This is a genomic window from Streptomyces sp. NPDC012825 (assembly GCF_042900925.1).
Lineage (GTDB): Bacteria > Actinomycetota > Actinomycetes > Streptomycetales > Streptomycetaceae > Streptomyces.
Genome location: NZ_JBIBBZ010000002.1, coordinates 220,159 through 277,690, shown reverse-complemented (window position 1 = coordinate 277,690; position 57,532 = coordinate 220,159). Strand labels below are relative to the sequence as shown.

Here is a 57,532-nt window from a genome sequence, read left to right as displayed (position 1 = left end):
CTCGGCGAGCCCGGCGAGGCGCGGGACATCGTCCTGGAGCTCAAGACCGTCGCCGACGTGGCCCTCGTCGGCTACCCGAGCGCCGGCAAGTCCTCGCTGATCTCGGTCCTCTCGGCCGCCAAGCCGAAGATCGCGGACTACCCCTTCACCACCCTCGTCCCGAACCTGGGCGTCGTCACGGCCGGCTCGACCGTCTACACCATCGCCGACGTCCCGGGCCTGATCCCGGGCGCCAGCCAGGGCCGCGGCCTGGGCCTGGAGTTCCTCCGCCACGTGGAGCGCTGCTCGGTCCTCGTCCACGTCCTGGACACGGCGACCCTGGAGTCCGACCGCGACCCGGTCTCCGACCTCGACGTCATCGAGGAGGAGCTGAGGCAGTACGGCGGCCTCGACGACCGGCCCCGGATCGTCGTCCTCAACAAGATCGACATCCCGGACGGCCAGGACCTCGCGGACATGATCCGCCCGGACCTGGAGCAGCGCGGCTACCAGGTGTTCGAGGCCTCCGCCGTGGCACGCACGGGCCTGAAGGAGCTCTCCTTCGCCCTCGCCGGCATCGTCGCCGAGGCGCGCGCCGCCAAGCCGAAGGAGGAGGCGACCCGGATCGTCATCCGCCCGAAGGCCGTCGACGACACGGGCTTCACGGTCACGTACGACGAGACCGAGGAGGTCTACCGGGTGCGCGGCGAGAAGCCGGAGCGCTGGGTCCGCCAGACCGACTTCAACAACGACGAGGCCGTGGGCTACCTGGCCGACCGCCTCAACCGCCTCGGCGTCGAGGACGCGCTGATGAAGGCGGGCGCCCGCGCGGGCGACGGCGTCGCGATCGGCGCCGAGGACAACGCGGTCGTCTTCGACTGGGAGCCCAGCATGATGGCCGGCGCCGAGATGCTCGGCCGCCGCGGCGAGGACCACCGCCTGGAGGCCCCGCGCCCGGCCGCGCAGCGCCGCCGGGACCGGGAGGCCGAGCGCGGCGACGACGCCCAGCGCGAGTTCGACGAGTTCGACCCCTTCTAGCCCCGATCCGTCGCAGGCCGTCCGCGCCCGTGAGGTCCCCGAGGACCGAGCGGCGCGCGGGCGGCCTTCGCCGTTCCCGGCGCGGGGGAGCGGGGTTCTCGAACAGCCGGACGGGAGGGTCGGTGGGACGGGTGAGACGGGGCCGTTCGGGTGGGGGGGACCCGTATCATCGCCCGTGTGAGCATCATCACCTCCACCCCCGTAGCGGGGAAGCTCGCCGTTGTGGTAATCGCACACAATGACGAGGGGCTGGTCGGCGAGGCCGTCCGTTCCGTACTGGACCAGGGCCCCGTGATCGCGGAGGTCGTGGCCGTCGACGACGGCTCGACCGACGGCACCGGCCGCGTCCTGGACGAACTGGCCGCCGTCCACCCCCGCCTGCGCGTCGTCCACCGCACGCGGAACAGCGGCGGCTGCGGCACCCCCCGCAACGACGGCTTCCGAGCGGTCACCGCCCCCCTGGTGATATTCCTCGACAGCGACGACGTCCTGCCCGGCGGCGCCGCCGAAGCCCTGGTGGCGGCCGCCGAGCGCCACGGCGCCCCCGTCGCGGTCGGCGCCTGCGTGCGGCGGGAGCTGCCCGAGGGCCGCGACGTGCGCTGGCAGCCCGCGCTCTACCACGAGCCCGCCCTCCTGGAGACCGCGGCGGACCTCGCCCCGCTCGTCCACGACACCCTCTGCGTCAACAAGGTCTACGACCGCGCCTTCCTCGCCGAGCACGGCATCCGCTTCCCCGACGGCCGCTGCGTCTACGAGGACTTCCTCTTCACCGCCCGCGTCCTGGCCGCCGCCCCGCGCGTCGCGGTCGTCCCCGACACCGTCTACATCTGGCACGTGCGCCGGGCCGCCGCCCGCCCGTCCCTCTCCCTCGACCGGGACGGCATCGCCAACTGGCGGGCGCGGGTCGCCGCCCACCGCCTCGCCGTGGAGACCTTCGAGCAGGCCGGCCGCACGGGGCTCGCCGCCGCCTGCCGCACCAAGTTCCTCGCGCACGACCTGCGCATGTACGCCCGCGACCTGCGGTCCCACGACGCCGAGTACCGCCGTGCCTGGTGGGCGCTGGCCCGCGAGCACCTCGGGACCTTCGGCGAGGACGCGATCGCCGCCGCACCCCCCGCCGCCCGCTGGGCGGCCCGGCTCGTCCTGGCCGCCGAGGAGCCCCGCGACCTGGAACGGCTGTCCCGGCTCGCCGCCGATCCGCCCCGCCTGCTCCCGCCGTACGCCCGTAAGGGTGATGTCGCCGTCTGGTCCGACGACCTCCCGGTGGAACTCGACGGCGCGGACGCCCTGCCCCTCGACGCGCTCCCGCCGCTCGTCGACGGCGAACCGCGCACCGGAGCGTTCGGCGGCGATCTGCGGTTCACGGTCCGCGACCAGTACGGACGGCTGCGCGCGAACCCGCCGCGTACCGTCCGGATCTGCTTCCTGCCCCGGGGTGCCGACACGCCCGCCCGCACGGCGGAGACCGCGCTCACGGAGACGGCGGGCGGCTGGTCCGGGAAGGTCCCCGCCGGACTCACCGGCCTGGCCCGGGAGGGCCGCCGCCGGGGGAGCCGAGGGGTCCAGCTCTGGGACCTGCGGGCCGAGGTGACCTGCGCGGACGGCACGTCCTTCACGACGGCGCTCCGGCTCCCGGAGGACCGGCAGCGACGGTCGGCCGTGCCCAGCAGCCGGTACGGTGTACTGCTGGTGCGGCAGTACACCACGGCGAACGGCTCGCTGGCGGTGCGGCTCGCACCCGGGGTCCGTGACGGGCTCCGGGCGGTCGGATCGAAGCTCCGCAGGGTCCGCCGCGGTTCTCAGCGAAAGGGGTTTGGGGCATGACTTACCTGATCACCGGCGGTGCCGGTTACATCGGCTCCCACGTCGTCCGCGCCATGACGAACGCGGGCGAGCGGGTCGTCGTCCTCGACGACCTGTCCACGGGGTACGAAGAACGGATCCCCGAAGGCGTCCCCCTGGTGGTCGGCTCCACCCTCGACCGCGAGGTCCTGGACCGCACGATCGCCGAGCACGGCGTGACGGGCGTCGTCCACCTCGCCGCCAAGAAGCAGGTCGGCGAGTCCGTCGAGCTGCCGCTGCACTACTACCGCGAGAACGTCATCGGCCTCACGGTCCTCCTGGAGGCCGTCGCCGCCGCGGGCGTGCGCAACTTCCTCTTCTCCTCCTCCGCCTCCGTCTACGGTATGCCGGACGTCGACCTCGTCACCGAGGAGACCCCGTGCCTGCCGCTGAGCCCGTACGGCGAGACGAAGCTGGCGGGCGAGTGGCTGGTCCGCGCCGCCGGCGCCGCCCACGGCATCTCCACGGCCTGCCTGCGCTACTTCAACGTGGCCGGCGCCGCGACCCCCGAGCTGGCCGACACCGGGGTCTTCAACCTGGTCCCGATGGTCTTCGAGCGCCTGGACGCGGGCGAGGCCCCGCGGATCTTCGGCGACGACTACGACACCCCCGACGGCACCTGCGTCCGCGACTACATCCACGTCGAGGACCTGGCCGACGCGCACCTGGTCGCCGCGCGCAAGCTCGCGGAGTGGGCCGAGGCGGGCGAGCCGCGCGACCTGACGGTCAACATCGGCCGAGGCGAGGGCGTCTCCGTCACCGAGATGGTCGCGCTGATCAACGAGATCACCGGGCACACCACCGAGCCCCTCGTCACCCCGCGCCGCCCCGGCGACCCCGCCCGGGTCGTGGCCTCCGCCGACCGCATCGCCGCCGAGCTGGGCTGGAAGGCCCGCCACGACGTGCGCGAGATGATCTCCTCGGCCTGGACCGGCTGGGTCGCGCGCCGCGGCGCCACGGTCTGACCGGAGCACGACGGGAACGACGGCGAGGGGCCGGGGAGACGCACTCCCCGGCCCCTCGGTCGTCCCGGTCGTTCCGGGGTGCTCAGCGCTCCAGGAACGCGAACAACTCCTCCCAGCGGTCGGTGATCAGGTCCGGGGCGTAGCGCCGCACATTGGCGAAGGCCGCGTCCCCCATGCGGTTCCGCAGCTCCTCGTCCGCGATCAGGGCGTCGATGTGGCCGCCCAGCTCCACCGTGTTGCCGAGCCGGGCCAGCAGCCCGTCCTCGCCGTCCCGGATGATCTCGCGGACCCCCGGCGCGCAGTCGAACGCGGCGCAGGGCACCCCGGCGGCCATGGCCTCCAGAAGGGTGATCGGGAAGCCCTCGGCGCGCGAGGCCTGGGCGAAGACCGAGGCCTCCGAGAGCGCCCCGAGGACGTCGTCCGTGCGCCCCCTCCACTCCACCGAGCCGTCGAGCCCCAGGTCGGCCGTGCGCCGCAGCAGCCGTAGCTCCTCGTCCCCGGTGCCGTAGATCCGCAGCTTCCAGTCGGGACGGCGGGGCGCGACCTCGGCCCAGCTGTCGAGCAGCATGTCCATGCCCTTCTCGTGCGAGAGGCGCCCGACGGAGACCACGACCTTCCCGGTGCGCGGCACCGGCGCCGGGGGCACGAAGGGCAGGGCGTTGGGCATGTGGCCGACGTTGTCCATGCCGGCCCGGATCCACCGGTCGGCGTCGCCCGGGGTGAGCAGGAGCAGCCGGTCGACGTCCCGGTAGTGCCGCTTCATCCGGGAGAGCCGGGAGGTGGCGGCGCTGGCGGCGTACGACTCGTGCCCCATGCCGATGACCACCAGCCCCCCGGTGTCGGCGAGCGTCACCCACTCCATCGCCCACACCTGGGTCACGATCACCACGGCGCCGGGCCGGGCGGCGGCGAACAGGGCCGTCATCCGGTCGGCGCGCTCCCGCATCCCGGCCGCCCGGACGGCGTGCCGCCGCCGCTCGACGGCGTTGAGCCGGCCCCTGACCCCGCGCAGCGGGCGGACCTGCGGCGGGTGCTCGTCGTACAGCGTGGTGGTGGCGTACGGCAGCGGGCCGGGGAAGTGGTGGCGGCGCCCGGCGGGGGCCGGGGTGATCCCGACGACGTGGACCCGGTGTCCCCGGCCGGCGAACTGCCGGGCCATCTGGTGCGTCCAGGTCGTCACGCCGCCCGTCTCGTCCACGCTGTTGGAGACGATGAAGACGTCGCGCCCGCCGGAGACGGCGGTCCGGCGGGTGGCCCCCCGCTCCTGGTGGCGCGCTTCCGGCGCCTCGTGGGCCTGCTGGGTCACTTCCCGCTCCCGGTGAAGAACGTGTCGACGATCCGGCGCGCCGCGTCGCCCCGGTCGTACTCGCTGAATGCGGCGTTGAACCGGCGCCGCGCCGTCGCGTACTTGGTGCCGGCCTCGTCCCGCAGGCCGGCGATCACCTCGAAGAGGCCGTCCTGGTCGGCCACGACGGGGCCGGGGGCGTGCTCCTTCAGGTCGAAGTAGGTGCCGCGGTTCTCCCGGGCGTACTCGTCGTGGTCGTAGGCGAAGAAGACCATCGGGCGGTCGAGCAGGCCGTAGTCGAACATCACGGACGAGTAGTCGGTGATCAGCCCGTCCGCGAGGGCCAGGAGGGGGGTGACGTCGTGGAGGCCGGAGACGTCGAGGATCCGTCCGCGGACCGACGGCGGGAGCGTGACGCTGTTCAGGTAGTGCGTCCTGATCAGCAGGGTGTGGGTGTCGCCGAAGCGCTCGGCGAACTCCTCGACGTCGAAGGGGAACCGGAAGGGGCGCACCTTGCCGCCCGGCTGGGCGCGGAAGGTCGGCGCGTACAGCAGCACCGGCCGGTCCGGGTCGAGGCCGAGCTCGGCCGCGAGCGGTCCCCGCTCCCTGACGCCCGTCTCCTCCTCCCGCTCGCGGGCCCGGACGAGCTCGTCGTTGCGCGGGTAGCCCACGGGCAGCAGGACCTCGTCGCGCAGCCGGAACGCCCGGCCGAGGGTGCGCCGGTCGTGCTCGCCCCGGATCAGGAAGTGGTCGAAGCGGTCCAGTGCCTTCTGGAAGGTCTCCTGGGCGACCGGGCCGCTCGCCTTGGTGTGCGGCTCGTCGAAGCCCATCCGCTTGAGCGCGGTGCCGTGCCAGGTCTGGAGGTACGTGGTGCCGGGGCGCTTGGTCAGGCGCAGCGGGAAGCCCTGGTTGTCGATCCAGAACTCGGCCTGGGCCAGCGCCCGCAGGTACGGCATGCTCCAGCGCCTCACCAGGACGGCGTCCTCGGGGAAGCCGTCGGGGCGGGCGCCGGCGTAGGACCAGACGGCCTCGAAGGGGACGCCCCGCCGGCGCATCTCCTCGTAGATCGCCCGGGGGCTGTCGCTGTACTGCTTCCCGAGGTGGCTCTCGAAGACCACGAGGCCCTTGCGGATCGGCAGCCTGCTGTACAGCTCGTGGTAGACGCGGAGCTTGTTCTCGCCCGACTTCAGGTCCCGCTTGGCCTTGAGCAGACGGCGCAGCCCGGTCTTCGCCGCTCCGGCGGCGCGCCCGTGCATGGCGCCCTCGATCACCGCCGAGGTGCGCACGGCGGCCCTGCCCTGGGCGGTCAGGACGTACGACAGGTTGCCCTTCCTGGTGATCTGCGGGACGAAGCGGTCGGAGACCAGCTGGGTCAGCCGGGGGCGGACCCGCAGGGGGCGGGCCTCGTCGAGGGGGACGCTGCCCGCGGACACCCGGGTCCTGAGCCGCCGGCCGTCCACGGTGAGGATCAGGCGCACGTCCCAGACGGCGTCGATGACGCCGAGGGGGCGGACCGTGCGGGCGACGTCCGCCCGCCCCTCCCACTCGATCCGGTCGCCGGCGTGGCGGACCGTGGTGACCGGGACGCGGACGGTCCTGCCGCCGACGCTGCGGCGGGCCGAGAACTCCAGCTCGGCGCCGAGCTCCGCGTCCGGGGCGATCCGGCCCAGCGGGTTGACGACCTCCCCGGCGAGGCTGACGACCCCGTCGGTGCCGGAGTACGAGGTCAGCCGGTTGCCCAGGGCGAACGACGTCAGCGGCCGGGTGTCGTGGCCGGCCGCGGTCACGTCCAGGATCCGGCGCCCCTGCTCGGTCTCCAGGTGCTCGGCGCACCAGTAGACCCGTCCGTCCCGCTCGGCCAGCGGGGTGGTGAGCCGGCCGGGGTTGGTGAGCGCGTCGGTGGCCCGGAGCAGGTTCGGCCAGTCCTCCTTGCTCAGCAGATAGGCGCAGACGGCGTGCAGGGGCTGGACCTCCTCGTACGCCCGCGGGTCGATCTCGGCGAGGTAGCCGTTGGCGAGCGCGGCGAACTCGCGCCGGTAGTCCTCGCCGAGCAGCGGCAGGTCGCGCAGGTGGAGGACGAGGTCGTGCTTGAGGAACTTGATGTCCTTGCGGTACTTGAGCTCCTCGTGCCCCTCCGCCTCCAGGAGGGCGTCCACCCGGCGGTGGATCTCCATGCGGTGCGCGAAGTTGGCGATCTCGTGGCGCCGGTTGCTGATCGACTTCGCCGCGGCGCCCTCCTGCACGTTCCAGTGGTAGACCCGGTTGGGGATCAGGGTGATCCGGCGGGCGGCGACATAGGCCCGGGCCGAGAAGAGCAGGTCCTCGTAGTGGATGCCGACCGGGAACTCCAGCTCCCGTTCGAGGAGGAACGCGCGCCGGTAGCACTTGTTCGTCGACAGGGTGTCGAAGACCAGCAGGTCGGGCAGCTCGGTGATCGATTCGAGCGTCCGGGTGCCCGGATAGAGCCAGGGGTACCACTCGGTGGTCCTGCGGGTGCGGCTGTCCAGATGCACGCGCACGCACAGGCCGGAGACCAGGTCGGCACCGGTTTCCTCGGCGGCGGCCAGCATGTTGCGGCAGGCGTTGCGCTCCAGCACGTCGTCACTGTCGAGGAACATGACGTACGTGCCGGTGGCGTGCCGGATGCCGTGGTTGCGGGGCGCTCCGCAACCACCGCTGTTCCGGGGCAGCTGGAACGCCCTGACACGGTCCGGGTGTTCGGCGGCGAGCGACCGTGCGACCGCGAAGGTGTCGTCCTTGCTGCAGTCGTCGACGATGACGACCTCGACGCCGTGCAGCGTCTGCTCCAGCACCGACCGTACGGCCGTCGGCAGACGCTCTGCGTCGTTGTAGGCGATGACGACCACGGAGACGTCAGGCACTTGTATCTCGATTCACTTGTCTTTCCTCCACACGCCTCCAAACTACCTGGTGTTCATGGTTCGTCACGGTGTGTCACCCTCGCGGTTGTGTTCGACCGGGAGCGGGCGGGCCGCCGCTCAGGGCCGGTTCAGCCGGTCCACGCCGTAGTGGGCGGCCGCGCACTGGGCAGCCCAGTCCCGCTCGTACACCGGGGTGAAGAAGGGCTCCGCGAGCCCGCCGATGAACAGGGGGCGGTAGGTCGCCTCCCGGGCGCCCGCCGCCGCCTCCGCGCGGATCCGTGCGTCCTGCCGGTCCCACGCGAGGCTGCGCGCCACCGTCCGGGTGGTCATCGTCTGCACCGGCGCCACCAGGGCCGCCGTACACGCCACGGCGACCGCCCCCGCCACGACGACGGCCGCGAGGCGTGCGATCCGGAGGCCGTCGGGCACGGCGGGTCCGGCAGTCGCGGCGGGTCCGGGCGCGGTGGCGCCGCCCGGCGCGGGGCGGGCCGCGAGCCGCCGTCCCGCCCGGTGGCCGAGCCAGGTCCCGTAACCGCAGAGGGCGATCAGGAACGGCACCAGGAAGCTGGTCCACGTGCGCGCGTACGTCCAGCCGCTCTCCCCGTAACCGCCGCGCAGGCCGTACGCGGCCACGAGGCTCCCGAGCGCGATCAGGGGGACCGGCAGGACGGCGAGGGCCGGGACCGCTCCCTTCGGGAGCCGGCCGCCCGCCGCCGGGCGCGGAGGGGAGGCGAACGCCAGCGCGAGGCCGAGGAGCACTCCGGCGGCGAGGGCGCCCGCGTACGCCCACTGCCCGAGGATCGTCTCCCACATCCGGGCCCAGTCCCGGAGCGTCTCCCCGAACTCCTCCGGGGTCAGGGGCCGCTCCGGCTGCTGGGCGCGCCGCCAGCGGGCCCCGGGGGAGGTGGAGAGCAGCACCAGGCCGATCAGGAGGCCCGCGCACCAGGCGGCGCACCAGGCCGACGCGAACCGGTCGCGGGCGAGACCGAGCCGGGGCAGGCAGAGGACGCCCGCCGCCGCGGCGATCAGCCCGGACATCGCGACGAAGGGCTCGCTGAGGGTTCCGGCCGCCGCGCCGAGCACGACCGCCGAGCCGGCGGCGGCGCCCCGGGCCCACCGGCGGCGGGCACGGGACGCCCACACCGCGCCGAGGGCCGCCCAGGCACCCAGGACGCAGGGGAACGTGTGCGAGATGGTCGCCGGCGCCCAGAGCAGCACCTGGTACGACCGGGTCCCCGCGAAGAACAGCAGCGCCTCCAGGACCAGGACCGCCGCCACGACCACCGGCGCGGGGAACGGCAGGCGCAGCGCCCGCAGCGCCGCACGGGCCAGCAGGAAGAGCCCCGCGCCCAGGGCCACCACCAGGAAGGCGGGCAGCAGCTTCGGCCCCCGCATGCCGTCGGAGTAGACCAGGCCGGTGAGGAAGGCGTTGGTGACGCGCCCGTTCTGCGTGAGGTAGAAGTCCGAGGTGATCCCCAGGACGCCCATGTCCCTGGCCTTCCAGAGGGCGCACCAGTCGTCGGACGTCGGGCGCACGTAGAGACCGAGGAAGGCGCCCACCGAGAGCAGCGCCGCCGCTCCGGCGGCGACGACGAGCGCGACCCCACCAGGCGCCCGGAGCGGTCCCCCCGCCCCCGCCCCGCCGCCCGCCGCCGCCCGCTCCTCCGGCTCTCCCGCCCCGTCGCCCTCGCCGCGTTCCGAGATGGTGGTCCTGCTCACCGGTGTCTACTCCCCCCGGCCCGAGGTCGCCCCTACGGGTGACCAGCGAGTGAAAATGCCACGTACCGCAACATCCTCCCCCCATGCTTTGCTGCATGGACGACATGCCGACCCGGGGCGGCCACGCGGAGGACGCCGGTCGGCCACCCCCACCTCGTACCTTGGCCGCGCTGTTCGAAGACGAGTTCGGTGGTGGTCCTTCAGGACGTACGCTTGCCCATCCCACTGGAGTGACCTTCCCATGACCAGGCTTTCCGTCGTCGTCCCCTGCTTCAACGAGGAGGACGTCGTCGAGCGGTTCGACGCGCGGATGCGCCAGGTGCTCGACGCCCTCCCGGTCGGCTACGAGATCTGCTACGTGGACGACGGAAGCTCCGACGGAACGCTGGGCAGGCTGCGCGAGATCGCCGCCCGGCACCCGCAGCGCACCCAGTACGCCTCCTTCAGTCGCAACTTCGGCAAGGAGGCCGCCATGCTCGCGGGTCTGCGCAAGGCCACCGGCGACGCCGTGGTCATCATGGACGCCGACCTCCAGCACCCCCCCGAGCTGCTCGGGCGCATGCTGGACCTCCATCACCAGGGCCACGACCAGGTGATGGCGCGGCGCACCCGCGAGGGCGACAAGAAGGTCCGCAGCGCCCTCAGCCGCGTCTACTACCGGGCCGTCAACCGCTGGGTGGACGTCGAACTCACCGACGGGGTCGGCGACTTCCGGCTGCTCTCCCGCCCCGCCGTCGACGCCCTGCTCTCGCTGCCCGAGTACAACCGCTTCTCCAAGGGGCTGTTCTCCTGGATCGGCTTCGACACCGTCACCTTCGACTACCGGAACGCCGCGCGCGAGGGCGGCGAGACCAAGTGGAGGTTCGGCTCCCTGGTCAACTACGGCATGGACGGGCTGATCTCCTTCAACAACCGCCCGCTGCGCATCGCCCTCTGGCTCGGCATGATGCTGACCGGGCTCGCCGCCCTGTACGCGGTCTGGGTGACCGCCGCCGCCCTCTCCCAGGGCGTCACCGCCCCCGGCTACGTCACCCTGGTCGCGATCATCGTGGGCCTCGGGGGCGTGCAGATGGTGATGCTGGGGCTGATCGGCGAGTACATCGGCCGCATCTACTACGAGACCAAGCGCCGCCCGCACTTCCTCGTGAAGGAGACCCACCGCTCCTTCGGCCGCGCGGCCGCCGAACGCGCCGCCGCCGAACGCGTCCGCGTCGCCACCACCGAGCGGGAGCGCTGATGGGGGCGGGGGGCGACGGGGGGAGCGGCCCCGCCGAGCAGGGGCACGAGCAGAGGCACGAGCGTGGGCAGGGGCAGGGGCAGGGGCAGGGGCAGGGGCCGGGGCCGGGGCACGAGCAGGGGCGTGCGCGCGGGCGGCGGGCGCGGCTCGCGGAGATCTTCCGCTTCGCCCTCGTCGGCGGGGTCAACACCGGCACGTTCTTCGGCTGTTACCTGCTCCTGCACCCGTGGATGCCGTACTTCGCCGCGTACTCCCTCGCCTTCCTCCTCAGCATGGTCGGCTCCTTCTTCCTCAACACCTACTTCACCTACCGCACCCGCCCCACCTGGAAGAAGTTCGCCCTCTTCCCCCTCACCAACGTCACCAACTACCTGGTGCAGAGCGTCGGCCTGTACGCGCTCGTCACCTGGGCCGGAATGGACGACCGGATCGCGCCACTCGTGGCGGCCGTCGTCGCGATCCCCTTCACCTATCTGATCTCCCAGCGGATCCTGGTGCCCCGCAGCACCGGCCGGGGTCCGGGCGCGGCCGGTCCAGGGAGCGAAACCGACGAGCGGCAGCCCTCCCGGCTCGCGTAGATTGCCTGGCAGCCGCGGCGCCGAGCGCGCGGCGGGCAGGAACGGCCGAGTGAGGACGACGCAGGTGACGACGCAGGTGACGGGTCAGACGGACGGGTCGAGGCAGTACGTGTCGAGGCAGTACGTGACGGAGGCCCGCAGGATCGTCGTCAAGGTCGGCTCCTCCTCCCTCACCACCGCCTCCGGAGGTCTCGACGCCGACCGCGTCGACGCCCTGGTCGACGTGCTCGCCAAGGTCCGCAGCGGCGGCGAGAAGGAGATCGTCCTCGTCTCCTCCGGCGCCATCGCCGCCGGCCTCGCCCCGCTCGGCCTCACCCGACGCCCCAAGGACCTCGCCCGCCAGCAGGCCGCCGCCAGCGTCGGACAGGGCCTGCTCGTGGCCCGCTACACCGCCTCCTTCGCCCGTTACGGCGTCCGCGTCGGCCAGGTCCTCCTCACCACCGACGACACCAGCCGGCGCGCCCACTACCGCAACGCGTACCGGACCCTCGACCAGCTCCTCACCATGGGCGCGCTGCCCGTCGTCAACGAGAACGACACCGTCGCCACCGACGAGATCCGCTTCGGCGACAACGACCGGCTCGCCGCCCTCGTCGCCCACCTCGTCCGCGCCGACCTGCTCGTGCTGCTCTCCGACGTCGACGGGCTCTACGACGGCGACCCGTCCAAGCCCGGCACGTCGAGGATCGCCGAGGTCACAGGCCCCGAGTCCATCGCCCACGTCGAGATCGGCTCGGCCGGAAAGGCGGGCGTCGGCACCGGTGGCATGGTCACCAAGGTCGAGGCGGCCCGGATCGCCGCCGCCGCTGGCATCCCCGTCGTCCTCACCTCCGCGAGCCGCGCCGCCGACGCCCTCGCCGGCCGGGACACCGGCACGTACTTCCACCGCACCGGCCGCCGCTCCGCCGACCGGCTCCTCTGGCTCGCCCACGCCTCCACCCCGCAGGGCTCCCTCACCCTCGACGACGGAGCCGTCCGGGCCGTCGTCGAGGGCAAGAAGTCCCTGCTCGCGGCCGGCCTCGCGGGCGTCGAGGGCGACTTCGTGGCCGGTGACCCGGTCGAGCTGCGCGACACCGGGGGCCGGGCCGTCGCCCGCGGCCTCGTCAACTTCGACGCCAAGGAGATCCCCCGGATGCTCGGCCGCTCCACCCACGAACTCGCCAGGGAGCTGGGCCCGGAGTACGAGCGCGAGATCGTCCACCGCGACGACCTCGTCGTCATCGGCTGAACGCGGCCCGCGGCCGGACGTCTCGTCGACCGTGGGCCGCGCACCGTACGCCATTCGTCGAACGCCATCCGCCGAAACGGCCGAAACTGCGGCCATCCGGAAGGGACGTTCCCCAAAACCGCCCCAAGCGCCGCCTCGGACTGGTCAACTTTGTCCCGGGGGTAAGAGCAAGGCGGGGTACAGCACCACACGCATCACACAGGAGGCCGCCGGTGAGACGAGCGCGCCCAGGGGCACCGCCCCGTGGGACTGCCGAACGCGCCCTGACCAGTGTCGAGGCCGGAGCCGACTTCGACGAGGCACGGGACAGGTCCACGGACAGGAAGACCGAGACCACCACCGACACACGTGAGGCACGCGAGACACGCGCCGAGGAACGGCCCGTGTCCAAGCTCTGGCACATCACCCTCAGCGTGTCGGGCGTGGAGTCGCCGCTGAAGGAGGTGCGACGGGGGCTCGAACAGCTGGCCCACGACCACCCCTTCCTGCTGACCAGCCGCTACGCCAACGATCACGCCGAGATCCGGTACTGGGAGGAGGCCCGGGACCTGCACGACGCGGCGGCCGTCGCCCTGCGCCTGTGGGGCGAACACCGGCAGACCGCCAAGCTGCCGCCCTGGGAGATCGTGGGTCTGGAGGTCATCGACCGCGAGACCTACCACCAGCGGATCGCGGAGGGCTACGGCCCGCCGCCCGCCGCCCCGGTCGGCGTCCACCCCTACTGAGGGACGGGACCCCGGCCGGGGGCGCCCGGAACACGTCCGGGAACGCGACCCGGCCACACCTCCCTGGGCGGATCCGGGATGCGTCCCGGGACGGGTCCAGGGGTACGCCCCGATCCGGGTCCGGGGATGCGTCCCGGGGTCCGTCCAGGGATACGTCTCGGAGTGCGGGATACGTGAGGGATGTCCGCAGGGGTGCCAGTACCCTGCGGACATGACCTCGCTCACGCCCCTCGACAACCTCTCCCCGGTCGCCCGGGCCGCCCACCGGGCCCGTGGTGCCGCCGCCGAAATCGCGCCACTCCCGCGCGCGGCCAAGGACGAGGCCCTCCTCGCCGTCGCGGGCGCCCTCGAAGCGCGCACCGCCGAGATCGTCGAGGCCAACGCCGTGGACATCGCCAAGGCCCGGGAAGCCGGGACCAGCGAGGCCATCGTCGACCGGCTCACCCTCACCCCGGAGCGCGTCCGGGCCATCGCCGCCGACGTCCGCGACGTCGCCGCGCTGCCCGACCCCGTCGGCGAGGTCGTCCGCGGCTCGACCCTCCCCAACGGCATCGACCTGCGCCAGGTCCGCGTCCCCCTCGGCGTCGTCGGCATCATCTACGAGGCCCGCCCGAACGTCACCGTCGACGCCGCCGCCCTCTGCCTCAAGTCCGGCAACGCCGTCCTCCTCCGCGGCTCCTCCTCCGCGTACGCCTCCAACAACGCCCTGGTGACCGTCCTGCGCGACGCCGTCACGGGCGCCGGGCTGCCCGCCGACGCGATCCAGCTCGTCCCCGGCGAGTCCCGCGAGTCGGTCCGCGAGCTGATGCGCGCCCGCGGCCTCGTCGACGTCCTCATCCCGCGCGGCGGCGCCTCCCTCATCAAGACCGTCGTCGAGGAGTCCACCGTCCCCGTCATCGAGACCGGCACCGGCAACTGCCACGTCTACGTCGACGCCGAGACCGACCTCGACATGGCCGTGGACGTCCTGATCAACTCCAAGGCCCACCGGGTCAGCGTCTGCAACGCCGCCGAGACCCTCCTCGTCCACCAGGACGTCGCCGAGGCCTTCCTGCCCCGGGCCCTCGACGCCCTCGCCGAGGCCGGCGTCACCGTCCACGCCGACGAGCGGACCCTCGCCCTCGCCGAGGGCTCCAAGGCCACCGTCGTCCCGGCCACCACGGAGGACTGGGAGACCGAGTACCTCTCGTACGACATCGCCGCCGCCGTCGTCGACTCCCTCGACCAGGCCGTGGAGCACATCCGGACGTGGTCCTCCGGCCACACCGAGGCGATCGTCACCACCTCGCAGGCGGCGGCCCGCCGCTTCACCCAGCTGGTCGACTCCACCACGGTCGCCGTGAACGCCTCCACCCGGTTCACCGACGGCGGCCAGTTCGGCTTCGGCGCCGAGGTCGGCATCTCCACCCAGAAACTGCACGCCAGGGGCCCCATGGGCCTCCCCGAGCTGACCTCGACCAAGTACATCGTCACCGGCGACGGTCACGTGCGGTAACACCTCCTTCCGGTCCGGACGGGCTTTCGGTACGGGCGGGGAGGGTTCGCACTCTCCCTGCCCAAAACCCCCTTCCGGGTCTACTCTGAATCCGTGCCGGACGACGTGGGGGGCAGGCCGTTCCAGAACGGCGGAGACCCCGAGGACTCTGTCGACCGCGGAGGCGCTGACGAGGTCCACGCCGCCGTGGTCTTCGACGAGGACTTCGTGCGGGCCGCCACCGTGCACGAGCCGACCGCGGTCGAGCGGCTCCTCGCCGCCGCCCAGGCCCGTGCCGAGGCCGAGGCGGCCCGCGCCCGCGCGGGCGGCGGACCGGCCGACGACGACCCCTACGGGGACGGCCGCGACCCGCTGGGCCTCACCTACGAGCCCGACGACATCGGCGACGACGACAGCCCCTACGGCCCCCACGGCGGCGCCCTGCGCCCCTACCGGGGCAGCGCCCGCTGGCACCGGCCCGTCGCCTGGGTCCTCGCCCTCGTCATGGGGGTCGGTATGGTCGCCCTCGCCTTCAGCGCCGTCTACCGGGGCGCCTCCGCCAACCGCCAGGACCAGATCCCGCCGCCGGCCACCACCGGGGTCGACGCGCCGACCCCGAACCCGGCCCCGCCCGCGGCCCACGCCCCCGTCGTGGGCTCCGCGTCCCCCGGATAGCCCCCACCGGCCCCTCGGACCTGCTCCTGGCCCGCACGGGGCCCGGGCCGCGACCTCGCCGAGCCCTCGCCCGGCGACCACCGGCCCTCCGCCGCCTCCCTGCCGCACCCCCGTCGGGCCCCGCCCACTCCGATGGCGGAATTCTTCGGAACTTGTCGTGTACCTGGGCGTTTACCGAAGCCCCCGCCGACCTACCCTGAAGGTATGGCAGGGCGTGGCGACCCGCCTGAGGGGACGCCCGAGGGGTTCCCCGGCGGTGAGGACGAGTACCGATCCGTCGTCTTCGACGAGGCGTTCGTCCGTGCTGCCCGCCTCCAGGAGTTCTCCGCCCGGGAACGGATGGGCGAACACGCCCAGGCCGTCCGCAGCCTCTCCTCCGGAACGGCCCGGAGCGGCTCCCACCAGGCCGTCCTGCTCGTCCTGCTCGTCCTCCTCGCCTTCGGCACCGCCGTCTACCTGGGCGTCCGCAACCCGTACCAGCCCCCCGTCGACCAGCGCGCCGAGCCCCTGCGGACCACCGTGGTCCGGCTCGCCCCCAGGGCCCCCGTGCCCGGCGGCGAACCCGCGCGGCTCTTCGCCCACAGCCCGGCCGCCGAGTACCGCGTCGGGGCCGCCGGCATCAACCTGCCGGTCGCCGGACGCACCGTCCACTTCGCCGAGAGCCAGGTCGTCGCCGCCCTCGGCATCGCCGAGGAGTACCTGGTGGCCTCCTCCCTGAACCCCGACGTCCTCACCGGGGCCACCGTGCGGCCCGCGCGCCTGCTGCTCGACCCCGACCAGCAGGCGCAGTTCGACCGGAGCATGGAATCGCCCGCCGACGACGGCCGGCACGCCCCCGCCGCCTGGCTCGTCCGCTTCGACCCCCGGGAGGTCGCCCTCGCGGACCCCGCCGTCCGGGTGCGGGGCACCCTCCGCTTCGAGGAGACCGGCCCCGACGCTTTGGACGTCACGGCGGACCACACGTACACCTACGCCCTCCGCCCGGCTGCGCGGGGCGCCGGTCCGGTCACCGCGGCGTCCCTCTTCGCCGTCCACCGCGTGGTGCACTTCCGCTTCGACCGCGAGGACCTGCGGGCGCATCGCACCGAGCTCCTGAGCAGCACCTCGGAGGCCGGCCCGCAGGCCTGCGACACGGACACCACGGGCTCCCTGAAGCCGCTCCTGGCGGGAGCGCGGGCCCCCGGGGTGGATGACGGCCCGGCGGTCACCGACCCGTACGCCACCGGCCGTCCCGCCGCCCCCTCGCTGTGCGGAGCCCTGTCGCCGAAGGCTCAGCCCTCGTTCTGACCGCCCTCCGCGTCGTCCCGGGCGTCGTCACCGGCCGACGCCTTGCCGCCGTCCGCCTTCGGGGCACCCTGGCCGCCGAACCGGTTGCGCAGCCGGCCGCCCAGGTCGCCCGCCAGGTCACCGGCGCCACCGGCTATGTCCCCGACCAGCTTGAACAGCGGATCCTTGCTGTTCCGCACGGTCTCCGCGTAGTGCCCGGCCGACTCGCGGAAGGAGTCCGAGACCGAGGCGTCCTTGTCCTCCGAGCGCTTCGGGTAGTGCCCGTCCATGATCCGCTGGAAGTCGCGGCTCTCCGACCACTTCTTCAGCTCCGCCGCGCGGACGGCGGTGAAGGGGTGCGACCGCGGCAGCACGTTGAGGATCTTCAGGACCGAGTCCCGCAGGTCCCCGGCCTTCTCGTACTCGTCGGCCTGCGCGAGGAACGCGTCCACGTTCATCTCGTGCAGGTGGTTGCCGCCGGCGATCTTCATCAGACCCCGCATCGAGACCCGCACGTCCTGCCCGACGAGCAGCCCGGCCCGGTCGGCGGAGAGCTCCGACTTGCGGAACCACTCGCGCAGCGCCGTCACGACGGCCGTGATCGCGACCGTACCCAGCGGGATCCAGGCGATCTTGAGCGCCAGGTTCGTCAGGAACAGCAGGACCGTGCGGTACACGGCGTGCCCGGAGAGGGCGTGCCCGACCTCGTGGCCGACGACCGCCCGCATCTCCTCCTCGTCCAGGAGCTCCACCAGACCGGTGGTGAGCACGATGATCGGCTCGTCCAGGCCGATGCACATCGCGTTGGGCTTCGGGTCCTGCGTCACGTACATCGGCGGGACCTTCTCCAGGTCCAGGATGTAACAGGCGTCCCGCAGCATGTCGTTGAGGTGGCTGAACTGCGCGTCGCTCACCCGGACGGAGTCCGAGAGGTAGAGGAGCCGCAGACTGCGCTCCGGCAGCAGTCCGCTGAGCGCCTTGAAGGCCGTGTCGAAACCGCTGAGCTTGCGCAGCGCCACCAGCGCCGAGCGGTCGGCCGGGTGCTCGTAGGCCCGCGAGGAGATGCCGGGGAACCGCCTCCGCTGCCTGCTCGGCGCGCCCCCGTGGTCGTTCTCGGTCATGGATGCCCCCTGTTCGTACGAGTCGGTGCTCGTCCCCCTGACTGCCCCCAGACTAGGCGGTGGCGCTACCGTGTGGCGGGGCCTGTGGATAACTCGGGCACCGAGGACGATCGAAGGGCACGACCGACATGCCGGACACCGCCGCCACCGCCGAAGCCGCTGTCGCGCTGCTCGCCGCACCCGCGGGCCAGGGGCTCGGCGACACGCTCCGGATCGTGCTGCTCGCCTCGCTCGTGGGCGGCGTCCTGCTCGCCTGGTTCCTGCTGCGCGGATACCGCGCGGACGACACCGGCGGCACGGACGACACCGGCGGGGCGGACGGCGGCGCGGACCGCAACACGGAGCGCGACGCGAACGCCTGAGTCGGCGTGAGCGCCTCCGGACGGCCCGCATACGATGTGCGCGAAGTCTCCGCTCCCATCCCCGATCGATAGGTCTGCCGAAGATGAGCCTCCACAGCGCCGCCGCCAACCTGGTCACCCTCGCCGAGGGTGGTGCCGAGCACGGCGGCAACCACGAAAGCCTCAGCCCCTACCTCACCGGCTTCGGCGCCTTCGGCGTCCTGCTCCTGCTGCTGTGGATCACCACCCGCTTCAACCGCGACCGCTGAACCGACACCGCTGATCCGGCGGCCGCCGCCGTGCCAGTAGGCTCTGCACGCATGGGAGAGCAGGAAGTGCCTACTGGCGGGCGCGGCAAGCGCCGACTCGGCGTGATGGGCGGAACCTTCGACCCGATCCACCACGGACACCTGGTGGCGGCCAGCGAGGTCGCCGCCCTGTTCCACCTCGACGAGGTGGTGTTCGTGCCGACCGGGCAGCCGTGGCAGAAGAGCCACAAGGTCGTGTCCGCGCCCGAGGACCGCTATCTGATGACGGTCATCGCCACGGCGTCCAACCCGCAGTTCTCGGTCAGCCGGATCGACATCGACCGCGGCGGCGCGACGTACACCATCGACACCCTGCGGGACCTGAGCTCCCTCAACAGCGACTCGGACCTCTTCTTCATCACCGGGGCCGACGCGCTGTCGCAGATCCTCACCTGGCGCGACGCGGAGGAACTCTTCTCGCTCGCCCACTTCATCGGCGTCACCCGTCCGGGCCACGACCTCACCGACGACGGCCTGCCCAAGGGCGGGGTCTCGCTCGTCGAGATCCCCGCGCTCGCCATCTCCTCCACCGACTGCCGGGCGAGGGTCGCGCAGGGCGATCCCGTCTGGTATCTGGTCCCGGACGGTGTGGTGCGCTACATCGACAAGCGCCAGTTGTACCGCGGCCAGTGAGCTTCGGGGAGGGGCACCGGTGAACGACCAGCAGCATCCGTACGATCCGTACCAGTCGCAGCCGCAGATCATCGGCTACGACGAGTACGGGCAGCCGGTGTACCAGCAGCCGCAGGCGCAGCAGCAGGCGCCCGCGCAGTACTACGACCCGTACGGCGGGCAGCAGCAGGCACCCGCCCAGTACTACGACCCGTACGGGCAGCAGGCGCAACAGTCGCAGCAGCAGCCCGCGTACGACCCGTACGGGCAGCAGGGCTACGCCTACCCCTCCTACGACACCGGGCAGCAGTGGGCCGCCCGGCCCCAGGCCCAGCCGCAAACAGACTCCCAGGCCCAGCCGCAGTCGCGGACCGAGCCCGTCCGGCCGGCCCCCGAGGCGCCGGCCGCGCCCGTCGCCGCCCCGCCCGGCGTCCCCGGGCAGCGGCCCGCCTCCGAGCGGGGCGCCCCCGGGCGCCCCGCCCCGTCCCGGGCGGACGACGACGACCGCGAGTACCGCACCGAGCAGTTCTCGTTCATCGAGGAGCCCGACGAGGACTCCGAGGACGTCATCGACTGGCTCAAGTTCACCGAGAGCCGTTCGGAGCGGCGCGAGGAGGCCAGGCGCCGGGGACGCAACCGGATCGTCGCGCTCGTCGTCGTCCTCGTGCTCGCCGCCGTCGGAGGCGTCGGCTACCTGTGGTCCGCCGGTCTGCTCCCCGGCACCTCGGCCCCGGAGCAGAAGGGGACCGCCGCCACCGGCCCCCAGAAGCGCGACACCATCGTGGTCCACCTCCACGACACCACGAACGGCGGAACCTCCACCGCCCTGCTCGTCGAGAACGAGACCACCCGCCAGGGCACCACGGTCCTGCTCCCCAACTCCGTCGTCGTCGCCGACGCCGAGGGCTCCGCGACCACCCTCGGCAAGTCGGTCGAGGACGACGGCTCCAGCGGCACCCGGGAGGCGATCGGCAACCTCCTCGGCGCCGGGATCACCGGCACCTGGCGCCTGGACACCCCGTACCTGGAGAACCTCGTCGAGGTCGTCAGCGGCATCGAGACCGACACCGACACCGACGTGCCCGCCCCCAAGGACGGCGCCGAGCCGCTCGTCAGGAAGGGCGAGAAGCAGACGCTGAACGGCCGCGCCGCCGTCGCCTACGCCACCTACCGGGCCCCCGGCGAGGCCGACGCCAAGCAGCTCCAGCGCTTCGGCCAGGTCCTGTACGGGGTGCTGCGGAAGATCTCCGACGACCCCGCCGCCGCCACGGTCACCATCGAGACCCTCCAGCAGATCCTCGACCCCTCGCTCCCGGAGAAGGACCTCGGCGCCTCCCTGGCCAAGCTCGCCGAGCACGCCAAGCTCGGCGCCTACAAGACGGCCCTGCTCCCCGTGGAGGAGGACGGCGCGCTGGCCGACGGCGCGAGCGACAGCGTCGTGAAGGACATCCTCGGCGGCAAGGTCACCGCCCCCGAGGCGGACGGGATCGTCCGCGTCTCGCTGCGGGACGGCTCCGGCAAGAACGCGACCGAGGCGGCCCGGATCGTGCTGGCCAACGGCGGCTACGCCATCGTGGGCTCCACCGGTGCGCCGGACCGGGAGAAGTCGCAGGTCCTCTACGGTGACGACGCCCGGAAGGCGGCCGCCGCCGAGGTGGCCAAGACGCTGGGCCTGCCGGCCGGCTCGGTCCGCAAGGGCGAGACCGAGGGAGCGGCCGCGGTCACCGTCGTCCTGGGCCGGGACTACAAGGTCCTTGGGGCCCCCTGACGGCGCTCCGGAAAAGAGGGTCCCCGGGGCCCGCCGACGGCGCTCCGGAAAAGCCAGACGGCGTCGTCGGCGGTCCGTGAGACCCTGGAGGGGTACTGGACCGCCGACGAAAGCCTGCCTGTGACCGCCACGGACCGTTCCATCGAGCTCGTCAAGACCGCCGCCCAGGCGGCCGCCGACCGGCTCGCGCACGACATCATCGCGTACGACGTCAGCGACGTGCTGTCGATCACCGACGCCTTCCTGCTCGCCTCCGCGCCCAACGACCGCCAGGTCAAGTCGATCGTCGACGAGATCGAGGAGCGGCTGCTCAAGGAGCTCGGCGCCAAGCCGGTCCGCCGCGAGGGCGACCGCGACGCGCGCTGGATCCTGCTGGACTACGTCGACATCGTCGTCCACGTCCAGCACAGCGAGGAGCGGGTCTTCTACGCCCTGGAGCGGCTGTGGAAGGACTGCCCCGAGCTGGAGCTGCCCGAGGACGCCACGAAGACCCGCGGCAAGGCCGCCGAGCACGCCGCCCTGACCGGCGTCGACACCACCGGCCACGCCTCCGGCCTCCCCGACGGACCGGACGGTGAGCTGAGCTGAGCGCCACCAGGGGCGGCACCGGCCGCCGCATCGTCCTCTGGCGCCACGGCCAGACCTCCTGGAACCTGGAGCGCCGCTTCCAGGGCTCGACCGACATCGGGCTGACGGAGACCGGCGTCGCCCAGGCGCGCCGGGCCGCACGGCTGCTCGCCGCGCTCAAGCCGGACGCCATCGTGGCCTCCGACCTGAAGCGGGCGGCGGCCACAGCCGCCGAGCTCGCCGCGCTCACCGGCCACGACGTCGCCCACGACTCCGCGCTGCGCGAGACGTACGCGGGGGAGTGGCAGGGGCTGACCCACGACGAGATCGTGGCACGGTACGGCGAGCAGTACGCCGCGTGGAAGCGCGGCGAGCCCGTGCGCCGGGGCGGCGGCGAGCTGGAGACCGAGGTGGCCGACCGGGCCGCCCCCGTGGTCCTGGAGCACGCCGACAAGCTCCCCGACGGCGGCACGCTCGTCGTGGTCAGCCACGGCGGCACCATCCGCACCACCATCGGCCGCCTCCTGGACCTGGAGTCACGGCACTGGGAGAGCCTGGGCGGCCTCTCGAACTGCTGCTGGTCCGTCCTGGGCGAGGGCGCGCGCGGCTGGCGCCTGATGGAGCACAACGCCGGCACGCTGCCCGAGCCGGTCCTCGGCGACGACGACTGAGCCCGCGGGTCCGCCGCCCCCGGATTTCACTTTCCGGCAGGTCGCAGGCTAGAGTTCTTCTTGTTCGCAGCGCGGAGCGCGAAGAACACGAGGGGCTATAGCTCAGTTGGTAGAGCGCCTGCATGGCATGCAGGAGGTCAGGAGTTCAATTCTCCTTAGCTCCACAGTCACCGAATCCCGTCCCCACCAGGGGGCGGGATTCGTCGTTTCGTCACGTTGTGCCGAGTACGCCGGCCCCCTTGCGGGGCCATGGCAGAATCGGACGGCCGGAGGGGGACAGGATCCGGACGGGAGGGCGGCCCAAGTGCTCGGCGACAACGGCAGGGTGTCCTGTCGGCACACGACCAGGTGCACGACGGGGCGCGCGACCCGCGGCCACGGCTGGAGCTGACTGATGGGTGCACACAGGCGGAAGTGCGACTGGTGCGGCAGCGGCACGCCCATCGTGCGCGACATGGACCCCGTCAACCCCGAGTTCCAGTACTGGTGCGAGGAGTGCGCGCGGGCGCTGATCATAAAAGGCGACCCGATCGAGACCTACCGCGAGCTGGAGGGGGAGCCGATCTACGGCCGGCTCCTCGACGAGCACTGCACCCTCAAGCGGTTCTACTCCTTCGCCACGGCCTGACGCTCCCGCTCCGGGGCGGTCTCCACGAGGGCGCCCACCGCCGCGGAAACACCGCGTACCCCGTGATCGGCGTTCTTACCGCGTGGCTTCCGCCGCGTCAGCACGTACCCCACGAGCAGCGCCGTCGCCGTCAGCGGATAGACGGCGGAGAGCAGCATCTGACCCGCGTTCTGGTCCAGTTCGGGGCGGCCCGGGTCGTGCGGGACCCACCACAGCGCGAACGACGCGAACACCAGGGCCACCACCCCCGTCACCCGCCACGCGCGCGTGGCGCGGTCCGCGAGCAGGATCAGCAGCGGCACGCACCAGACCCAGTGGTGGGACCACGAGATCGGACTGATCATCAGCGCCGTGAACGCGCAGACGACCACCGCCACCGCCCTGTCGCCGCGCAGCGCGGCCCGTACCGCCACCACCATCGCCGCGCCGCCCAGGACGGCCGCCGTCACCGCCCACCACGCGCCCGGGTCGTCGGTGTGCATCAGCCGGGCCAGGACGCCGCGGATCGACTGGTTGGCGGTCTCCTCGGCGAAGCCGACCCGGCCCGTCTCGAACAGCGTCTCCGTCCAGAACCTCTTCGAGTCCGCGGGCAGCGCGACCAGCACGGCCAGCGTCGTCCCGAGGAACACCCCGGTCGCCGTCGCCGCCGTGCGCAGCCACTGGTTCCAGGACCGGTCCCGGCGCCACAGCAGCACGCCCGCGACGAGCAGCAGGACCACGAAGAGCCCCGGTGTGAGTTTCACCGCGGTCGCCAGGCCGATGCCGAGACCGGCCCAGCGGCTGCCCTCGCGGCGCGTGAGGTCCCAGAGCACCGCCACCGCTATGAGCAGGTTGATCTGGCCGTACCGCAGGGTCGTCCACACCGGCTCGCACCAGACCACCACCGCGGCGATCCAGAGCGTCGTGCGCCACAGGTCCGCGCGGGACAGCGACGGACGGACCAGCCTGACCGACAGCAGGACCAGGGTGACCACCAGGAGCAGGTTCCCGCCGGTGGCGAGCGTCCGCATCAGCGGGACGCCCACCAGGGTCAGCGGGACGAACAGCAGGGCCGCGAAGGGCGGGTACGTCATGCCGAGGTTCGCCGAGGTGGCGCGCATCGCGTACAGGTCGCCGCCGGCCCGGACCGTCTCGCCCTCCGCCCGGTAGACCATGACGTCGAGCATGTTCACGTGGGCGAGGCGTTGCGCCACCCAGAAGGCCGCGAACGAGAGCAGACAGACCGCCGCGGCGGTGGCCAGGGGCCAGGGCCGGGCACGGGTTTTCGAGAGCACGGAGACGGACACAGTCGGCGACCCTACCCGGCGGTCCCGAAGGGGGCCGGGAATCGATTTGGAGATCTGCCGGGGAGCCGGTTAATGTTCTGTCTGTCGCCGCGAGGGAAACCGGAGCGGAGGCGGAAAGCAAGGGGCTATAGCTCAGTTGGTAGAGCGCCTGCATGGCATGCAGGAGGTCAGGAGTTCAATTCTCCTTAGCTCCACAGAAACTCCACGGAAGCAGTGGAGGGGAAAGCGGGTCACCCGGATCGGGTGGCCCGCTTTCTCGTGTCCCGGCCCCCGGAACGCCGGTGCGGCCCGTGCGGCCGCTGCGGTACCCTGGCGCCATGCGTGCCGTACGCCTCCTGCTTACCGAGCCGCGCTGACCAGTCCCGACGGGTGACAGACATTCCGTCGGAGTCGGCGCGGCATCCCCTCCTGTGCGAGGGGATTTTTCATTTCGGGCAGTCAGTGGCCGTGGGCAGAGACGATCGATGGAGCTTCAAGGACCATGACCGAGATCAATACGGCCGCCGAGACGGCGGCCCCGCATCGCTACACGGCGGCCATGGCCGCCGACATCGAGGCACGCTGGCAGGACTTCTGGGACGCCGAGGGCACGTACGAGGCCCCGAACCCCACCGGTGACCTGGCGGGCGACCCCGCGGTCGCCGCCCGGCCCAAGAAGTTCATCATGGATATGTTCCCGTACCCCTCGGGCGCGGGACTGCACGTCGGCCACCCGCTGGGCTACATCGCGACGGACGTCTTCGCCCGCCACGCGCGCATGACCGGCCACAACGTGCTGCACACCCTGGGCTTCGACGCCTTCGGCCTGCCGGCCGAGCAGTACGCCGTGCAGACGGGCACGCACCCGCGCGTGTCCACCGAGGCCAACATGGAGAACATGAAGGTCCAGCTGCGCCGGCTGGGCCTGGGCCACGACAAGCGCCGGTCGTTCGCCACGATCGACCCGGAGTACTACAAGTGGACCCAGTGGATCTTCCTGCAGATCTTCAACTCCTGGTACGACGACGAGGCGAAGAAGGCCCGCCCGATCGCCGAGCTGGTCGAGCGGTTCGAGAACGGCACGCGTGAGATCCCCGGCACCACGCGCGCGTGGAGCGAGCTGAGCGCCACCGAGCGCGCCGACGTCCTGGGCGAGTACCGCCTGGCGTACGCCTCCGACGCGCCCGTCAACTGGTGCCCCGGCCTGGGCACCGTCCTGGCCAACGAGGAGGTCACCGCCGACGGGCGCTCCGAGCGCGGCAACTTCCCCGTCTTCAAGTCCAAGCTGCGCCAGTGGAACATGCGGATCACCGCCTACGCGGACCGCCTGCTGGACGACCTGGACGCGCTGGACTGGCCCGAGGCCATCAAGCTGCAGCAGCGGAACTGGATCGGCCGCTCCGAGGGCGCCCGCGTCGACTTCCGGGTCGGCGAGGCCGGTGCCATCACCGTCTTCACCACTCGCCAGGACACCCTGTTCGGCGCCACCTACATGGTCCTGGCCCCCGAGCACGACCTGGTCGAGAAGATCGTCCCGGCCGCCTGGCCCGAGGGCACCCACGACGTGTGGACCGGCGGCCACGCCACCCCCGCCGAAGCCGTCGACGCCTACCGCAAGCAGGCCGCCTCCAAGTCCGACGTGGAGCGCCAGGCCGAGGCCAAGGACAAGACCGGCGTCTTCACCGGCGCGTACGCGACCAACCCGGTCAGCGGTGAGCGGGTCCCGGTCTTCATCGCCGACTACGTCCTGATGGGCTACGGCACCGGCGCCATCATGGCCGTCCCCGCGCACGACACCCGCGACTTCGCCTTCGCGCGCGCCTTCGAGCTGCCGATGCGCTGCGTCGTCGAGCCCTCGGACGACCGCGGCACCGACCCCTCCACCTGGGACGACGCCTTCGCCTCCTACGAGGCGAAGCTGGTCAACTCGGCCAACGGCGAGATCTCCCTGGACGGCCTGGGCGTCGTCGACGCCAAGGCCCGGATCACCGCCTGGCTGGCCGACCGCGGCATCGGCGAGGGAACCGTCAACTTCCGGCTGCGCGACTGGCTGTTCAGCCGCCAGCGGTACTGGGGCGAGCCCTTCCCGATCGTCTACGACGAGGACGGCGTCGCCCACTCGCTGCCCGAGTCGATGCTGCCGCTGGAGCTGCCCGAGGTCGAGGACTACTCGCCGCGCACCTTCGACCCGGACGACGCGGACACCCGCCCGGAGACCCCGCTGTCCCGCAACGAGGACTGGGTGAACGTCACCCTGGACCTGGGCGACGGCCCCAAGAAGTACCGCCGCGAGACCAACACCATGCCCAACTGGGCCGGTTCCTGCTGGTACGAGCTGCGCTACCTGGACCCGCACAACTCCGAGAAGCTGGTCGACCCGGCCGTCGAGCAGTACTGGATGGGCCCCCGCGAGGGCATGCCCACCGGCGGCGTCGACCTGTACGTCGGCGGCGCCGAGCACGCCGTGCTGCACCTGCTGTACGCGCGCTTCTGGTCCAAGGTCCTGTTCGACCTGGGCCACGTCTCCTCGGCCGAGCCCTTCCACAAGCTGTACAACCAGGGCATGATCCAGGCCTTCGTCTACCGGGACGCGCGCGGGATCGCCGTACCGGCGGCCGAGGTCGAGGAGCGCGACGGCGGCTTCTGGTACCAGGGCGAGAAGGTCTCCCGCGTCCTGGGCAAGATGGGCAAGTCCCTGAAGAACGCCGTGACGCCGGACGAGATCTGCGCCGAGTACGGCGCCGACACCCTGCGCCTGTACGAGATGGCGATGGGCCCGCTGGACGTGTCGCGCCCCTGGGACACGCGCGCGGTGGTCGGCCAGTACCGGCTGCTGCAGCGGCTGTGGCGCAACATCGTCGACGAGTCGACCGGCGAGGTCACCGTCGTCGACGCGGCGCCCGACGAGGACACGCTGCGCGCCCTGCACAAGGCGATCGACGGCGTCGCGCAGGACATGGCCGCGATGCGCTTCAACACCGCCATCGCCAAGATCACCGAGCTGAACAACCACCTGACCAAGTCCGGTGGCGCGGTCTCCCGCACGGTCGCCGAGCAGCTGGTGCTGCTGGTCGCCCCGCTGGCACCGCACATCGCCGAGGAGCTGTGGCGCAGGCTGGGCCACAGCGGGTCGGTCGTCCACCGGGACTTCCCGGTCGCCGACCCGGCGTACGTCGTCGACGAGACCGTGACCTGCGTCGTGCAGATCAAGGGCAAGGTCAAGGCCCGCCTGGAGGTCTCCCCGTCGATCACGGACGCGGACCTGGAGACGCTGGCCCTGGCCGACCCGCACGTGGTCGCCGCGCTGGGCGGTGCGGAGATCCGCAAGGTGATCGTGCGGGCGCCGAAGCTGGTCAACATCGTCGCGGGCTGACGGGCTGGGGCGACGGGGTGCTCTGACGGGCCGGGCTGACGGATTGCTCTGACGGGCTGGGCTAGCGGGCCGGGCCGACGGGTCGGTGGTGTGTGGTCGGTGACCGGTCGGACACAGGGGTTTCCCCTACGGGCAGGTTGGGGGTTCCGATGGAACCCTCGGCCTGCCCGTTCCGTTTACCGTGGAGGAACCACAACCGTGTGGTGAGTCGACCGATGCCGGAGGGGCACCCATGGAAGCCGCGATTCTCACGATCCTGGCGCTGCTCTTCTTCGCCTTCGTGGCGCTCGGGGTGTACGCCACCGTGAAGGTGACCAAGGCCGCCAAGCGCGGTGTCGACCGCACCATGAACCAGGCCCGGCGCACGGTCGAGGACACCACGCTGCGGGCCAAGAGCTTCGGCCAGGCCGGAGCCGCCGGCGAGCTGGCCCGGCTGCGGCTGTCGCTGCGGACCTCGATGCGCGCCACGCAGGAGGCACTGCAGGCGGGCGTCGGCCAGGACGCCTCGCTGAAGGAGTCGCTCGACCTGTTCAACCGGCTCAGCGCGCACGGCCTCGAACTCGACGCCGACCTCAAGAGCCTGGAGCGGGAGCCCGACCGGGCATGGGTGGCCGGACAGCTCCCCGAACTCGCCGCGCGGACCGAGCGGATCACCGGCTCGGCCGACGCACTGCGCCGCGCCGCCCGGGACCGGGCCCTGCGGTTCGCCGAGGACGACCTGTCGACGCTCAGCGCCCAGATCGACGTCGAGGCCGGGGCCCTGCGCCACTGGACCGACCCGGAGCCCGCTCCGGGCGCCACCACCGCCGCCGGCACGGAGGAGCGGGGACGCCCAGCCGGGAGCACCGGCCGGACGGCGGACACCGAGGGGGCCGGGAGCGAGCCGTCCGCCATCACGGGGCCCGACCCCCGGCTGACCGCGTACCCCTGGGAGAAGTCGGCCCGCCCGGAGACCACCACCTGACAGCACGGCCGGCCACTGGCGAGGGCGGCCGGGGCGGCCGGGGGCGCGGGAACGCTCGCCGGCGTCCGGTGATCGGTGGGGGTGGGCTGCCGTGCGGCGGTCCCGGCGGGTAACCTCCCGCTCATGTCCCGGCATGTCGCGATCGTCACCGATTCCACGGCCTACCTGCCACGCCAGACGAGGGAGCGGCACGCCATCACCACGGTCCCGCTGACCGTCGTCATCGGCGACCGCGCCCTCCAGGAGGGCACGGAGATCTCGGCCGAGGCCCTCGCCCAGGCCCTCCAGAAGCGGCGGTCCGTCACCACCTCCCGCCCCAGTCCCGAGGTCTTCGCCGAGACCTACCGCGAGGCCGCCGAGGCCGGTGCGCGGGGGATCGTCTCGCTCCACCTGTCCGCCGAGGTCTCCGGGACCTACGACGCGGCCGTGCTCGCCGCGAAGGACGCCCCCGTGCCCGTACGCGTGGTGGACACCCGCATGGTCGGCATGGCACTGGGCTTCTGCGCCCTGGCGGCGGCGCAGACCGTGGAGGCCGGGGGATCGCTCGACGAGGCGGTCGCGGCGGCCGAGAAGCGCGCCGCCGGGATCTCCGCCTTCTTCTACGTCGACACCCTGGACTACCTGCGCCGGGGAGGGCGCATCGGCGCCGCGCAGGCACTGCTGGGCTCCGCGTTCGCGGTGAAGCCCCTCCTCGAACTCGACAACGGCCGGATCGAGCTCCGGGAGAAGGTGCGGACGGCCTCGAAGGCCATCGCGCGCCTGGAGGAGATCGCGGTGGAGCGGGCCGGCTCCGGGGCCGTCGACATCGCCGTGCACCACCTGTCCGCGCCCGAGCGTGCGGCCACACTCGCGGACCGACTCCGGGCACGTGTTCCGGGAATCGGGGAGTTCCACGTCAGTGAGGTGGGCGCGGTGATCGGCGCGCACACGGGCCCCGGGCTCCTCGCGGTCGTCGTCTCACCGCGCTGAGGCCGCCGGGCACCTGTCGGTCGCCCGTGAGGGTGAGGGAGTTCTCCACAGCGGGGCCGCTGTCCACGGACCGTGAGTGAGTCCGGCACGAGGTGTCCGCGATCTCTACCGTCACGGTCATGACGCTTCGCACACGCATCGCATCGAGCACCGCCGACGCATCGACCACCGCCGTCGCCGGGACCATGGACGTCGCTGCCCCAGGAGCCGCGGGGACGGCCTACGGCCCGACGAGCGGGCCCGGGCGGGCGGGCGGTTCGGACGGGCGCAGTCGCCCCGGAGGGCGCGGTTCGCCTCCGGGGCGGGGGCGGCGGCGCGTCCGGGCCGGTGGGCGGGCGGCCGAGGTGGCCGAAGGGGTCGTACGGCGGCGGGGGGACGCGCTGTTCCCGACGGTCCCTTCGCCGGAGCCGTACGGTGAGCCGGAGACGTCCGAGGCACCGGAGCGGGTTTCTTCGCCGGTCCCTCCGCCCGGAGTGCGGGAGCGGCTGGTGGCGGGGATCCGCGACCGGACCCCGCTGTGGGTGCAGACCCGGTGCGGGCTGGAGCCGAGGACGCTGGCCGCGCTGACGGTGGTCCTGCTCGTGGCCGCAGGGCTCGCGGGCGGTTACTTCTGGATGGGTCGGCCGGAACCGGTGCGTGCTCCCGAACTCGTTCGCGCCGCGCCCGCGACGGTCGCACCGGAGGGCCGGGCCGGGTCGGAACCGGAGCCGGAGGCCCGGCAGGAGGTGGGGTCGCCGGCCACACCGCCCGTGCCGCCGCCCGCACCGCCCGTACCACTCGCCTCCTCCGGCACGAAGGTCGTCGTCGACGTCGGCGGGAAGGTACGCAGGCCGGGAGTGCTGACCCTGCCCGCGGGCTCACGGGTGGAGGATGCCCTGCGGGCGGCGGGTGGGGTGCGGTCCGGCGCCGATCTCACCGGAGTCAACCGGGCCCGTGTCCTGTCCGACGGCGAACAGGTCCTGGTCGGCGTGCCGGGGGCGCAGACCGGTGGGCCCGGCCCCGGGAGTGGAGGAAGCGCGGGAGGAGCAGGGGGAGGTGGGGCGCCGGGGGCGCCGGTGAGCCTCAACACCGCCACGGTGGAACAGCTCGACACCCTCCCGGGCGTCGGACCGGTCCTCGCCCAGCACATCGTCGACCACCGCACGGAGCACGGGGGCTTCCGTTCGGTGAGCGAGCTGCGGGAGGTCAGCGGCATCGGCGAGCGGCGGTTCGCCGACCTCGAACCACTGGTCCGGCCGTGAGGCGGAATGGGGGAGTGGCCGCGGAGACGGGGACGGAGGCAGAGACGGACACGGAGGTGGACGCGGAGGCGCGGGAGTCGGCTCGGCCGGAAGAGTCGACCGATCTGCGGCTCGTTCCCCTCACGGCGGCGGCCTGGGCGGCTGCGGCCTGCGCGGTCGGCGTCACCGGGTGGTGGACGGTGGCCGGGGTCGCGGTCTGCCTGACGGGGGCGGCGGTCCTGTTGGTGCGGGGCGCGGTCCGGTGGCGTGGGGACCCCGAGGACAGCCGTGGGACGGCCTGGCAACGAGGGAGAAACGAAGGCAGCCGTGAGACGGCCCGACGATGGGGAAGGCCCGAGGACAGCCGTGGTGCAGTCGCGTCGGGTGCCGCCGCCGGGCGGCGGCTGCGGGCCACCGTGTGGGCCGGGGTCCTGCTGTGCGCCGCGGCCGGGGCCACCTCGGCCGGACTGCACGCGGCGGACCTGCGGCGCGGGCCCGTGCCGGTCCTGGCCGAGGAGTACGCGCGGGCGCGCTTCGAGGTGAAGGTGACCTCCGATCCACGGCTCACCCGGCCCAAGGTGCGAGGCAGCACCATGGCCCCGGCCTCGGTCGTCCTGGACGGCGAGGTGACCCGGGTCGAGCGGTCGGACGGTGCGGCCCACCGGACCCGGACGCCGGTCCTGCTGATCGTGCCGCCGGGGGAGGGGCACGGGGAGTGGTTGCGGCTCCTGCCCTCCACCCGGCTGCGGATCGATGGTCGGCTCGCACCGCCGTCGCACCCGGGCGAACCGTTCGCGGCGGTGCTCAAGGCCGGTGGCTCGGGCCCGCCCCGGATCGTGGGCCGGCCGAACGCGCTGCAACGGACGGCGGGTGAGTTGCGTGCGGGGCTGCGGAGGGCGACCGAGGGGCTCGACCCCGACGCGCGGGCCCTGCTGCCCGGTCTGGTCGTCGGAGACACCTCCCGGGTCGGCCCCGAGCTGAGAGATGCCTTCGAAGCCACGGACCTCACACACTTGTTGGCTGTTTCCGGGAGTAATCTCACGATTGTCCTACTCCTATTGATCGGGCGTCCCGGGCGGGCGCACCGGGTGGAGCGGGGTGGGCTCGCGCCCCGGCTCGGGCTGTCGCTGCGGGTCACCGCAGTGACCGGGGGAGGCCTGACGCTCGCCTTCGTGATCGTCTGCCGGCCCGACCCGAGCGTGTTGCGGGCCGCCGCCTGCGGTCTCGTCGCGCTTCTCGCGATCGGCACGGGACGCAGGAGATCGCTGATCCCCGCACTGGCTACCGCCGTCCTTGTCCTGGTGCTCTACGACCCCTGGCTCGCGCGGAGTTACGGGTTCCTGCTCTCGGTCCTGGCCACCGGGGCGCTGCTGACGATCGCTCCCCGGTGGAGCGACGCGCTGCGCAGGTGCGGGGTGCCCGGCCGGTTGGCGGAGGCGCTGGGCGTGGCCCTGGCGGCGCAGGCGGTGTGCGCTCCGGTCGTGGTGGTCTTCGCGGCCCGGGTGAGTCTGGTCGCGATCCCGGCGAACCTCTTCGCCGAGTTCGCCGTGGCGCCCGCGACGGTGTGCGGATTCGGCGCGCTGGCCCTGGCGGCGTTCTGGATGCCGGCGGCGGAGGGTCTCGCGTGGGTGGCGGGGTGGCCGGTCGGATGGATCGCGTGGGTGGCCCGTACCGGAAGCGCGTTGCCGGGGGCGGAGCTGGCCTGGCCCGGTGGGTGGTGGGGCGGACTGGCCCTCGCGCTGCTCACCGCGACCGTGGTCCTCGGGGTACGCAGGCTGCCGTACCGGGGTGCGGTCGGCGTCCTCGTGGCCGGGCTGGTCCTGCTCGCTGTGGTGCGACCGGTGCCGCTGTCCCGGTGGGCCACCGGATGGCCGCCGCCGGACTGGGTGTTCGCGATGTGCCAGGTGGGCCAGGGGGACGCGACCGTGCTTGCGGCGGGAGGGGACTCCGCCGTCGTGGTGGACGCGGGGCCCGACCCCGTACCGGTGGACCGCTGCCTGCGCGAACTCGGTGTGAGACGGGTTCCTTTGCTGGTTCTGACCCATTTCCACGCGGACCACGTGGCAGGACTTCCGGGAGTGTTGCGGGGACGTTCGGTGGGGGCGATCCAGACGACGGGGCTCGAAGAGCCTCCCGCCCAGGCCGCGTTCGTACGGCGGACGGCGGCTGTGGCCCGGGTGCCGGTGATCCGTGCCGGGCCGGGGGAGCTGCGGAGGGTCGGGGCCCTGGAGTGGCGGGTGCTCTGGCCGTGGCCGGCGGCCGGGCGGACCGGGGGAGCCGGGGGTTCCTTCGAGGGGCCCAACGACGCCAGCGTCACGCTGCTCGTCCGCGCCGCCGGAGGGCTGAGTCTGCTGCTCCTCGGGGACCTGGAGCCACCGGCGCAGCGGGCGCTGTTGCGGGTTCATCCGGGGCTCGCGCCGGTGGACGTCCTCAAGGTCGCCCACCACGGGTCGGCGCACCAGGACCCGGCGTTGATACGGGTCGTGCGGCCGAGGCTCGCGCTGGTCTCGACGGGCCGGGACAACCCGTACGGGCACCCTTCGCCCCGGACACTGGAGGCCCTGCGGGACGGCGGAGCGCGGGTGCTGCGGACCGATCGGGACGGGGCGATCGCGGTGGTGGGGGCGGGGAGGGGGCTCGTGGCCGTACCGGAGGGAGGATGAGCCGCGCCGGAGGGGAGGGTGAACGGCCTCCCCCGGGGAGGGGTCGGACTGGTCCGGATCCACGGCCGGTTCAACGGCCTCGCGGGCGCGGTAAGGATCGCCGACCGCAGGGAGCGCTCCGCGATGCACGTCGTCATCGACGCGGCCTCCATCGACACCGGGGTGCGGATGCGCGACGACCACCTGCGCTCGGGCGACTTCCTCGATGTCGGGAAGTATCCGACGCCGGAGTTCTACAGCGAGCGCTTCACCCGCCGGGGCGGCAGCCGCCGGGCCGTCACCGAGCTCCACCGCGAGGACCTCATCCTCACGGGGAGCCGAAGGAGGACCGGGGAGGTCAGGGGGCCTCCAGCCAGCCCTCGTACTCGGCGGCGAGTCCGTCGAGGGCCGCCGGGTCGAGCCGGCCGTCCGGGTCCTCCACCACCACCAGCCACTGGGCGTCCTCGGCGTCGTCCTCCCCGGCCAGGGCGTCCCGTACGAGCTGCGGTTCCTCGGCGACGCCGAAGCGGTCGGGAAGCTCCTCGGCGACCCCTTCGGCGGCGTCGCGGTCGGGGAGCACCAGTACGTGTCGTTCACTCACCCCGTCATTCTCGGGCATGGGCAGGACTGTCGGTGGCCCGTGGGATGCTGGACCGCGATGGCCACCAGAAAGACTTCCCCCGACGACCTCCTCGGCCCCGTGACGCTCGCCGTGGGACAGGAGGACCTGCTCCTCGACCGCGCCGTCCAGGAGGTGGTGGCGGCCGCCCGTGCCGCCGACGCCGACACGGACGTGCGCGACCTCACCCCCGAACAGCTCCAGCCCGGGACGCTCGCCGAGCTCACCAGCCCCTCGCTCTTCGCCGAGCGCAAGGTCCTGGTCGTGCGGAACGCGCAGGACCTCTCCGCCGACACGGTCAAGGACGTCAAGGCCTACCTCGGCGACCCGATCGAGGACATCTCCCTCGTCCTCCTCCACGCGGGCGGCGCCAAGGGCAAGGGACTGCTCGACGCCGCGCGCAAGGCGGGGGCGCGGGAGGTGGCCTGTCCGAAGACGACCAAGCCGGCGGAGCGTCTGACGTTCGTGCGGCAGGAGTTCCGGGCGCTCGGGCGCTCGGCCACGCCGGAAGCCTGCCAGGCCCTGGTCGACGCGATCGGCAGCGACCTGCGGGAACTCGCGTCCGCCGTCGCGCAGCTCACCTCCGACGTGGACGGGACGATCGACGAGGCCGTCGTCGGGCGGTACTACACGGGCCGCGCCGAGGCCTCCTCCTTCAACGTCGCCGACCGCGCCGTCGAGGGGCGGGCGGCCGAGGCCCTGGAGGCCCTGCGCTGGTCGCTCTCGACCGGGGTCGCGCCCGTACTGATCACCAGCGCGCTCGCCCAGGGTGTCCGGGCCATCGGCAAGCTCTCCTCGGCCCGGGGCGGCCGCCCCGCCGACCTCGCGCGGGAGCTGGGCATGCCGCCCTGGAAGATCGACCGCGTACGGCAGCAGATGCGCGGCTGGACCCCGGACGGGGTCTCGCTGGCCCTGCTCGCGGTCGCCGAGGCGGACGCGGGCGTGAAGGGCGGGGGCGACGATCCCGAGTACGCCCTGGAGAAGGCGGTCGTCGCGGTGGCCCGGGCGGCGAGAATGCGCCGGGGCGACTGACCGGCAGACCCGTACGGCCGGCATGCCCGTCCAACCAGCACGCCCGACCGACGCCCGCACCCCGTGCACGTCGAAGGCCCCACCGCCTCCCGGGGAAGGAGGCGGCGGGGCCTTCGTCGTTCAAGCAAGTGGGCTCGCACCCGCGTGGCGAACGCGTCCGCGTGCGAGTCCGGGGTGGCCGGGCGGGAGCGGGAGAGAGGGCCCGCTGGGTCCCGTACGGCCGGTCACATCAGAGCTCAGCCCTGGAGGGAGGCAACCTTGGTGGCCAGCGCCGACTTCTTGTTGGCGGCGGCGTTCTTGTGGATGACACCCTTCGAGACAGCCTTGTCGAGCTGACGCGAGGCGGCACGAGCGGCGACGGTGGCCTTCTCGAGGTCACCGGCGGTGACGGCCTCGCGGGCCTTGCGGATCGCGGTCTTGAGCGAGGACTTGACGGCCTTGTTGCGCAGGCGCGCCTTCTCGTTCGTCTTGTTCCGCTTGATCTGGGACTTGATGTTCGCCACGAAAAGAGCCTTTACAGGTTCGATGTTCCTTCTGGAAGCGCCTCGTGAGCTGAGAGGGCAGACGAGGCACAGCTGTCCACGGTATCAGCCGCCCTCGCGGCCGCCCAAACCGGGCGTCGGCCGCCGGGCATGGGACCATGGAGCCTACGTATCCGTTCAGAACATCGCCCGAGACGAGAAGCCTGCGTGCCCGCGACTCCTACCAACGTGCCCGAGCCGAGCCGTACCGACCCGGCTCTGATCCGCAACTTCTGCATCATCGCGCACATCGACCACGGCAAGTCCACGCTCGCCGACCGGATGCTCCAGCTCACCGGTGTGGTCGACCAGCGGCAGATGCGCGCCCAGTACCTCGACCGGATGGACATCGAGCGTGAGCGCGGTATCACGATCAAGTCCCAGGCCGTCCGTCTGCCGTGGGCTCCGACCGAGGGGCCGGAGCAGGGGCGCACGCACATCCTGAACATGATCGACACCCCCGGGCACGTCGACTTCACCTACGAGGTCTCGCGGTCCCTCGCGGCGTGCGAGGGCACGGTCCTCCTGGTGGACGCGGCGCAGGGCATCGAGGCGCAGACCCTCGCCAACCTGTACCTGGCGATGGAGAACGACCTCACGATCGTTCCGGTTCTCAACAAGATCGACCTGCCGGCCGCGCAGCCGGAGAAGTTCGCCGAGGAGCTGGCGAACCTCATCGGCTGCCAGCCGGAGGACGTGCTCAAGGTCTCCGCGAAGACCGGTCTGGGCGTCGAGGCGCTGCTCGACCGCGTCGTCCGGGACGTCCCGGCGCCGGTCGGCGTCGCCGACGCCCCCGCGCGCGCGATGATCTTCGACTCGGTCTACGACTCGTACCGGGGCGTCGTGACGTACGTGCGTGTCGTCGACGGGCAGCTCAACAAGCGCGAGCGCATCAGGATGATGTCGACCGGCGCCACCCACGAGCTCCTGGAGATCGGCGTCTCCTCGCCGGAGATGACGCCGTCCGACGGCCTGGGCGTCGGCGAGGTGGGCTACCTCATCACCGGTGTGAAGGACGTCCGCCAGTCCAAGGTCGGTGACACGATCACCTCGCAGTCCAAGGGCGCCACCGAGGCGCTCGGCGGCTACAAGGACCCGAAGCCGATGGTCTTCTCGGGTCTCTACCCGCTGGACGGCTCGGAGTACCCCGACCTGCGCGAGGCCCTCGACAAGCTCCAGCTCAACGACGCCGCGCTCGTGTACGAGCCGGAGACCTCCGCCGCGCTCGGCTTCGGCTTCCGCGTCGGCTTCCTCGGCCTGCTCCACCTGGACGTGATCCGCGAGCGCCTGGAGCGCGAGTTCGGCCTCGACCTGATCGCCACCGCCCCCAACGTGGTCTACCGCGTGGTCATGGAGGACGGCAGCGAGCACACGGTCACGAACCCGAGCGAGTTCCCCGAGGGCAAGATCGACGAGGTGCACGAGCCCGTCGTGCGGGCCACGATCCTCGCGCCCAGCGAGTTCATCGGCGCGATCATGGAGCTCTGCCAGAACCGGCGCGGCACCCTGATCGGCATGGACTACCTCTCCGAGGACCGGGTCGAGATCCGCTACACCCTGCCCCTCGCCGAGATCGTCTTCGACTTCTTCGACCAGCTGAAGTCCAAGACGCGCGGGTACGCCTCCCTCGACTACGAGCCCACGGGCGAGCAGGCCTCCAGCCTGGTCAAGGTCGACATCCTGCTGCACGGCGACAAGGTGGACGCCTTCTCCGCCGTCACCCACAAGGACGCGGCGTACGCCTACGGCGTGCGGCTCGTCGCCAAGCTGCGCGAGCTCATCCCCCGGCAGGCCTTCGAGGTGCCGATCCAGGCCGCGATCGGTTCCCGGGTCATCGCCCGCGAGACCATCCGCGCCATCCGCAAGGACGTCCTCGCGAAGTGCTACGGCGGTGACATCTCCCGCAAGCGGAAGCTGCTCGAGAAGCAGAAGGAGGGCAAGAAGCGCATGAAGATGGTCGGTTCGGTGGAGGTGCCGCAGGAGGCCTTCATCGCGGTCCTGTCGAGCGACGAGTCCTCCGGCAAGGGCAAGAAGTAGTCACGGGGGAGCGGGCGGGAGCCGGGCCGGTGACCCCGGCGAAGTAGCTGCCCCATACAGCGAACGGGTCCACGCGCGGGGTGCGCGTGGACCCGTTCGTTATGAAGCGACGCACTGTAAGGCCTTACGCGCCGGTCCCCGGGCCTTTAGTCTGATCCCGGCTCGAAGGTTACTCGCCAGTTAGTTACGAACCGCCAGAAGGCACCGCCGCCGCCCGGAGGACGTCGTGAGCGACACACAGACCCAGATCGAGAACCGGCCGCCCTCCGTGGCGACCCTCTTCCTTGAGCGAGTCGAGCGGACTCCCGACGCGGAGGCCTACCGCTACCCGGTCCCCGCCGCGTCCGGGACCGGTCCGGACGACTGGAAGTCGCTCAGCTGGGGTCAGGCCGCCGAGCGGGTCTACGCGATCGCCGCCGGCCTGGTCGACCTCGGCGTGCGGGCGGAGGAGCGGGTCGCCCTCGCCTCCTCCACCCGGGTCGAGTGGATCCTCGCGGACCTCGGCGTGATGTGCGCGGGCGCCGCGACCACCACGGTCTACCCGCAGACCAACGCCGAGGAGTCGGCGTTCATCCTTTCGGACTCCGAGTCGAAGGTCCTCATCGCGGAGGACGCGGCCCAGCTCGCCAAGGCCGTGGAGTGCCGCGCCGACCTGCCGAACCTCCGCCACGTGGTCGTCGTCGACCCCGCCGGCGTCGAGAGCGACGGCGACTGGGTCCTCACCCTCGCCGAGCTGGAGGAGCGCGGCCGGGCGTACCTGGAGACGCACCCCGAGGCGGTCAAGGAGCGGGTCTCCGCGATCACCCCCACGCAGCTCGCCACCCTCATCTACACCTCGGGCACCACCGGCCGCCCCAAGGGCGTCCGCCTCCCGCACGACAACTGGTCGTACATGGCCAAGGCCATCGCCGCCACCGGCCTCGTCACCCGCGACGACGTGCAGTACCTGTGGCTGCCGCTCGCCCACGTCTTCGGCAAGGTCCTCACCTCGGGCCAGATCGAGGTCGGCCACGTCACCGCCGTCGACGGCCGCGTCGACAAGATCATCGAGAACCTGCCGGTGGTCCAGCCGACCTACATGGCGGCCGTGCCCCGCATCTTCGAGAAGGTCTACAACGGGGTCGCCGCCAAGGCCCGCGCCGCCGGCGGCGCCAAGTACAAGATCTTCCAGTGGGCGGCCGACGTCGCCCGGGAGTACGCGAAGACCACCCAGGACAACTTCCGCCGCACCGGCACCGCCTCCGCGCCCTTCGGCCTGGGCGCCAAGCACAAGGTCGCCGACGCCCTCGTCTACGGCAAGATCCGCGAGGCCTTCGGCGGCAACCTGCGCGCGTGCGTCTCCGGCTCCGCCGCCCTCGCCCCCGAGATCGGCTACTTCTTCGCCGGCGCGGGCATCCACGTCCTGGAGGGCTACGGCCTCACCGAGTCCTCCGCCGCCTCCTTCGTCAACCCGGGCGAGGCCTACCGCACCGGCACCGTCGGCAAGCCGCTCCCCGGCACCGAGGTCCGCATCGCCGACGACGGCGAGATCCTGCTGCGCGGCCCCGGCATCATGGAGGGCTACCACGGCCTGCCGGAGAAGACGGCCGAGGTCCTGGAGTCCGACGGCTGGTTCCACACCGGCGACATCGGCGAACTGTCCGCCGACGGCTACCTGCGGATCACCGACCGCAAGAAGGACCTGATCAAGACGTCCGGCGGCAAGTACATCGCGCCGGCCGAGGTCGAGGGCCAGTTCAAGGCCGTCTGCCCGTTCGTCTCGAACATCCTCGTCCACGGCGCCGACCGGAACTTCTGCACCGCCCTGATCGCCCTCGACGAGCCCTCCCTCCTCGGCTGGGCCGCCGAGCACGACCTCGCCGGCAAGTCGTACGCCGAGGTCGTCGCCGCCCCGCAGACCGAGAAGCTGATCCAGGGGTACGTGGACCGCCTCAACGAGGGCCTCCAGCGCTGGCAGACGATCAAGAAGTTCCGCCTGCTGCCGCGCGACCTCGACATCGAGCACGGCGAGCTGACCCCGTCCCTGAAGCTGAAGCGGCCGGTCGTGGAGCGCGAGTACAAGCACCTCATCGAGGAGATGTACGCGGGCTCGCGCGAGGCCTGACCCGCGCGGGGACCGGTTGTCCACAGGCAGCCGGCCCACCCCGGGCGGTACGGGACAATGGGACCCATGCCTTCCGTACTGCCCGATGGTGAGACCGTTCCCGAGGACGGGGCGCTGCCCCCGCACGCCCTGGAAGGGGCCGGGGAGCGCCCGCTCGGGTTCTACCTGCACGTGCCGTACTGCGCGACGCGCTGCGGGTACTGCGACTTCAACACCTACACGGCGAGCGAGCTGCGCGGCACGGGGGGCGTGCTCGCCTCCCGGGACAACTACGCCGGGCAGGTCGCCGAGGAGGTCCGGCTCGCCCGGAAGGTCCTCGGCGACGACCCCCGGCCGGTCCGGACCGTCTTCGTCGGCGGCGGCACGCCCACGCTGCTCGCCGCCGGCGACCTCGTACGGATGCTGGGGGCGATCCGCGACGAGTTCGGGCTCGCGGACGACGCCGAGGTCACCACCGAGGCGAACCCGGAGTCGGTGGACCCGGCGTACCTGGCGGAGCTGCGCGCGGGCGGCTTCAACCGGATCTCCTTCGGCATGCAGAGCGCCCGGCAGCACGTCCTCAAGGTCCTCGACCGCACCCACACGCCCGGACGGCCCGAGGCGTGCGTCGCCGAGGCGCGGGCCGCCGGGTTCGACCACGTCAACCTCGACCTGATCTACGGCACGCCCGGCGAGTCCGACGACGACTGGCGGGCCTCGCTCGACGCGGCGATCGGCGCCGGGCCCGACCACGTCAGCGCCTACGCCCTGATCGTCGAGGAGGGCACCCAGCTGGCCCGCCGCATCCGGCGCGGCGAGGTGCCGATGACCGACGACGACGTGCACGCCGACCGGTACCTGATCACCGAGGAGGTGCTGTCCGGGGCCGGTTTCGAGTGGTACGAGGTGTCCAACTGGGCCACCTCGGAGGCCGGGCGCTGTCTCCACAACGAGCTGTACTGGCGCGGCGCCGACTGGTGGGGCGCCGGGCCCGGCGCGCACAGCCACGTGGGTGGGGTCCGCTGGTGGAACGTGAAGCACCCCGGTACGTACGCGGCGGCCCTCGCGGCCGGGAGGTCGCCCGGCGCCGGGCGGGAGCTCCTCTCCGGGGAGGACCGGCGGGTGGAGCGGATCCTGCTGGAGCTGCGCCTCCGGGAGGGCGTCGAGCTGGCCCTGCTCAGGCCCGCGGGGCTCGCCGCCTCCCGCAAGGCCCTGGAGGACGGCCTCCTCGACCCCGCCCCGTACGAGGCCGGGCGGGCCGTCCTGACCCTGCGGGGGCGGCTGCTCGCGGACGCGGTGGTGCGGGACCTGGTGGACTGAGGCCCGCCCGACGGCCCTCTACGGCGCCGTCACGAAATCGATCAGTTCCTCGACCCGGCCCAGCAGCTCCGGCTCCAGGTCCTTGTACGACGTCACCCGCGACAGGATGTGCTGCCAGGCCGCGCCCGTGTTCTCCGGCCAGCCCAGGGCGCGGCAGACGCCCGTCTTCCAGTCCTGGCCGCGCGGGACCCTCGGCCAGGCCGGGATGCCGAGCGAGGACGGCTTCACGGCCTCCCAGACGTCGATGTACGGGTGGCCGACGACCAGGACGTCCGGGGAGGTCGCCTGCGCCGCGATCCGGGACTCCTTCGAGCCCGGGACCAGGTGGTCCACCAGGACGCCGAGGCGCGCGTCGGGCGCCGGGCCGAACTCCGCGACGATCGACGGCAGGTCGTCGACGCCCTCCAGGTACTCCACGACCACGCCCTCGATCCGCAGGTCGTCGCCCCAGACCCGCTCGACCAGCTCCGCGTCGTGGCGGCCCTCGACGTAGATCCGGCCCGCCCGCGCCACGCGCGCGCGTGCGCCGGGCACCGCGACCGAGCCGGAGGCCGTACGGGTCGGGCGGGCCGGGGCCGCCGAGGGGCGGACCAGGGTCACGACCTTCCCCTCCAGGAGGAAGCCGCGCGGTTCCAGCGGGAAGACCCGGTGCTTGCCGAAACGGTCCTCCAGGGTCACCGTGCCCGCCTCGCAGCGGATCACCGCCCCGCAGAAGCCCGTCGCCACCTCCTCCACGACGAGGTCCCGGTCGGCCGGGACCTCCGGGACGGGCGCCGACTTCTTCCAAGGGGGTGTCAGATCCGGGTGGTAGCTGCGCATTCCGGCGACGTTATGCGACGGAGAAGCGCGTCGCCAGTTCCTCGCGCTGGCGTCGTACGAACGCGGCGTCCACCACCGCCCCGTGCCCCGGCACGTACACCGCGTCCCCGCCGCCGAGCGACAGGAGCCGGTCCAGGGCGTCCGGCCAGCGGGACGGGATCGCGTCCGGGCCCGCCTGCGGCTCGCCCGACTCCTCCACCAGGTCGCCGCAGAAGACCACCTCCGGCGGGCCGGGCACCAGGAGCACCAGGTCGTGGCCGGTGTGCCCGGGGCCGACGTTCGCCAGGAGCACCTGCCGGCCGCCCAGGTCGAGCGTCCACTCGCCGGAGACCACGTGCCGGGGGGCCACGAGGACGTCCGCCGCCTCCGCGGCCGCCGCCGGGTCGAGGCCGTGCCGCACCGCGTCCGCCCGCAGCGCCTCCCGGTCCCGCTCCCGGGCGAGCAGCTCCTCCGTGCCGACCGCGCCGAAGACCTCCGCGCCCGCGAAGGCCGCCGCGCCGAACACGTGGTCGAAGTGTGGATGGCCCAGTGCGATGTGCGTCACCCTCCGGCCGCCCGTGAGTTCCGCCACCTCCGCCCGCAGCTCCGCACCCTCCGCGAGGGACGACCCCGCGTCGTACAGCAGCACCGCCCGTTCCCCCACGACGAGCCCCACCGTGGCGTCCCAGCCGGGCAGCCGGCGCCGGCCCACCCCGTCCGCGAGCCGCTCCCATCCCCGTGCTTCCCAGTCGACATCCATACGGTGACGCTAACCGGTGGGGCGCCGCCTCCTTGCCAGGAGCGACGTGTGCCGCCGTACACTGGCCCGGGATCTCTGGCACTCGGGCAGGGCGAGTGCCAAAAGCGGAGCAACCGGATCGACCGACGACAGCTGGAGGTGCGCACGATGCTCAGCGAACGCAGACTCGAAGTGCTGCGCGCCATCGTCCAGGACTATGTCGGGACGGAGGAGCCCGTCGGCTCCAAGGCGCTCACGGAGCGCCACAAGCTCGGCGTGTCGCCCGCCACCGTGCGCAACGACATGGCCGTGCTCGAGGAGGAGGGCTACATCGCGCAGCCCCACACCAGCGCCGGCCGCATTCCGACGGACAAGGGCTACCGGCTGTTCGTCGACCGGCTCGCGGGGGTCAAGCCGCTGTCGACGCCCGAGCGGCGGGCCATCCACAACTTCCTCGACGGCGCGGTCGACCTGGACGACGTCGTCGGCCGCACGGTCCGGCTGCTCGCGCAGCTGACCCGGCAGGTCGCCGTCGTCCAGTACCCCTCGCTGACCCGCTCCACCGTCCGGCACGTGGAACTGCTCTCGCTGGCCCAGGCCCGCCTGATGCTCGTCCTGATCACGGACACGGGACGGGTCGAGCAGCGGGTGATCGACTGCCCCGCGCCCTTCGGCGAGACCTCGCTCGCCGACCTGCGGGCCCGGCTCAACAGCCGGGTCGTCGGCCGCCGGTTCGCCGACGTGCCGCAGCTGGTGCAGGACCTCCCCGAGTCCTTCGAGGAGGCCGAGGACCGCGCCACGGTCTCGACCGTGCTCGCGACCCTCCTCGAAACCCTCGTGGAGGAGCACGAGGAGCGGCTGATGATCGGCGGCACCGCCAATCTCACCCGCTTCGGACACGACTTCCCCCTGATGATCAGGCCCGTCCTGGAGGCTCTGGAGGAGCAGGTCGTGCTCCTCAAGCTGCTCGGCGAGGCCAAGGAATCGGGCATGACCGTACGGATCGGGCACGAGAACGCCCACGAGGGGCTGAGCTCCACGTCCGTCGTCTCGGTCGGCTACGGTTCGGGCGGCGAGGCAGTCGCCAAACTCGGCGTGGTCGGACCGACCCGCATGGACTACCCCGGAACGATGGGAGCGGTACGCGCAGTGGCACGTTACGTCGGACAGATCCTGGCGGAGTCGTAAGTGGCCACGGACTACTACGCCGTACTCGGCGTGCGCCGCGACGCGTCCCAGGACGAGATCAAGAAGGCGTTCCGGAGGCTCGCGCGCGAGCTGCACCCGGACGTCAATCCCGATCCGAAGACGCAGGAACGCTTCAAGGAGATCAACGCCGCCTACGAGGTCCTCTCGGACCCGCAGAAGAAGCAGGTCTACGACCTCGGCGGCGACCCGCTCTCGGCCTCCGGCGGAGGCGGCGCGGGCGGCTTCGGGGCGGGCGGCTTCGGCAACTTCTCCGACATCATGGACGCCTTCTTCGGCAACGCAGCGCAGCGCGGGCCCCGTTCGCGCACCCGCCGCGGCCAGGACGCCATGATCCGTCTGGAGATCACCCTCGACGAGGCGGCCTTCGGCACCACCAAGGACATCCAGGTCGACACGGCGGTCGTCTGCACGACCTGCTCCGGCGAGGGCGCCGCGCCCGGCACCTCCGCGCAGACCTGCGACATGTGCCGCGGCCGCGGCGAGGTCTCCCAGGTCACCCGGTCCTTCCTGGGCCAGGTCATGACCTCCCGGCCCTGCCCGCAGTGCCAGGGCTTCGGCACCGTCGTCCCGACCCCGTGCCCCGAGTGCGCGGGCGACGGGCGGGTCCGCTCCCGCCGCACCCTCACGGTCAAGATCCCGGCCGGTGTCGACAACGGCACCCGCATCCAGCTCGCGGGCGAGGGCGAGGTCGGCCCCGGCGGCGGTCCCGCCGGCGACCTGTACGTCGAGATCCACGAGACCCCGCACGAGATGTTCCAGCGGCGCGGCGACGACCTGCACTGCACGGTGACGATCCCGATGACGGCGGGCGCGCTCGGCACCAAGGTGCCGCTGCAGACCCTCGACGGCGTCGAGGAGATCGACATCCGGCCCGGCACCCAGTCCGGCCAGTCGATCCCGCTCCACGGGCGCGGCGTCACCCACCTGCGCGGCAACGGGCGCGGCGACCTCATCGTGCACGTCGAGGTCCAGACCCCGGGCAAGCTCGACGCGGAGCAGGAGCGCCTCCTGCGCGAGCTGGCCAAGCTGCGCGGCGAGGAGCGGCCGACCGGCCAGTTCCAGCCCGGTCAGCAGGGACTGTTCTCACGGCTGAAGGACGCGTTCAACGGGCGGTAGGCGCTCTGCCGGGGGTCCGGGGGGCGCCCCCGGGGTCAGCCCGGTCGGCAGGGGCTGTTCTCGCGGCTGAAGGACGCGTTCAACGGGCGGTGGGCCCGGCTCGCGCGTACGGGAAGGGGCGGTGTCCGCGGACGGACACCGCCCCTTTCCCCGCCCCTCCCCACGGCATGACACGATGCCCATATGTCCACCACCGCACTGAACGATCTCTCCCGGATCCCGATCGTGCAGGCCCCCATGGCGGGTGGCGCCTCCTGTCCCGAGCTCGCCGGAGCCGTCTGCGAGGCCGGGGCGCTCGGCTTCCTGGCCGGCGGCTACAAGACGGCCGGAGGGCTGTACCAGGAGGTCAAGCGGGTACGCGGGCTCACCGCCCGCCCCTTCGGCGTCAACCTCTTCATGCCGCAGACCGGACGGCCCGCCGACCCGGCCGCCGTCGAGGTCTACCGCCACCAGCTCGCCGGGGAGGCCGACTGGTACCGGACCCCGCTCGGCGAGACCGACGACTCCCGCGACGACGCCTACGACGCCAAGCTGGCCATCCTCCTGGAGGACCCGGTCCCCGTCGTCTCCTTCACCTTCGGCTGCCCCGCGCCCGAGGTCCTCGCCGCCTTCGCCCGCGCCGGCACGTACACGATCGTCACCGTCACCTCCGCCGAGGAGGCCCTCGCCGCCGAGCGCGCCGGGGCCGGCGCCGTCTGCGTCCAGGGCGTCGAGGCCGGCGGGCACCAGGGGACCCACCGCGACGACCCGGACGAGGACGGCACGCCCGGCACCGGCCTCCTCACCCTCGTCACCCAGGTCTGCGAGAGCGTCCGCCTCCCGCTCGTCGCCGCCGGCGGGATCATGCGCGGCGCCCAGATCGCCGCCGTCCTCGCCGCCGGGGCCGACGCCGCCCAGCTCGGCACCGCCTTCCTCGCCTGCCCCGAGTCGGGCGCCCACCCGCTGCACAAGCGGGCCCTGACCGACCCGCTCTTCACCCGCACCGTCCTCACCCGGGCCTTCTCCGGGCGCCCGGCGCGCGGCCTCGTCAACCGCTTCACGCACGAGCACGGCCCGTACGCCCCCGCCGCCTACCCCGAGGTCCACCACCTCACCGCCCCGCTGCGCAAGGCCGCCGCCACCGCCGGCGACGCCCAGGGCATGGCCCTCTGGGCCGGCCAGGGCCACCGCCTCGCCCGCGAACTCCCCGCCGGGGAACTGGTCGGGGTCCTCGCCGCCGAACTCGACACCGCCCTCTCGGAACTGGCCCCCAGGAGCACCCCGTGACCGCACCCGTCTTCGTCGTCGACGTCGTCCCCGGCGCCGGGAACTTCCTCCTGGACGGTCCCGAGGGGCGGCACGCCGTCTCCGTGAAGCGGCTGCGGGAGGGCGAGGAGCTGGTCCTCGCCGACGGCCGGGGCCGCTGGGCCGCCTGCGAGGTGCTCGCCGCCGAGGGCAAGGACCGGCTGACCGTACGGGTCGCCGAGGTCCACGAGGACCCGGAGGAGGAGCCCCGGATCACCGTCGTCCAGGCGCTCCCCAAGGGCGACCGGGGCGAGCTGGCCGTCGAGACCATGACGGAGACCGGCGTGGACGCGATCGTCCCGTGGGCCGCCTCCCGCTGCATCACCCAGTGGAAGGGCGACCGGGGCCTCAAGGCGCTCGCCAAGTGGCGGTCCACCGCGCGCGAGGCCGGCAAGCAGTCGCGCCGCGCCCGCTTCCCCGAGGTCGCGGACCTCATGACGACCAAGCAGGTCGCCGCCCTCCTCGCCGACGCCGACTTCGCGGCCGTCCTGCACGAGGACCGCGACCACCCCAGCGGCGCGCTCGCCACCGCCGACCTCCCCGCGAAGGGGTCGGTCGTCCTGGTCGTCGGACCCGAGGGCGGGGTCTCCCCGGAGGAGCTGACCGCCTTCGGGGCGGCCGGGGCGAAGCCGTACCGGCTGGGCCGCAGCGTGCTGCGCACCTCCACGGCGGGCACGGCGGCGACGGCCCTGGTCCTGGGGCGGACGGGCCGCTGGAGCTAGGACTTCGAGAGGCTGGACGCGTCGGCCGTCAGCGCGTCGAGGAGCGGCCGGCCGTCCTCCTCCCGCGTCCCGTTCGCGGTGGGGACGAGGCCGCGGGCGACCGCCGTGTCGAGGAACCGGCGGACGACCCCGGGCTCGTCGAGGTTGAGCCAACCGCCCCCGGCGGCGAGCACCTCGTGCCGGCCCGTCGTGAAGCCGGCCACCGCGCGGCCCGGCGCCTCCCGGAAGACCAGCCGGAGCAGGGCGTGCGGGCGCTCGGCGCGGCGCAGGGTCAGCACGGTCCGGCAGTCGGGGTGCCGGTGCCGGACGTTCCAGAGCCAGACCGTGCCGTCGTCCACCGTCAGCCTGCGCAGCGCCCCGTCCCGTCTCATGCGGCGCAGTGTACGGAGGGCGTCCGCGGGGAGGTCCGGGGCGAACCCGGTGGACGACACCCCCGGGAGGCTCCTTAGGGTGGCCGCATGGCCGACGAGTCCCCCCTGATCCGCAGTCTCCGCGCCGCCGTGGCCGCCGCCCCCGGTGACGTACCCCTGCGCCTCCACTTCGCCGAACTCCTCCTCGCGGAGGGACGCAACGACGAGGCCGTCGCCGAGGCGGCCGTCGCCCTCCAGCACGCGCCCGGGGACGCGGCCGCCCGCGCCCTGATGGTCCGCGCGATGGGGCTGCCCGCGGCTCCCGCACCGACCGTCGCGGAGCGCCCCGCCCCGGCCCCGGAACCGGCCCCGGCTCCGGAACCGGCGGAGGCCCCGGCCGTCACGGAAACCCCCGCCCCGGACGAGCCCGCCCCGAGCGGTTCCGCCCCCTCCTTCGACTGGGACGCCGCCGAGCAGCAGGTCCAGGACCTCGTCGGGCCCCGCTTCCTGGAGGACCCGCAGGCCGCCGACGGCGACGGGACCGCCGGGGACGCGGCCGCCTGGGACGTCGACGCCCCCGGCTCCGTCCGCCTCGCCGACGTCGGCGGCATGGACGAGGTCAAGGACCGCCTGGAGGCCGCCTTCCTCGCCCCCATGCGCAACCCCGAACTGCGCAGGCTGTACGGCAAGTCGCTGCGCGGCGGCCTGCTCCTCTACGGCCCGCCCGGCTGCGGCAAGACCTTCATCGCGCGGGCCGTCGCGGGCGAACTCGGCGCGAGCTTCCTCACCGTCTCGCTCTCCGACGTCCTCGACATGTGGATCGGCGCCTCCGAGAAGAACATCCACGACATCTTCGAGACCGCCCGCCGCCAGGCCCCCTGCGTCGTCTTCCTCGACGAGCTGGACGCCCTCGGCGCCAAACGCTCCCGCACCCACCACAGCGGGCTGCGCAACGTCGTCAACCAGCTCCTCACCGAACTCGACGGCATCGCGAGCGGCGCCGGGAACGAGGGCGTCTTCGTCCTCGCCGCCACCAACGTCCCCTGGGACGTGGACATCGCCCTGCGCCGCCCCGGCCGCCTCGACCGCACCCTGCTCGTGCTGCCGCCCGACGCCGCCGCGCGCGAGGCGATCCTCCGCTACCACCTGCGCGAGCGGCCCATCGAGGCCGTCGACCTCGGCAAGCTCGTCAAGGCCACCGAGGACTTCTCCGGCGCCGACCTCGCCCACGTCTGCGAGACGGCCGCCGAGGCCGCGCTCCTCGACTCCGCCCGCAGCGGCTCCGTACGCCTGATCACCACCAAGGACCTGCTCGGCGCGGCCAAGCAGATCAAGCCGTCCACGGAGCCGTGGTTCGCCGCCGCCCGGAACGTCGCCATGTTCGCCAACGAGGGCGGCCTCTACGACGACCTGCTCGCCCACCTCAAGCGGAAGCGCAAGCTGTGAGCGGGGCGGAGGCCCGGGGCGCCCACGGCACCGCGCTGCGGCGCGCCGAGGCGCTGTACGAGGCCGGACGGTACGAGCAGGCCGGGACGCTCGCCGCCCAGCACCTGGCGACCGACCCGGAGGACGCCGAGGCCCTCGTCCTGCTCGCCCGCTGCCACCACCGGGGCGACGCCCACCCCGCCGCCCTGGCCGCCGTGGACCGGGCGCTGCGCGCCGAGCCCGAACTGCTCGGCGCCTGGCTGATGCGGGTCCAGATCCTCCTCTCCCAGAAGCGGTACCAGGAGGCCGAGTCCACCGCCCGGCACGCCGTCGCGCTCGCCCCGCAGTACTGGGGCGCCCACTACGCGCTCGGCACCGCCCTCGCGGAGCACGGCGAACACGCCCGCACGCCCGCGCGTACCGTCGAGGCGTACGAGGCGGCCCGGACCGCCGTGCACCTCGCGCCCGAGGAGGACGCGGCCCACTTCCTGGTCGGCCTCACCGCCCAGCGCCGGGGCGACCACGCCACCGCGCAGCGGGCGTACGAGACGACGCTGCGCCTCAACCCGCAGAGCAGCGAGGCCCACAACAACCTCTCGCTGCTCCGGCTGCGGCGCCGCTGGTTCCGGCGCGGGGCGTGGACGCAGGCCGCCGAGGGGTTCGTCGCCTCCGCCGCGCTCGACCTCCAGGACCGCAAGGCCCGCTACAACCTGGAGGCCATGGCCTGGAACACCGTCGCCGGGGCCCGCTGGGTCGCCCTGATCGGCTTCATCGCCTCCGTGTACGCCACCGCCGCCGTCCGCACCGGCGGGACCGGGACCGGCGCGGTCGTCCAGTTCCTGATCGGCACGGCGATCCTCGTCGGCGCCTGGGGCGGCTGGGTGCTGTGGATGGGCCGCCGGTTGCCGCCCCGGCTGCGCCGCCCGCTGCTGCTCGTGGCGCGCGGCTGCCGGCCGGTGATCGCCATGGCGACGGCCGTGGGGCTGCTCGGGCTCCACTCGGTGGCGACGACGGCCCTGTGGTCCCTCGACGCGGGCGTGGTCGGCGGGCTCGGGGCGCCGCTGTTCTGGGGCGTGGTCATCACGTACTGGGTGAGCCGCTCGTTCCTGAACCGGCGCGCGCCGAAGGACTGACCGGGCCGGAGGAGAAGCACCGGCCGGGCCGGAGGAAAGGGACCGTCGTCGGTGGCCGATAGCATGCGCCTGTACTGATCTACGGAGGCGAGGAGGCCCGGAGCATGGCCGGAGAGCCGCAGGGCGACTGTCTGTTCTGCAAGATCGTGTCGGGGGAGGTGCCCGCGACGATCGTGCGCGAGACGGAGACGACCGTCGCGTTCCGCGACATCAACCCGCAGGCGCCCACCCACGTCCTGGTGATCCCCCGCCTCCACTATCCGGACGCCGCCTCCCTCGCGGCCGGCGCGCCGGACGTCGCCGCCGACCTGCTGCGCGAGGCCGGCGAGGTCGCCGCTCAGGAGAAGACCGACGGCACCGGCTACCGGGTCGTCCTCAACACCGGCGCGGGCGCGGGCCAGACCGTCTTCCACGTCCACGCGCACGTGCTGGGCGGCCGCGGCCTCAACTGGCCCCCCGGATAAGCCGTGTCCGTACGCGAACTGGTCGTCCTCGGGACCGCGAGCCAGGTCCCGACCCGGCACCGCAACCACAACGGCTACCTGCTGCGCTGGGACGGCGGGGGCATCATGTTCGACCCAGGCGAGGGCACCCAGCGCCAGATGCTCCGGGCCGGAGTCGCCGCGCACGACCTCGACCGGATCTGCGTCACGCACTTCCACGGCGACCACTCGCTCGGTCTGGCCGGGGTGATCCAGCGGATCAACCTCGACCAGGTCCCGCACCCGGTCACCGCCCACTACCCGGCGAGCGGACAGCGCTTCTTCGAGCGGCTGCGGTACGCCACGGCCTACCGCGAGACCGTGGAACTGGTCGAGGCGCCCGTCACCGCCGACGGACCGCTCGCCGTCACCGACGCCTACACCCTGGAGGCGCACCGGCTCTCGCACCCGGTCGAGTCGTACGGCTACCGGCTCGTCGAGCCCGACGGGCGCCGCATCCTGCCCGAGCGGCTCGCCGCGCACGGCATCCAGGGGCCCGACGTGGGCCGGATCCAGCGCGACGGCGTCCTGAACGGCGTCACCCTCGACGAGGTCAGCGAGGTCCGGCGCGGGCAGCGCTTCGCCTTCGTCATGGACACCCGGCTCTGCGACGGCGTGCACGTCCTCGCCGAGGGCGCCGACATGCTCGTCATCGAGTCGACCTTCCTCGACGAGGACGTCCGCCTCGCCACCGACCACGGCCACCTGACGGCCGGACAGGCCGCCGCGGTCGCCCGGGACGCGGGCGTGCGGCACCTGGTCCTCACCCACTTCTCGCAGCGCTACCACGATCCCGCCGCGTTCGAACGGCAGGCGCGGACGGCCGGGTTCGACGGCGAGCTGAGCATTGCCCAGGACCTCATGCGGGTCCCCGTACCGAAACGAACGTGAACATGCCCGTACCGAAGGCAGAACTGCACCTCCACATCGAAGGCACCCTCGAACCCGAGCTGGCCTTCGCGCTCGCCGCGCGCAACGGCGTCACCCTGCCGTACGCGGACACCGAAGCCCTGCGCGAGGCGTACCGCTTCAGCGACCTCCAGTCCTTCCTGGACCTGTACTACGGCCTGATGGCGGTCCTGCGCACCGCCGGGGACTTCACCGAACTCGCCGACGCCTATCTGGAGCGGGCCGCGGCCCAGGGCGTCCGGCACGCCGAGATCTTCTTCGACCCGCAGGCGCACACCGCCCGCGGCGTCCCGATCGGCACCGTGATCGAGGGCCTGACCGCCTCCCTCGACCGCGCCGAGGAACGGTACGGGATCTCCACCCGGCTCATCATGTGCTTCCTGCGCGACGAGTCCGCCGAGTCGGCCCTCGCCACCCTGGAGGCCGCGAAGCCGTACCTGGACCGCATCACCGGCGTCGGCCTCGACTCGGCCGAGGTCGGCCACCCGCCTGCCAAGTTCCGCGAGGTGTACGAGGAGGCCGCCCGGCTCGGCCTGCGACGCGTCGCCCACGCGGGCGAGGAGGGTCCCGCGGCGTACGTCCGCGAGGCGCTCGACGTCCTCGGCGTCGAGCGGATCGACCACGGCCTGCGCTGCATGGACGACCCCGACCTCGTCGCCCGCCTCGCCCGCGAGCGGGTCCCGCTCACCCTCTGCCCCCTGTCGAACGTCCGCCTCCGCGTCATCGACACCCTCGCCGACCATCCGCTCCGCGCGATGATGTCGGCGGGCCTCCTCGTCACCGTCAACTCCGACGACCCCGCCTACTTCGGGGGCTACGCGGGCGACAACTACGACGGCGTCCGCGACGCGCTCGGCCTCACGGAGGACCAGCTCCGGGAGCTGGCCCGGAACTCCTTCAGGGCGTCGTTCCTCGAGGACGAGGAGGAGCGGAGGGAGCGGTATCTGGCGGAGGTGGAGGCGTACGAGTTCGGGGGTGGCGGGGCGTAGGCGGGGCGGGGTGGGGGAAGAAAGCCCGCCGCAGGCGTTCCTCCCCGTGAGTCCCAGCCACCTCCCACCCCCCATCGGGCACACTGGGCGGATCCGCACCGCGACCGGGGAGTCCGCCGTGACCACAGCCAGGGGAGAGCAGCCGCACCACGACGCCGGGGTCGACCCGCTGGAGCGCCTGCGCGAGCCCACCGACCCCGCCTGCGACGTCTTCCTGACCGGCACGGTCTTCCTGGACATCATCTTCACCGGCCTCGACAGCGCCCCCGTCCGCGGCACCGAGTCCTGGGCCCGCGGCATGGGCTCCAGCCCCGGCGGCGTCGCCAACATGGCCACCGCCCTCGCCCGCCTCGGCCTGCACACCTCCCTCGCCGCCGCCTTCGGCGACGACCACTACGGCGAGTACTGCTGGGACGCCCTGGAGCAGGGCGAGGGCATCGACCTCTCCTTCTCCCGCACGGTCCCCGGCTGGCACTCCCCGGTCACCGTCTCCATGGCCTACGAGGGCGAGCGCACGATGGTCTCCCACGGCCACGAGGCCCCGCCGTCCGACGGCGCCCTGCCCGCCTGCCCGCCGCACGCGCGCGCGGCCGTCGCCTCCCTGGCCCCCGGCCGCCCCGAGGAGTGGGTCGCTCAGGCCGCCCGCGCCGGGGCCAAGGTCTTCGCCGACGTCGGCTGGGACGACACCGGCCGCTGGGACCTGGCGGCCCTCCCCGACCTGGAGCACTGCGAGGCGTTCCTGCCCAACGCCGCCGAGGCGATGCGCTACACCCGCACCGACTGCCCCCGGGCCGCCGCCCGCGCCCTCGCCGACAAGGTCCGCTACGCGGTGGTCACCCTCGGCGCCGAGGGCGCCTACGCCGTCGACGGCGCCACCGGCGAGACCGCCGAGGTCCCGGCCATCCAGGTCTCCGCCCTCGACCCGACCGGCGCCGGGGACGTCTTCGTGGCCGGTTTCGTCACCGGCACCCTCGCCGACTGGCCCCTCGCCGACCGGCTCGCCTTCGCCGGGCTCACCGCCGCCCTCTCCGTCCAGGAGTTCGGCGGCTCCCTCTCCGCCCCCACCTGGGACGAGATCGCCGCCTGGTGGCAGCGGGCCCAGGGCGACGCCCGGCAGGACCCCGAGGCCCTGCGCGGCCGCTACGCCTTCCTGGAGCGCCTCCTGCCCGCCCCCGGCCGCCCCTGGCCGCTGCGCCGGGCGGTCCCGACGATCGGCTTCCGCGCGGCCGCCTCGTAGACCGCGCCCTCGAAGGAAGGCACGCCACTCGAACGACCCTCCGCAAACCCCTTAGGCCTTGTCGGTACCAGGTCGTAGGCTTGGGGGCCGAGAGGTTGTCGAGCAGCGAGAACCCTGCGACGGGAGGTATGTGCAGGCCACAGTGCCGGCCCATGACTCACACACCCACAGCCCACGACGGAGCGCCCCACGACGGGGCGCACGGACAGGCCCGCGCCCACTTCACCGTCCCCGCCAAGCATCCGATGGTGAGCCTCCTCGGCTCCGGGGACGCCCTGCTCCGTGTGATCGAGCGCTCCTTCCCGGACACCGACATCCACGTCCGGGGCAACCAGGTCAGCGTGGTCGGCGACGCGGCGGAAGTCGCCCTGATCCAGCGCCTGTTCGACGAGATGATGCTGGTGCTCCGCACCGGTCAGCCGATGACGGAGGACGCAGTGGAACGCTCGATCGCCATGCTCAGGGCGAGCGGGGACGGATCGGCGGAGGGCGGCGAGGAGACCCCCGCCGAGGTGCTCACGCAGAACATCCTCTCCAGCCGGGGACGCACGATCCGCCCCAAGACGCTCAACCAGAAGCGGTACGTCGACGCCATCGACAAGCACACGATCGTCTTCGGCATCGGCCCCGCGGGCACCGGCAAGACCTACCTCGCCATGGCCAAGGCGGTCCAGGCCCTGCAGTCCAAGCAGGTCAACCGGATCATCCTGACCAGACCCGCCGTCGAGGCGGGCGAGCGGCTCGGCTTCCTGCCGGGCACGCTCTACGAGAAGATCGACCCGTACCTGCGCCCGCTCTACGACGCCCTGCACGACATGCTCGACCCGGACTCGATCCCCAAGCTCATGGCGAGCGGGACGATCGAGGTCGCGCCCCTGGCGTACATGAGGGGTCGCACCCTTAATGACGCGTTCATCATCCTGGACGAGGCGCAGAACACGAACCCCGAGCAGATGAAGATGTTCCTCACCCGCCTCGGCTTCGACTCGAAGATCGTCATCACCGGTGACATCACCCAGGTCGACCTGCCGAACGGGACGAAGAGCGGTCTGCGGCAGGTCCGCGACATCCTCGACGGGGTCCAGGACGTCCACTTCTCCACGCTCACGTCGCAGGATGTCGTCCGGCACAAGCTCGTCGGCCGTATCGTCGACGCGTACGAGCAGTACGACAGCCGCAACGGCCGCAACGGGAAGTAGTCACAGAACCGCCATGTCGATCGACGTCAACAACGAGTCCGGCACCGAGGTCGACGAGCAGTCGATCCTCGACATCGCCCGCTACGCGCTCGCGCGCATGCGCATCCACCCCCTCTCCGAGCTCTCGGTGATCGTCGTGGACGCGGAGGCGATGGAGCAGCTCCACATCCAGTGGATGGACCTGCCCGGCCCCACGGACGTCATGTCCTTCCCGATGGACGAGCTGCGTCCGCCGGCGAAGGACGAAGCGGAGCCCCCGCAGGGACTCCTCGGCGACATCGTGCTCTGCCCCGAGGTGGCCACCCAGCAGGGCAAGGACGCGCCGACGCAGCACTCCATGGACGAGGAGCTCCAGCTCCTCACCGTCCACGGAGTGCTGCACCTCCTCGGGTACGACCACGAGGAGCCCGACGAGAAGGCCGAGATGTTCGGCCTCCAGGCGGCGATCGTCGACGGCTGGCGCGCGGAGAAGGGCCTGACCGGCCCCTCCCCGGCGCCGACCGTCTCCTGACCCCGATGGACGTTTCGCTGATCCTCGGGGCGGTCGCCCTGGTCGTCGTGGCCTGGCTCGCCGCCTGCGCCGAGGCCGGTCTCGCCCGGATCTCCGCCTTCCGCGCCGCCGAGGCCGTGCGGTCCGGGCGGCGCGGGGCCGAGAAGCTCGCCCGGGTCGCCTCCGACCCGACCCGCTACCTCAACGTGGCGCTGCTGGTCCGCGTCGCCTGCGAGATGGCGGCCGGCGTCCTCGTCACGTACGCCTGCCTGGAGGCCTTCCCGGAGACCTGGGAGGCGCTCCTCGTCGCCATCGCCGTCATGGTCCTCGTCTCGTACGTGGCCGTCGGCGTCTCGCCGCGCACCATCGGCCGCCAGCACCCGCTGAACACGGCGACGGCCGCCGCGTACGTCCTGGTGCCGCTGGCCAGGATCATGGGCCCGATCCCGCAGCTCCTGATCCTCATCGGCAACGCGCTCACCCCCGGCAAGGGCTTCCGCAAGGGCCCCTTCGCCTCCGAGGCCGAGCTGCGGGCCCTGGTCGACCTCGCCGAGCAGGAGTCGCTGATCGAGGACGACGAGCGCCGCATGGTGCACTCCGTCTTCGAGCTGGGCGACACCCTGGTGCGCGAGGTGATGGTGCCCCGCACCGACCTGATCTGCATCGAGCGGTACAAGACCGTCCGCCAGGCCCTCACCCTCGCGCTGCGCTCCGGCTTCTCCCGGATCCCGGTCACCGGCGAGAACGAGGACGACATCGTCGGCATCGTGTACCTGAAGGACCTGGCCCGCCGGACCCACGTCAACCGGGAGTCGGAGTCCGACCTGGTGTCGACCGCGATGCGGCCCGCCGCCTTCGTGCCCGACACCAAGAACGCCGGCGACCTGCTGCGCGAGATGCAGCGGGAGCGCAACCACGTGGCCGTCGTCGTCGACGAGTACGGCGGCACGGCCGGCATCGTCACCATCGAGGACATCCTGGAGGAGATCGTCGGCGAGATCACCGACGAGTACGACCGGGAGCTGCCGCCCGTCCGGGAGCTCGGCGAGGACCGGTACCGGGTCACCGCCCGCCTCGACATCGGCGACCTCGGCGAGCTCTACGGCCTGGGCCCCGACGAGTACGACGACGAGGACGTGGAGACCGTCGGCGGCCTGCTCGCCAAGGCCCTCGGCCGCGTCCCCATCCCGGGCGCGAAGTCCGTCGTGGAGCTGCCCGACGGGCGCTCGCTGCGGCTGACCGCCGAGTCCCCGGCCGGCCGCCGGAACAAGATCGTCACGGTGCTCGTGGAGCCGGTGGAGCCGGTCGGGGCGGAGAAGGAGTCCGAGTGACCCCCGACGAGCTGCGCGCCCTCTGTCTGGAGTTCGGCGACGCGACGGAGGAGTTCCCCTTCGGCCCGGAGACCTCCGTCTTCAAGGTGGCCGGGAAGCTGTTCGCGCTCTCGGCGCTCGACTCCGAGCCGCTGAAGGTCAACCTCAAGTGCGACCCGGACGAGGCCGTGCGGCTCCGCGAGGAGCACCCGGCGATCGCCCCCGGGTACCACATGAACAAGCGGCACTGGAACACCGTGACCGTCGGCGAGCTCCCGGCCCCCACGGTCCGGGAGCTGGTCGAGGACTCGTACGACCTCGTCGTCGCCGGCCTGCCGAAGGCGGTACGGCTCCGTCTCGACCGCCCCTGACCCGGGGCCGGGCCGGGGCCCGACCTATGCTCGGTCCATGACACTCAGCAGCGAGCACGGCGACCTCGGCGCCGAGGACCTCAAGATCATCACCCTCGCGCGGAGCGCGCGGGCCCGCAACGGCGTGGCCGAGGGCGCGGCCGTCCGCGACGAGACCGGCCGGACCTACGTGGCCGGGACCGTGGCCCTCGACTCGCTCCGGCTGAGCGCCCTGCGGACCGCCGTCGCGATGGCGGTGGCCAGCGGTGCCGAGTCCCTGGAGGCGGCGGCCGTCGTGACCACCGCCGAGGCGCCCTCGGACGAGGACCGCGCGGCCGTGCGGGACCTGGGCGGCCCGGAGACCCCGGTCCTGCTCGCGGGCCCGGACGGGCGCCTGCGGCAGGCCGTCACGGCCGGCTGAGGCGCGCCGCCGGCCCCTCCGCACCCACTGGGTGCGTGGCGCGGGCGCTCATCGGGGACAATGGCCCCCATGAGCGCTCGCAACCAAGAAACCGAAGCCGTCCACCGGGCCGGCTTCGCCTGCTTCGTCGGCCGCCCCAACGCGGGCAAGTCCACCCTCACGAACGCTCTGGTCGGCCAGAAGGTGGCCATCACCTCGAACCGGCCGCAGACCACCCGGCACACCGTCCGGGGCATCGTGCACCGCCCCGACGCGCAGCTGATCCTGGTCGACACCCCCGGCCTCCACAAGCCGCGCACCCTCCTGGGCGAGCGGCTCAACGACGTCGTGCGCACCACCTGGGCCGAGGTCGACGTGATCGGCTTCTGCCTGCCCGCCGACCAGAAGCTCGGCCCCGGCGACCGCTTCATCGCCA

52 protein-coding genes, 2 tRNA genes and 1 pseudogene (2 of these 55 running past the window's edge) are annotated in these 57,532 nt (G+C 72.9%); 45 read left to right on the top strand and 10 right to left on the bottom strand.

The window, feature by feature from the left end; translation table 11 throughout:
- The 3 genes from obgE to galE form a co-directional block, all read left to right on the top strand.
- Window positions 1-1,017: the 3' portion of a GTPase ObgE gene (gene obgE / locus ACFY7E_RS06870; protein ID WP_389481574.1), read on the top strand. 426 nt of this gene lie to the left of the window's left edge; the window shows 1,017 of its 1,443 coding nt (coding positions 427-1,443); its start codon lies off the left edge, out of view; it ends in the stop codon at window positions 1,015-1,017.
- A 177-nt stretch (window positions 1,018-1,194) separates the two neighbouring features.
- Window positions 1,195-2,841 (top strand): glycosyltransferase family 2 protein, encoded by a 1,647-nt coding sequence (locus ACFY7E_RS06865; RefSeq protein WP_389481571.1) that lies wholly within the window; start codon window positions 1,195-1,197, stop codon window positions 2,839-2,841.
- On the top strand, window positions 2,838-3,824 hold the full coding sequence (gene galE, locus ACFY7E_RS06860) for a UDP-glucose 4-epimerase GalE (RefSeq protein WP_383440817.1): 987 nt from the start codon (window positions 2,838-2,840) through the stop codon (window positions 3,822-3,824). The genes ACFY7E_RS06865 and galE overlap by 4 nt, the downstream gene beginning before the upstream one ends.
- A gap of 82 nt (window positions 3,825-3,906) precedes the next feature.
- On the opposite strand, the gene ACFY7E_RS06855 is transcribed toward galE, so the two are convergent.
- From ACFY7E_RS06855 to ACFY7E_RS06845, 3 genes are all read right to left on the bottom strand, one after another.
- Window positions 3,907-5,037, bottom strand: coding sequence for a glycosyltransferase (locus ACFY7E_RS06855; protein ID WP_389482209.1), 1,131 nt, complete (start codon window positions 5,035-5,037; stop codon window positions 3,907-3,909).
- Between the two features lie 89 nt (window positions 5,038-5,126).
- Window positions 5,127-7,997, bottom strand: coding sequence for a CDP-glycerol glycerophosphotransferase family protein (locus ACFY7E_RS06850; protein WP_389482207.1), 2,871 nt, complete (start codon window positions 7,995-7,997; stop codon window positions 5,127-5,129).
- A 111-nt stretch (window positions 7,998-8,108) separates the two neighbouring features.
- Window positions 8,109-9,710, bottom strand: a complete 1,602-nt coding sequence (locus tag ACFY7E_RS06845; RefSeq protein ID WP_389481569.1) for a hypothetical protein — start codon at window positions 9,708-9,710, stop codon at window positions 8,109-8,111.
- Window positions 9,711-9,951: 241 nt separating this feature from the next.
- On the opposite strand from ACFY7E_RS06845, the gene ACFY7E_RS06840 reads away from it, so the two are divergent.
- The 7 genes from ACFY7E_RS06840 (at window position 9,952) to ACFY7E_RS06810 (ending at window position 16,914) form a co-directional block, all read left to right on the top strand.
- On the top strand, window positions 9,952-10,947 hold the full coding sequence (locus ACFY7E_RS06840; RefSeq protein ID WP_389481567.1) for a glycosyltransferase family 2 protein: 996 nt from the start codon (window positions 9,952-9,954) through the stop codon (window positions 10,945-10,947).
- Window positions 10,948-11,102: 155 nt separating this feature from the next.
- Window positions 11,103-11,525 carry a GtrA family protein gene (locus ACFY7E_RS06835; RefSeq protein ID WP_389482205.1) on the top strand — a complete coding sequence of 141 codons (423 nt, stop codon included), beginning with the start codon at window positions 11,103-11,105 and terminating at the stop codon, window positions 11,523-11,525.
- Window positions 11,526-11,649: 124 nt separating this feature from the next.
- Entirely contained in the window at window positions 11,650-12,753 is a 1,104-nt protein-coding gene (gene proB / locus ACFY7E_RS06830; RefSeq protein WP_383440845.1) for a glutamate 5-kinase, read from the top strand.
- A 212-nt stretch (window positions 12,754-12,965) separates the two neighbouring features.
- Window positions 12,966-13,478 carry a hypothetical protein gene (locus ACFY7E_RS06825; protein WP_389481565.1) on the top strand — a complete coding sequence of 171 codons (513 nt, stop codon included), beginning with the start codon at window positions 12,966-12,968 and terminating at the stop codon, window positions 13,476-13,478.
- Window positions 13,479-13,689: 211 nt separating this feature from the next.
- Entirely contained in the window at window positions 13,690-14,973 is a 1,284-nt protein-coding gene (locus tag ACFY7E_RS06820) for a glutamate-5-semialdehyde dehydrogenase (RefSeq protein WP_389481563.1), read from the top strand.
- A 93-nt stretch (window positions 14,974-15,066) separates the two neighbouring features.
- Entirely contained in the window at window positions 15,067-15,627 is a 561-nt protein-coding gene (locus tag ACFY7E_RS06815) for a hypothetical protein (protein WP_383440827.1), read from the top strand.
- Between the two features lie 204 nt (window positions 15,628-15,831).
- Entirely contained in the window at window positions 15,832-16,914 is a 1,083-nt protein-coding gene (locus ACFY7E_RS06810) for a hypothetical protein (protein WP_389481561.1), read from the top strand.
- Here ACFY7E_RS06810 and ACFY7E_RS06805 read toward each other — a convergent pair.
- Window positions 16,899-18,014, bottom strand: a complete 1,116-nt coding sequence (locus ACFY7E_RS06805; protein WP_389481559.1) for a M48 family metallopeptidase — start codon at window positions 18,012-18,014, stop codon at window positions 16,899-16,901. The genes ACFY7E_RS06810 and ACFY7E_RS06805 overlap by 16 nt on opposite strands.
- A 128-nt stretch (window positions 18,015-18,142) precedes the next feature.
- Here ACFY7E_RS06805 and ACFY7E_RS06800 point away from each other — a divergent pair, with 128 nt between their 5' ends.
- The 8 genes from ACFY7E_RS06800 to ACFY7E_RS06765 all read left to right on the top strand — a co-directional run bounded on the left by ACFY7E_RS06800 (window position 18,143) and on the right by ACFY7E_RS06765 (window position 22,909).
- Window positions 18,143-18,376 (top strand): hypothetical protein, encoded by a 234-nt coding sequence (locus ACFY7E_RS06800; RefSeq protein ID WP_389482250.1) that lies wholly within the window; start codon window positions 18,143-18,145, stop codon window positions 18,374-18,376.
- Between the two features lie 83 nt (window positions 18,377-18,459).
- Window positions 18,460-18,624: a hypothetical protein gene (locus ACFY7E_RS06795; RefSeq protein ID WP_389481557.1), complete on the top strand. Its 165-nt coding sequence runs from the start codon at window positions 18,460-18,462 to the stop codon at window positions 18,622-18,624.
- 51 nt (window positions 18,625-18,675) lie between these two features.
- Window positions 18,676-19,296 (top strand): nicotinate-nucleotide adenylyltransferase, encoded by a 621-nt coding sequence (gene nadD / locus ACFY7E_RS06790; RefSeq protein ID WP_383440835.1) that lies wholly within the window; start codon window positions 18,676-18,678, stop codon window positions 19,294-19,296.
- A 19-nt stretch (window positions 19,297-19,315) separates the two neighbouring features.
- Window positions 19,316-21,043 (top strand): LCP family protein, encoded by a 1,728-nt coding sequence (locus tag ACFY7E_RS06785; protein WP_389481555.1) that lies wholly within the window; start codon window positions 19,316-19,318, stop codon window positions 21,041-21,043.
- A gap of 120 nt (window positions 21,044-21,163) precedes the next feature.
- Window positions 21,164-21,631, top strand: a complete 468-nt coding sequence (gene rsfS / locus ACFY7E_RS06780; RefSeq protein ID WP_389481553.1) for a ribosome silencing factor — start codon at window positions 21,164-21,166, stop codon at window positions 21,629-21,631.
- The gene (locus tag ACFY7E_RS06775; protein WP_389482203.1) at window positions 21,628-22,281 is read left to right on the top strand and encodes a histidine phosphatase family protein; all 654 of its coding nucleotides are present in this window, start codon (window positions 21,628-21,630) and stop codon (window positions 22,279-22,281) included. The genes rsfS and ACFY7E_RS06775 overlap by 4 nt, the downstream gene beginning before the upstream one ends.
- A 91-nt stretch (window positions 22,282-22,372) precedes the next feature.
- Window positions 22,373-22,445 (top strand) — tRNA-Ala (locus ACFY7E_RS06770).
- A gap of 230 nt (window positions 22,446-22,675) precedes the next feature.
- Window positions 22,676-22,909 carry a hypothetical protein gene (locus ACFY7E_RS06765; protein ID WP_005317760.1) on the top strand — a complete coding sequence of 78 codons (234 nt, stop codon included), beginning with the start codon at window positions 22,676-22,678 and terminating at the stop codon, window positions 22,907-22,909.
- Here the strand turns inward: ACFY7E_RS06765 and ACFY7E_RS06760 are convergent.
- Window positions 22,888-24,195, bottom strand: a complete 1,308-nt coding sequence (locus tag ACFY7E_RS06760) for a glycosyltransferase 87 family protein (RefSeq protein WP_389481550.1) — start codon at window positions 24,193-24,195, stop codon at window positions 22,888-22,890. The genes ACFY7E_RS06765 and ACFY7E_RS06760 overlap by 22 nt on opposite strands.
- A gap of 121 nt (window positions 24,196-24,316) precedes the next feature.
- Between ACFY7E_RS06760 and ACFY7E_RS06755 the strand changes: the two genes are divergently transcribed.
- From ACFY7E_RS06755 to ACFY7E_RS06725, 7 genes and pseudogenes are all read left to right on the top strand, one after another.
- Window positions 24,317-24,389, top strand: a tRNA-Ala gene (locus ACFY7E_RS06755).
- Window positions 24,390-24,676: 287 nt separating this feature from the next.
- The gene (gene leuS, locus ACFY7E_RS06750; protein WP_389481548.1) at window positions 24,677-27,547 is read left to right on the top strand and encodes a leucine--tRNA ligase; all 2,871 of its coding nucleotides are present in this window, start codon (window positions 24,677-24,679) and stop codon (window positions 27,545-27,547) included.
- A 232-nt stretch (window positions 27,548-27,779) separates the two neighbouring features.
- Complete coding sequence (locus tag ACFY7E_RS06745) at window positions 27,780-28,511, top strand: hypothetical protein (RefSeq protein ID WP_389481546.1); 732 nt, start codon at window positions 27,780-27,782, stop codon at window positions 28,509-28,511.
- Between the two features lie 123 nt (window positions 28,512-28,634).
- The gene (locus tag ACFY7E_RS06740; RefSeq protein WP_389481545.1) at window positions 28,635-29,480 is read left to right on the top strand and encodes a DegV family protein; all 846 of its coding nucleotides are present in this window, start codon (window positions 28,635-28,637) and stop codon (window positions 29,478-29,480) included.
- 488 nt (window positions 29,481-29,968) lie between these two features.
- Window positions 29,969-30,721: a helix-hairpin-helix domain-containing protein gene (locus ACFY7E_RS06735; RefSeq protein WP_389481543.1), complete on the top strand. Its 753-nt coding sequence runs from the start codon at window positions 29,969-29,971 to the stop codon at window positions 30,719-30,721.
- A gap of 14 nt (window positions 30,722-30,735) precedes the next feature.
- Window positions 30,736-33,363 carry a ComEC/Rec2 family competence protein gene (locus ACFY7E_RS06730; protein ID WP_389481541.1) on the top strand — a complete coding sequence of 876 codons (2,628 nt, stop codon included), beginning with the start codon at window positions 30,736-30,738 and terminating at the stop codon, window positions 33,361-33,363.
- A 42-nt stretch (window positions 33,364-33,405) separates the two neighbouring features.
- A pseudogene (locus ACFY7E_RS06725) lies at window positions 33,406-33,675 on the top strand (YceI family protein); the annotation flags it as partial.
- A 25-nt stretch (window positions 33,676-33,700) separates the two neighbouring features.
- On the opposite strand, the gene ACFY7E_RS06720 reads toward ACFY7E_RS06725, so the two are convergent.
- Entirely contained in the window at window positions 33,701-33,961 is a 261-nt protein-coding gene (locus tag ACFY7E_RS06720; protein WP_389481538.1) for a hypothetical protein, read from the bottom strand.
- Window positions 33,962-34,000: 39 nt separating this feature from the next.
- On the opposite strand from ACFY7E_RS06720, the gene holA reads away from it, so the two are divergent.
- Window positions 34,001-34,993, top strand: coding sequence for a DNA polymerase III subunit delta (gene holA, locus ACFY7E_RS06715; protein WP_389481536.1), 993 nt, complete (start codon window positions 34,001-34,003; stop codon window positions 34,991-34,993).
- Window positions 34,994-35,229: 236 nt separating this feature from the next.
- Here holA and rpsT read toward each other — a convergent pair whose 3' ends face one another.
- Entirely contained in the window at window positions 35,230-35,496 is a 267-nt protein-coding gene (gene rpsT, locus ACFY7E_RS06710) for a 30S ribosomal protein S20 (RefSeq protein WP_389481534.1), read from the bottom strand.
- A gap of 186 nt (window positions 35,497-35,682) precedes the next feature.
- On the opposite strand from rpsT, the gene lepA reads away from it, so the two are divergent.
- The 3 genes from lepA to hemW all read left to right on the top strand — a co-directional run bounded on the left by lepA (window position 35,683) and on the right by hemW (window position 40,954).
- On the top strand, window positions 35,683-37,551 hold the full coding sequence (lepA, locus tag ACFY7E_RS06705) for a translation elongation factor 4 (protein ID WP_389481532.1): 1,869 nt from the start codon (window positions 35,683-35,685) through the stop codon (window positions 37,549-37,551).
- Between the two features lie 226 nt (window positions 37,552-37,777).
- Window positions 37,778-39,655: an AMP-dependent synthetase/ligase gene (locus ACFY7E_RS06700; protein WP_389481529.1), complete on the top strand. Its 1,878-nt coding sequence runs from the start codon at window positions 37,778-37,780 to the stop codon at window positions 39,653-39,655.
- Between the two features lie 66 nt (window positions 39,656-39,721).
- Window positions 39,722-40,954, top strand: a complete 1,233-nt coding sequence (hemW, locus tag ACFY7E_RS06695) for a radical SAM family heme chaperone HemW (RefSeq protein WP_389481527.1) — start codon at window positions 39,722-39,724, stop codon at window positions 40,952-40,954.
- An 18-nt stretch (window positions 40,955-40,972) separates the two neighbouring features.
- Here hemW and ACFY7E_RS06690 read toward each other — a convergent pair whose 3' ends face one another.
- Together ACFY7E_RS06690 and ACFY7E_RS06685 are read right to left on the bottom strand one after the other, a co-directional pair.
- Window positions 40,973-41,773 carry a DUF3097 domain-containing protein gene (locus tag ACFY7E_RS06690; RefSeq protein WP_389481524.1) on the bottom strand — a complete coding sequence of 267 codons (801 nt, stop codon included), beginning with the start codon at window positions 41,771-41,773 and terminating at the stop codon, window positions 40,973-40,975.
- A gap of 10 nt (window positions 41,774-41,783) precedes the next feature.
- Window positions 41,784-42,512: an MBL fold metallo-hydrolase gene (locus ACFY7E_RS06685; RefSeq protein ID WP_383444729.1), complete on the bottom strand. Its 729-nt coding sequence runs from the start codon at window positions 42,510-42,512 to the stop codon at window positions 41,784-41,786.
- A gap of 147 nt (window positions 42,513-42,659) precedes the next feature.
- Here ACFY7E_RS06685 and hrcA point away from each other — a divergent pair, with 147 nt between their 5' ends.
- The 4 genes from hrcA (at window position 42,660) to ACFY7E_RS06665 (ending at window position 46,822) form a co-directional block, all read left to right on the top strand.
- Entirely contained in the window at window positions 42,660-43,679 is a 1,020-nt protein-coding gene (hrcA, locus tag ACFY7E_RS06680) for a heat-inducible transcriptional repressor HrcA (RefSeq protein WP_383444732.1), read from the top strand.
- Window positions 43,680-44,816: a molecular chaperone DnaJ gene (dnaJ, locus tag ACFY7E_RS06675; protein ID WP_389481521.1), complete on the top strand. Its 1,137-nt coding sequence runs from the start codon at window positions 43,680-43,682 to the stop codon at window positions 44,814-44,816.
- Between the two features lie 183 nt (window positions 44,817-44,999).
- Entirely contained in the window at window positions 45,000-46,082 is a 1,083-nt protein-coding gene (locus tag ACFY7E_RS06670) for a nitronate monooxygenase (RefSeq protein ID WP_389481519.1), read from the top strand.
- Window positions 46,079-46,822, top strand: a complete 744-nt coding sequence (locus ACFY7E_RS06665; RefSeq protein ID WP_389481517.1) for a 16S rRNA (uracil(1498)-N(3))-methyltransferase — start codon at window positions 46,079-46,081, stop codon at window positions 46,820-46,822. The genes ACFY7E_RS06670 and ACFY7E_RS06665 overlap by 4 nt, the downstream gene beginning before the upstream one ends.
- Here ACFY7E_RS06665 and ACFY7E_RS06660 read toward each other — a convergent pair.
- Window positions 46,819-47,193, bottom strand: a complete 375-nt coding sequence (locus ACFY7E_RS06660) for a hypothetical protein (protein ID WP_389481514.1) — start codon at window positions 47,191-47,193, stop codon at window positions 46,819-46,821. The two genes, ACFY7E_RS06665 and ACFY7E_RS06660, sit on opposite strands and share 4 nt — an antisense overlap.
- 87 nt (window positions 47,194-47,280) lie before the next feature.
- On the opposite strand from ACFY7E_RS06660, the gene ACFY7E_RS06655 reads away from it, so the two are divergent.
- From ACFY7E_RS06655 to era, 12 genes are all read left to right on the top strand, one after another.
- Window positions 47,281-48,618, top strand: coding sequence for an ATP-binding protein (locus ACFY7E_RS06655; protein WP_389481511.1), 1,338 nt, complete (start codon window positions 47,281-47,283; stop codon window positions 48,616-48,618).
- Window positions 48,615-49,730, top strand: coding sequence for a tetratricopeptide repeat protein (locus tag ACFY7E_RS06650; protein WP_389481508.1), 1,116 nt, complete (start codon window positions 48,615-48,617; stop codon window positions 49,728-49,730). Before ACFY7E_RS06655 ends, ACFY7E_RS06650 begins: the two co-directional genes overlap by 4 nt.
- Before the next feature lie 104 nt (window positions 49,731-49,834).
- A complete protein-coding gene (locus ACFY7E_RS06645) occupies window positions 49,835-50,194 on the top strand; it encodes a histidine triad nucleotide-binding protein (protein ID WP_383438344.1) in 360 nt (119 codons plus the stop codon).
- A 3-nt stretch (window positions 50,195-50,197) separates the two neighbouring features.
- Window positions 50,198-51,103 (top strand): ribonuclease Z, encoded by a 906-nt coding sequence (locus ACFY7E_RS06640; RefSeq protein ID WP_389481506.1) that lies wholly within the window; start codon window positions 50,198-50,200, stop codon window positions 51,101-51,103.
- A 2-nt stretch (window positions 51,104-51,105) separates the two neighbouring features.
- A complete protein-coding gene (locus tag ACFY7E_RS06635) occupies window positions 51,106-52,110 on the top strand; it encodes an adenosine deaminase (protein WP_389482200.1) in 1,005 nt (334 codons plus the stop codon).
- A 118-nt stretch (window positions 52,111-52,228) separates the two neighbouring features.
- The gene (locus tag ACFY7E_RS06630) at window positions 52,229-53,347 is read left to right on the top strand and encodes a carbohydrate kinase family protein (protein ID WP_389481504.1); all 1,119 of its coding nucleotides are present in this window, start codon (window positions 52,229-52,231) and stop codon (window positions 53,345-53,347) included.
- A 152-nt stretch (window positions 53,348-53,499) separates the two neighbouring features.
- Window positions 53,500-54,546: a PhoH family protein gene (locus ACFY7E_RS06625; protein ID WP_389481502.1), complete on the top strand. Its 1,047-nt coding sequence runs from the start codon at window positions 53,500-53,502 to the stop codon at window positions 54,544-54,546.
- Between the two features lie 13 nt (window positions 54,547-54,559).
- Window positions 54,560-55,057 (top strand): rRNA maturation RNase YbeY, encoded by a 498-nt coding sequence (gene ybeY, locus ACFY7E_RS06620; RefSeq protein WP_389481500.1) that lies wholly within the window; start codon window positions 54,560-54,562, stop codon window positions 55,055-55,057.
- Between the two features lie 5 nt (window positions 55,058-55,062).
- Window positions 55,063-56,367, top strand: coding sequence for a hemolysin family protein (locus ACFY7E_RS06615; RefSeq protein ID WP_383438353.1), 1,305 nt, complete (start codon window positions 55,063-55,065; stop codon window positions 56,365-56,367).
- The gene (locus ACFY7E_RS06610; protein ID WP_389481497.1) at window positions 56,364-56,717 is read left to right on the top strand and encodes an MmcQ/YjbR family DNA-binding protein; all 354 of its coding nucleotides are present in this window, start codon (window positions 56,364-56,366) and stop codon (window positions 56,715-56,717) included. Before ACFY7E_RS06615 ends, ACFY7E_RS06610 begins: the two co-directional genes overlap by 4 nt.
- Window positions 56,718-56,754: 37 nt before the next feature.
- Entirely contained in the window at window positions 56,755-57,117 is a 363-nt protein-coding gene (locus tag ACFY7E_RS06605) for a cytidine deaminase (protein ID WP_383438359.1), read from the top strand.
- A 60-nt stretch (window positions 57,118-57,177) separates the two neighbouring features.
- Window positions 57,178-57,532, top strand: partial view of a GTPase Era gene (gene era, locus ACFY7E_RS06600; protein ID WP_383438361.1) — the start only. It continues 596 nt past the right edge of the window; only the first 355 of its 951 coding nucleotides appear in the window; its start codon is at window positions 57,178-57,180; its stop codon lies off the right edge, out of view.

Bases quoted from the DNA above. Each gene is read 5' to 3' on its own strand.
- ACFY7E_RS06615 (WP_383438353.1), top strand. From the start codon at position 55,063: ATGGACGTTTCGCTGATCCTCGGGGCGGTCGCCCTGGTCGTCGTGGCC.
- nadD (WP_383440835.1), top strand. From the start codon at position 18,676: ATGGGAGAGCAGGAAGTGCCTACTGGCGGGCGCGGCAAGCGCCGACTC.
- ACFY7E_RS06805 (WP_389481559.1), bottom strand. From the start codon at position 18,014: ATGACCGAGAACGACCACGGGGGCGCGCCGAGCAGGCAGCGGAGGCGG.
- leuS (WP_389481548.1), top strand. From the start codon at position 24,677: ATGACCGAGATCAATACGGCCGCCGAGACGGCGGCCCCGCATCGCTAC.
- holA (WP_389481536.1), top strand. From the start codon at position 34,001: ATGGCCACCAGAAAGACTTCCCCCGACGACCTCCTCGGCCCCGTGACG.
- ACFY7E_RS06655 (WP_389481511.1), top strand. From the start codon at position 47,281: ATGGCCGACGAGTCCCCCCTGATCCGCAGTCTCCGCGCCGCCGTGGCC.
- ACFY7E_RS06820 (WP_389481563.1), top strand. From the start codon at position 13,690: ATGACCTCGCTCACGCCCCTCGACAACCTCTCCCCGGTCGCCCGGGCC.
- ACFY7E_RS06800 (WP_389482250.1), top strand. From the start codon at position 18,143: ATGCCGGACACCGCCGCCACCGCCGAAGCCGCTGTCGCGCTGCTCGCC.
- ACFY7E_RS06795 (WP_389481557.1), top strand. From the start codon at position 18,460: ATGAGCCTCCACAGCGCCGCCGCCAACCTGGTCACCCTCGCCGAGGGT.
- ACFY7E_RS06810 (WP_389481561.1), top strand. From the start codon at position 15,832: ATGGCAGGGCGTGGCGACCCGCCTGAGGGGACGCCCGAGGGGTTCCCC.
- ACFY7E_RS06660 (WP_389481514.1), bottom strand. From the start codon at position 47,193: ATGAGACGGGACGGGGCGCTGCGCAGGCTGACGGTGGACGACGGCACG.
- ACFY7E_RS06765 (WP_005317760.1), top strand. From the start codon at position 22,676: ATGGGTGCACACAGGCGGAAGTGCGACTGGTGCGGCAGCGGCACGCCC.
- ACFY7E_RS06690 (WP_389481524.1), bottom strand. From the start codon at position 41,773: ATGCGCAGCTACCACCCGGATCTGACACCCCCTTGGAAGAAGTCGGCG.
- ybeY (WP_389481500.1), top strand. From the start codon at position 54,560: ATGTCGATCGACGTCAACAACGAGTCCGGCACCGAGGTCGACGAGCAG.
- ACFY7E_RS06605 (WP_383438359.1), top strand. From the start codon at position 56,755: ATGACACTCAGCAGCGAGCACGGCGACCTCGGCGCCGAGGACCTCAAG.
- ACFY7E_RS06720 (WP_389481538.1), bottom strand. From the start codon at position 33,961: ATGCCCGAGAATGACGGGGTGAGTGAACGACACGTACTGGTGCTCCCC.
- hemW (WP_389481527.1), top strand. From the start codon at position 39,722: ATGCCTTCCGTACTGCCCGATGGTGAGACCGTTCCCGAGGACGGGGCG.
- ACFY7E_RS06740 (WP_389481545.1), top strand. From the start codon at position 28,635: ATGTCCCGGCATGTCGCGATCGTCACCGATTCCACGGCCTACCTGCCA.
- ACFY7E_RS06840 (WP_389481567.1), top strand. From the start codon at position 9,952: ATGACCAGGCTTTCCGTCGTCGTCCCCTGCTTCAACGAGGAGGACGTC.
- ACFY7E_RS06635 (WP_389482200.1), top strand. From the start codon at position 51,106: ATGCCCGTACCGAAGGCAGAACTGCACCTCCACATCGAAGGCACCCTC.
- ACFY7E_RS06645 (WP_383438344.1), top strand. From the start codon at position 49,835: ATGGCCGGAGAGCCGCAGGGCGACTGTCTGTTCTGCAAGATCGTGTCG.
- ACFY7E_RS06670 (WP_389481519.1), top strand. From the start codon at position 45,000: ATGTCCACCACCGCACTGAACGATCTCTCCCGGATCCCGATCGTGCAG.
- hrcA (WP_383444732.1), top strand. From the start codon at position 42,660: ATGCTCAGCGAACGCAGACTCGAAGTGCTGCGCGCCATCGTCCAGGAC.
- galE (WP_383440817.1), top strand. From the start codon at position 2,838: ATGACTTACCTGATCACCGGCGGTGCCGGTTACATCGGCTCCCACGTC.
- ACFY7E_RS06625 (WP_389481502.1), top strand. From the start codon at position 53,500: ATGACTCACACACCCACAGCCCACGACGGAGCGCCCCACGACGGGGCG.
- ACFY7E_RS06745 (WP_389481546.1), top strand. From the start codon at position 27,780: ATGGAAGCCGCGATTCTCACGATCCTGGCGCTGCTCTTCTTCGCCTTC.
- ACFY7E_RS06685 (WP_383444729.1), bottom strand. From the start codon at position 42,512: ATGGATGTCGACTGGGAAGCACGGGGATGGGAGCGGCTCGCGGACGGG.